Below are 52,044 nucleotides of genomic sequence, written 5' to 3'. Positions count from 1 at the left end.
CCGGCGCCGAAGCCATCGTGCAGACCGCCAGCGGCTGCGGCGCCTTCGTCAAGGAATACGCCTACCTGCTGCGCGACGACCCGGCTGGCACAACAGATTCACCCCTGGCGAAACACCAGCGCCTTCAGCCCGCCCACCGGATCACTGTCCGCAAACTCCGGTGGGTTGGCCAGACGCTCCACGAACACCAGCCCCGGCGCCTCGGCTGCCATCCCCTCGATCAGAAAGTCAGGCCCGATGGCCGGGTCGTTCACGCACGCCAGCACCGTGCCGCCTTCATTCAACAGCTCCGGCAGGCGGCGCAGGATCTTGCTGTAGTCCTGGGTCAGCACAAAGCTGCCCTTCTGGAACGTCGGCGGGTCGATGATGATCAGGTCATACGGCCCGCTCTTGCGCACCTTGCCCCATGACTTGAACAGCTCATGCCCCAGAAACCCCACCCGCCCCAGGTCATGCCCGTTGAGCCGATGGTTGTCGCGCCCGCGGCTCAGGGCCGAGCGCGCCATATCGAGGTTGATCACCTGCTCGGCCCCCCCGGCAATCGCTGCCACCGAAAACCCGCAGGTGTAGGCGAACAGGTTGAGCACCCGCTTGCCCGCCGCCTGCTCGCGCACCCAGCGCCGGCCATAGCGCATGTCCAGGAACAGCCCGGTGTTCTGCTTCAGGCCCAGGTCCAGCTGATAGCGCAGGCCATCCTCGTCGATCACCCGGTGCTCGCTCGGCTCGCCCAGCAACCACTGGCCGGGGCTGTCGGGCAGGTAGCGGTGCTGAATCAGGATCGCCTGCCCGGGCCAGCCAGGGCTGGCGGCCAGGGTGCGCAGCATCTGCTCCAGCGTGGCCAGTTGCCCTTCGGGCGGTTCGCGAAACAGCGAGACCAGCAGCACGCCCTGCAGCCAGTCCACGGTGATCTGTTCGAGCCCCGGCCAGCAGCGCCCGCGCCCATGGAACAGGCGCCGGGTTTCGGCAGGCGCAGGGTTCAGGGCACCGAGCAGGTGGGCGTGAAGGGTGGCAATCGGCATGGCAGGATTCACTGGGACAAAAAGGGCTATTTTAGCGGCAAGCTTCACGCAGCAAGCGACAAGTTTGCGCCGGGCGCCTGTTTACTTGTCGCTTGTGGCGTGCAGCTTGCCGCTCGCCCTCCACCACCAGCCCTGCTGCATGCCGGCAGCCGCCAGCAGAATCGCCGCCACCCCCAGCCATTGCAGCGCGCTCAAGCGATGGCCAAAGGCGAACCAGTCGACGAAGATCGCCGCAATCGGGTAGATGAACGACAGCGCCCCGGTCAACGCGGTCGGCAGTTTCTGGATGGCGCCATACAGCAGCACGTACATCAGGCCGGTGTGCACGATACCCAGCGTCACCAGGCTGGCCAGCGCCCCCGCAGTGCCCGGCAGGCCGCCGGTATTGGCAAAGGGCGCCAGCAACAGGATGCCGGTGCTCACCTGGATCAGCGCGATCAGGTGCGGCGGCGTGCCACTCAGGCGCTTGATGATCAGCGCGGCCACCGCGTACAGAAACGCCGCGCCCAGCGCCAGCGCGATGCCCAGCAGGTAATCCTCGCCACTGCCCTGTCCGCTGCCGTGGGCACTCACAATGGCCAGCATCCCGGCAAACGACACCCCCAGCCAGAACAGCTTGGGCACACTGAGCTTTTCACCCAGAAACACCGCCGCCAGCCCCACCAGCATGAACGGCTGCACGTTGTACACCGCCGTACCGATGGCAATCGAGGCCCGTGAATAGGAGCCGAACAGCAGCACCCAGTTGCCCACGATGGCCACCCCGCTGAGTACCGCCAGGGCAAAGCTGGCACGTGTGAGGATGCCCGGCCGCAGAAAACCCAGCACGGCGCACACCAGCAACAGCGTGCCGGCGCCGAACACGCAGCGCCAGAACACCACGTCCAGCACCGGTTGCCCCGACACCAGCACGAACCAGCCGATGGTGCCGGATATCAGCATCGCGGCGACCATTTCCAACGACCCACGGCGTATTGAATTGTCCATCTCTCACCTCCCAGACGATGGACAGATTATGCGAGCGAGAAGCCAGGGCACTCCATAGCAAAAACAAGGCTAGACTCAAGCCTTGCCTTTTTTATCAAGGCAATTTCATTGATCTGCCTGACGAGGATTGCATGACTGACGATATCGACCAGCTGTTGATAAAGGCGCTGATGGAAGACTCGCGGCGTTCGCTCAAGGCGCTGGCGCACCTGAGCGGGCTGTCGGCGCCCAGCGTCAGCGAGCGCCTGCGTCGCCTGGAAGAACGCGGCGTGCTCAAGGGCTACACGGTCGACATCGACCCGCGCAGCTTCGGGTACCAGTTGCAGGCCATCGTGCGCATTCGTCCGTTGCCGGGGCAGTTGCAGGAGGTGGAGCGCCAGATCATCGCCATCCCCGAGTTCACCGAGTGCGACAAGGTCACGGGTGACGACTGCTTCATCGCGCGCCTGCATGTACGCTCGATGGAGCAGCTCGACACCTTGCTCGACAAGCTCAACAGCCACGCCGAAACCAACACCGCCATCGTCAAGAAAAGCCCGGTGAAGCGACGGCTGCCGCCGATGGCATAAGCGCCATACTGGCGGGCGGCGCGGGATTCGCAGAGCAACGGCACGTTCCACACATATGCTAGCCTTGCGCCCCTCTCCCGCAAGGACGCACTGTCACCATGTTCGCTTTCCCAAGGCCCCTCTGCATGCTGGGCCTGGCGCTGGCCTTCACCAGCGCCCACGCCAGCGACCCGATCAACCTGTACCAGGGCACCCTCGGCGAGCGCAAGGTCGAGGTCGCCCTGCAATACACCTCGCAGTACGAGTACGTGCAAGGCTACCTGCTGGACACCGAGCACCACACCAGCCAGCCACTGGAAGTGACGCCCTACAGCAAGGACGTGCCACTGCTGATCAACATCATGGACAACCCGCGCATGCCCGCCGCAGCACTGCGGGTGCGCCCCTTCGTGTTCACGCACGATCGCGACTTCAGTGGCGAATGGATCGACCTGCGCACCCGGGAACGTGTGCCCTTCAGCCTCACGCGCCAGACCCGCTTCAGCGACGAGCAGCGCTCCAGCTGGCAAGGCGCGCTGCTGCAACAGCCGCAGAACCGCGGCAAGAGCTTCTATGTGCACGCCAGCAAGGCCGAGGGCGAATACACCGGCAAGGTCGATCGCATCACCATCATCGACCTCGCCAGCGGCAGCACACTGCAGGTGCTGGACAACCTGGCGCTGGCGTTCAACGGCACCCGCACCCTGACCTTCGCCGACTACAACGGTGACGGCATCATCGACTTCAGGGCCTCGCCCATCGGCCAGCGCGCCACCGGCGGCGCCAACCAGGAGCCGGACCAGTTCTACCTGTACCAGCCCACCAGCAATACCTACCAACGCCACACCGAACTCGAAGCGCTGGGCGACAAGGGCGCGCTCAAGTTCCCCGCCCCCGGCTGGGTAGCCCAGCGCCAGGGAAGCAACTACGACACCGGGACCAGCGACTGGCAGTACTACCACTTCGTCGACCCCAAGCAACTGGTGTGGCAACGCCACAGCGTGGAGCCTTTCTGATGCCGTTTCGTACCCTGTTCGCCTGCCTGCTGCTGTGCCTGAGCGCCAATGCCCTGGCCTACCATTCCGTGTACCAGGGCAAACTCGGCGGGTTGCCGGTGACGCTGGTGATCGAGCGCACCAACGACTACGTGACCGGTATCTACTACTACGAGCGCTACCACACGCCGATCCGGCTCAAGCCCACGCGCAACACCGATACCTACAACTTCGCCATGGACGAACTGGACAGCGGCGGCCTGCCCACCGCGCGCCTGCATTTCCAGAAAGCCGATTTCAGCAGCCGTGCCCAGCCGCTGCAAGGCACCTGGACCGCCTACGCCAGCGGCAAGCAGCTGCCCTTCACGCTCAAGCTGGTGGCCGACATCGGCCTGCAGACACCCTCGCCGGGCGCGGTACTGCCCCAGGCCGCGTCCACCGAACGCTTCTACTTCCAGTTGCCGATGGACATGGACTATGCCGCCCTCGAAACCATCCAGGTAATGGACAAGGCCACCGGCAAGCTGCAGCAGACGCTGGAGGTGAAGGTGCCGGGCTGTCGCAGCAAGGGTATCGACACCGTCCAGGTACGCCTTCAGGGTGGCGCCACCCAGGTGCTCATCCCTTCCAGCCCGTATTGCCTGGGCAAGACGTTCGAGTGGCGCGAGGCCAGCGCACGCTTCGAGGTGGTGAACTAGCCCTCAGCTCGGGCAGGCGAGGTCGCCGTTGTCCAGCCCCTGCTTGTAGTTGCGGCTCAGCAAGCTGGCCTTGCCGTCGTGCCAGGTCAGGGTCAGCACATACAGCGAGTCGAAATCCTCGCCGTCCCAGTCGTCGGTGATGGTGCGTTTTTCGCCCAGCGCCTTGCCGGCCACGGTGTTGATCAGCTCGGGCAGGTAGCCGTGTGACCACGCGGTGTAGACCGTGGCGTTGCGGTACTTGTCCTGCAGCAGCTCGTCGGCCAGGTCGCCGGTGTCGTTGGCGCCGAAGTCGATGTTCACCGGCAGGCCGAGCTTGATCGCGCTCGGGCTGATGGTCATCAGCGGACGGATATAGCTGTAGGCATTGTCGTTGCTGCCCTCCTCCACTTCGCGGCTGGGGTTGGCGGCAAACACGTAGTCGGCGGGGCCGAATTTTTCCGGGAGCAGAGTGGCCAGGTCCAGGGCGCGGTTGAGGCCCTGGCAGTTCAGTTGCCCGAGGCCTTCGCCGGGCTTTTCTGCATGGCGCAGGAAGACCAGGGTCTGGGTGCCGTCCACCGGCTGGGCTCGGCTTTCGAGCGCTTCGAAGGTCAGCAGGGTGGCGCCGACGACCAGCGGAACGGAAAACAGCGCAGGGCGATAACGCCGAAAAAAGGAGGGCAACTTCATGGCACGGGCTCTTTGCGACAAATAGGGTTGAGGCTGACCCGCCTGTGCCACCCCGCAGCCGAGGCTGCGGGGTGATCCCTGTCTGTCGTTCCATCCGTGGAAACGGGCGTGCTTGAGAGTGTCGCAAACCCGTTTGGTTCATCCGTGCCGGCTCTGCCTTGAGCCAGCGCCAGTCTGGCGCAGGGATGTTTCGCGATGATGACGCTCAGATCAGCTTGCGCCGGATCGCTTCTTCAACCGAACTGCGGCTCAGGTGCTCGATGATGGCATCGCCCGAATCGTTGAACGGCACCGCGAAGATCAACAGCAATTGCATCCAGGTGGTGATGGTTTCGCTCTTGCTGACCTTGCCGATGAGTTTGCCTTCACGGTCCTTGTACAGCGTCTCCAGGGTCAGGGTGTTGTCGAAGGTGGACGGGATGATGAACAGCGTCGCACCGGTCAGCGTCGCCGCCAGCACGTTGCCTTGCTCGTTGTTCCTGAGCGTGACGTAGGCGTACACGTCGGAGTCGACCTTCTCGCTGGTCACCCGTGTGAAGCGCTCGCTCTGTTCATAGCTCTGCACCAGGGTCTTTTCGAAACGCATCAGGTTGGCGTTGCTGGCACGCGGCTGGCCGTTGAACTCGTACAGTGTGTTGAAGCGCACATAGGCGGTCTTGTGCGCGGGCGCCGCATCGGCGGCAGGCAGCGGCGGCCAGGCTTCGACCACCGGCAACTGGTGCTGGGAGTAGCTTATGCAGCCGGTCAGGGCCGTGCTGAGGGCCAGCAACAGGGCCATTAGGCAATGACGCATGGTTGAATTCCTTTCAGTGAGTGGCCAATTGCGGGGCAGCCGTCGCGGTGTCGAGCAACCTGGTGATCAGCTGACGCAACTGCACGCCCCCCAGGCTGCCGTTGGCATAGTCGTTGTCGTAGAGGCCGACATTGTTGTCGAGCTTGACCTGCTCGGCGACGCGGGTGAGGCGCTTGCCGTCGCGGTCTTCGATCACCAGCTCGCCGGCCAGGTCGTACTTGTCGACATAGATCGGGCCGTTGAACCAGATCCAGAACGTCAGCGTCACCAACGCGCCGGGAACGTAACCGGGGTGCGTGGTGCGCTTGCCCTTGAGCGAGGTGATGGTGAACTTGAGCACTACATCCTGCTCGCCCAGGGTGGCGGGAAATTCCACCAGTTTGGTGAAGTACTCGCCGCGGTCGACGTAGTGGCTGATCTGTGCGGTGAGCTGGCGGCTGATGTTCAGGCGCACGTCATCCTTGAGGTCGGGCGCGGTGATGGCCACGTCGGCGATCTGGGCGCCCCGCTGTGCAGTGTTGTCGGCCACAGTGACCGGTTCGCCGATCGGGCCCACCGGTGTGAAGGAGTAGCAACCGGTAAGGCCGAGGCAGGCCAGGAAAAGAAAACAGAAAGTACGCAGCACGCAAAATGTCCTTGCTTCGGGTGAGAGACAGGCTGTTATCGGCATCAGGGCCAAAGACTGTAATGAGAATGACTCAGCCCTCAATCGTCGCGGGTGAGGACCTCGAGCAACTCGATCTCGAAGGTGAGGGTCGAATTCGGCGGGATGCTGCCTACGCTGCGCGCGTCGTAACCCAGGTGCGCCGGCACGATCAGCTTGCGCTTGCCGCCCACCTGCATGCCCATCAGGCCCTGGTCACAACATTTTAGTAAAACACACCCATGTAACCAAACAGAACCCCGCACTAGGCGGGGCTCTTTGGTGGCTGAATCAGTCATCAGGATCTTCGTCTTCCCACATTGGCTCATCGCGCTGGGCAGGCTTGTAGCCCCACTCATCCCAGTTGTCTGGGTCATCATACGGATCGTTATCGCTCATGAAATAATCCCTCAGTTACAGAAAAGGAAGCGTAAAACACCGTACTACTGCTCACTACTTTACAGATATCACCCGGCATGGTCATCTCAAATGAATGCTTATCACAACAGCTAATCCTTGACAGGATAGCTCACAATTGCTTGCGCATCAGACATCGTTAACATTTGATCCCCAGTCAAACCGGTATTAGGGAAACCGGAGTACGGAAAATGGCCAGACGACAAATCCACAAAAAGCCTATCATCAGTGATTTCTATCTTCGTCGCCCCTGACGGGTAGATACCCTTCCCTTTTTCGGTTACAGAGAATGCCAGCGGGAAGAATGACAAAACACTGATAGTGCAAATGTTGCCTTGATTTTTGAATGCAAACATCTTGGCACTCAAATGATGTCGATGCGGATAGAACCAACAATACATATCGTGCGTTTTAGCAATCGCAGAATCATCCCCCATCACAAACTTCTGCAGCGGTGTGAAGTATGGGGTTTCCACAGGTGCTTTCTCGCACTCCTTAACCGATGTAGCGGAGAGAATGTGACCAATCATTGCCCGGCAAAACCGTATAGCCTCAACTGGTACAGTAACGTAATTGAACGGATTCCTCGCATACAGAAAGTGCTCAGTTACAAGTTTCGTTAGACCCTTGTAAACCTTGGCCACCTCATCATCATTGCGCCCAAGATGTCGACTATTACAATCCTTGCAAATTGTTTTGAATTTACTACCATTTGGAGACCTGATACCTTTAACTGGGACTGGATCGACGCCCATAACCTCAGTCAAATGCACTTGCTCAACTTTGGTGATCGAAATACTGCCTTTTGGTGGCACATGATCCAAACTGAGTCGCCCATAACTACCACAAATCAAGCAGTACCCTTTGGAAATCTCAGCATGCTGTCGCCGCTCAGTTAAACGCTGTGTGTACTCACCCATTACACACCCTCATGCTTATCGTTCAATTGATCACGCAAAGACGCAATCAGACGCCCCAAACCCTCAGCATTAACATCCAGTGACTGCAAGGCGACTAACACATTGTCATGAACCTGCGTTGAACCTCGCTGACTAACCCAAAGAGACAATTCCTCAATGGCTGCACGGATGGCTGTCTGATTCATCAGCAACAGTTCAATCGCGTCAGCAGTGATGAATCGTTCATCAGTCATTTACATGCTTCCTTTCAGTCGGTTGGAGCAGCGTAGCTCAAAAACGCTAACCCGCTCACCACTGTGCAGATGGCAACCCACCTGAGCACGGCAGCCCCCTACTGCCAACACACTAATCCGCTTAACCATTTGGTGCTACATACCGCCTGCCAACGTGTATGACATCATTGCGTGCAAGCCATGAAAAAGCTCTGAAGTATCCCTAAGAATGATCAGAATTTCTTTAGCACTGGTGTCATTGTGAGTAAATGAATCAACCACCTCATAATCGTCGTTGACCATCATTAGTGCTTTCACAGGTGGCCCACCATTTTGCATCCGCTCTATGACCTTGCTAGCTTCTTCCCTCTGCATTGTGGACTTTTTAACATCAAGGTCTGCATCTTTCGTTATTGGATATCGGAAATACGTGCTTGATGAGTCAGTTGCTTCGATTGCTTCTATCCATCCATCAAGCTCAGGTGGCAATACCCAATCGGTACGGGGGACTTTAGCAAGTGCCTCTGCTTCTTGATCTAAGAGGGCGCGTAGTTCAGCGTACAAAGGACCAAGCCCATGGACGTTGTAGAGTGGTTTGCGCTTCTTGCCTACCATAACACTAGGTTCGTCGGACGCGGGATCATCTCCATAGGGAATGGCGAACTTGCGGTGGAGTGTAATTATCGCCGATTTAAGATAAAGTTCGATGGCGTGGCGGTAGAGGAAGCTTACAGGCAGATTCGAATTGAAATGCAGTGTCTTGTCTGGATCATTGAGAGAGTCAGCAGCGTCCTTAAACGAATCAGCTACCGCACCAAACCCGGAGTCGTAATGCTGGTCAAGCGGCAAGAATAGGTACAGCATTCTTGATCTCCCTAGAGTACGCAGTCATGAGTAACGTCATGGTAGCATTTCACCACCCCACTCAAATCAGGAATTCGATTCGTGATTGAGCCTGAGATTGTCCCTAGTGAAAATCCCTGAGGGTTAGCCAGCGTGTTTGACGCCCGGCGATCTGAGAGCGGGTATGTAGCCAAACTCCTCAGAAATCCGTACAGCACAAACAAAGAAGCCCCGCCATAGCTCCACAGAGGACCATAGCGAGACTTTCGATGTGCTGTCTACCCTACCCCACAAGGTAAGGCCGTAAAGCTCTGTATGAGGCTAGTTTTAAATGGTTGCTTTCATGTCTTTCTGTACCCGCTGAACGGTGCTAAGTGCACAGTCAACAAGGGCTGCTGTCTTGCGTAGGCTCATACCGCTTTTCAGTGCTGTGCGGATACGCTCATGCAAGGATTCATCTGTCTTACGACCTTTGTACACACCGTTAGCCTTTGCAGCGGTGATGCCTTCAGCTTGACGACGGCGACGGTCTTCATAGTCCTTACGTGCAACCACTGCCAGCATGTCGAGCAGCATGCCGTTGACGGCCTTAATCATGCCCTTGGTGAAGTCGTCAGTAGCATTCGATTTGGCCAAAACAGTGTGGCTGGTCGGTAGGTCCAAGCTAACGACGGTTACACCCTTGTCCTTGATGCGGGTCTTCATCGCTTCCCAGTCATCAGCTTGCAGACGGGAAAGACGGTCTACGCCTTCAATCAGCAGCACGTCACCTTCATGGCTGTCATCAATCAGGTGATTGAGTTGGTCACGCTCCAGCTTTGCACCAGACACGTTCTCAACGTAGAACGCAGCAACCTTGTGACCGTGAGAAGCAGCAAACTCAATCAGAGCAGCACGAGCACGGTTAGCATCTTGGTCGGTGGTCGAAGCTCGAAGGTAACCGCGAATGAACATGTTGAATCCGCCCTGTATCGTTTTGGATGCACCGACTATAAGTGTACCGCTTGAGGTGGTCAAACACTACTTATCGGTACATTTATCGGTACATTACAGGGCTGCTTTCGCGTACTGCCTGATGTATACCCAAATGGATGCAGCCACCCCAGCATTCACTAGAACGGTGATCGGTGCTAGCTTCTTGCCTTCACACTCACTGACAGGCAAGGGAATGGACTCATGCGCTTTTTGATTGCAGCCGCTTCTATAGCAGCAGTATTGGGCGGCTGTGCTGCACCACCAACCATCAGCGAAGCTACACCAACCCCAGCTAATCGGCTTCTTGCACTGCAAGCTGAGGATCAGAACAAAGACGGCACAATCACGGTTATTCGTGAGGGTGCTGCACAAGCCGGTCATTGCTTCTTTGGCGTCTACATTGACGGACAGCTTGTTGCAAGGCTCGACAACAACGAGAAGGCCAGCTTCTACGTTAAGCCGGGTAGAAGACTTGTCGGTGTTGGTTCCGACCCTCAAGGTGCTGGGCCATGCTCTGGCAATAGCAGCTACCGGCGTGAGGTAGCGACATGGATTCAAGTTGGCGAACGCCACACGTTCAGGATTGCATTTCAACCCATGCTCGACGTACGCCCGTCATCGTATTGACTTCGATGCATTGCCGAATGTCTCCGCTAGGCACCTTACACACGCATACAAACAGGAAACTCAAAAATGGATTTGAAGGACTTCATTGCCAACAGCCTTACTCAGATTGCTGAAGGCATTCTACAGGCCAGCGAAGCGTTGGCGAACACTGACGCTGAAGTGAATCCAACAAAGATTGAGACGTACTCAAACAGCGCCCAGGGGTTCGCTCGCACTCTCAAGCCGGAGGATGACAGAACAATCTCACGAACGCGTCTTGTCGAGCGGGTAAGTTTCGATGTGGCAGTAAGCACAGAAGGCGAGACGAAAGGAAACGCAGGCTTGAAGGTGGGCATTGCATCTTTTGGCCTCAACACGGGCGGGGAACTTAAGGACAAAACAGGGCAAGCATCGCGGATTCAATTTGCCATCCCGATGGTGTTTCCATCCAAACGCAATGACGCCTAACATCATCCTGCCGAAGCCGCTTCTGACTGACCTTAGTTAGGGGCGGCACATCATCTAGCATCTCATCTCGTGCGCTCTGTAAGCTTTTGATGCCTACCCGCTACATCGACATCAAATGATGCGAAAAACGTCAGGAAGACGCCTTGCAGGCTGCATGCGGGCTATCTGTGAACGCTCTGTGAACAATACTCTGGAATAGCTCATCACATCACATGATTTGAGGGATTTCGTCATGTGTGCTTAACCAAGCACGACACTAACAGCAATGATAATCAGGGTTCCAGCATGATTGCATGGTTGAACCTTGCTGGTCCCTTCCCTGTTTCGCTTCCTGATAAATCAACCTCACCGTTGGCGGTGGAGAATGTTATCGTCCGTCTACGGACAAGATTGTCATGCTGGCAAGAACGTCAACCTTACGGTTTCCTTGCGGTCATCTCTGTATGACCATAAGGATCATCTGGCGTAAGTGATAACCCATACAGTACTAATGATCGCAGTGAGCACGAGTAGTGCGAATGCTTTTAGGAGGGAGTCAGACAGACGACCAAGCTTTTGATCTTGATCTTCTTGAATTACCTACCCTGTCATGACAATGAAAGTAATTACCTTCTTCAAGAAGATACTATTCTCTTTACTACGTAAAGAATACTAACATCTCTTTGTTTTGTTCGAGCTTACTGCTCTCTCCTTCCTTACATTTTCTTAAAGAGAATGTACTCAAAGCTTACGCTTTGTAAGTAACCTATTCTTTTAAATAACAAGCTTTTAAAGCTTCTACCCACCTCGCTCCGCTCGGCGGGATAAGCCCTAGTCTACATTACGGATGGCCATTTTGTCAATACCAATGAGAAGTATTTTCATTCATGCCTGCTCACGCACGCGAGAGGCAGGCCATCCGGTGATGCTTGCGAGCAAATCTGGTGAGCGTTCTCCGAACTCTTTGTGTGCAGCCGTTTACGGCATATCCGAGGCGGTATTTCCGACCACCCCTCAGAGCTTCATTTAAGCGATTTGAGAGGAGTATTGCTCTACCCTATGGGTCAGTGCTAGATCACGCTGTAATCGCTTAGGAAACGCATACAGGCGCATCCACACATGACTTCCATACTTATCTTGATCAGCTTGTGAGGTTGTAGCCATTCTCATCAAACGACAGACGAAGAAAAGCCCCGACCACCACCAGCTCATCGCCAGTTAAATGATCGGGGCTTTCCCTGATAGTTCAGCAAGACACATCATCAAGCCTTCATCAATGTGGGTTCAGACGTTTACGTCAATCCCATCCGGTTACAACGCCAACGCGGTGATAGGTGTTTCACTGCTTTGAGAAACGCTTTACTCACTCGCACCAAGTGATTGACATGCACATTATCATGCTCGGAACACAGCTCCATCCACTTACCGTAGATGACAGGGCATACGATCATGATATGCCATTGAACACCTCTGTAACGATGATCAATGATCAATCGCTGAGTGGCATCAACACCGGTAAAACCATTCATGATTGTGTTTGTCGGCCAGTGGATCACAAGGACATTCATGCTTGTTGCTCAAGACTAAACACCGCTGGCTGACACAGGGGCTGTGCCGGGTGCTCTGGGAATCCATCGGGTACGACAAGCTCACCAAAGCATTCCGCTGATTCTTTCTCAGCTAGTGCACGACGCTTGATTGCTGCGTCCTCAGCTTTACGACGTTCTTTCTCTTCAGCTGCTTCGATCAATTGATTGGTGAGTGCGGTTCTGTAGGTTTCCAATTGAGATTGTAGGTGTTGAACATATTCAGCTTTAACAACATCCTTTAACTCTTCTTTCTCACTTGCTTGCATGGCAAGCGGCTTGACCATCTGCACGCTGTGAGAGAGCTGGGCATGATTGATTGGCCAACGACGATCTAGTGTGTAGCCGCTGGCTACTTTCTCACTCACCAAGCTCAACCATTCGTGTTCCAAGGCGTGAGACACCAGTTCAGTACAGACACTGGTGTTATCGTATGCATGTAGCCGAACACGAAGACGCTTGTTGAATTCAGCATCATCCCATGCTGGTGGCGTACCTTTGATGACAGTAGTGGACAGCTTGCTTGATTGTTTGTTACTCATTGGTTTTGCTCCTTACGCTTACGCATGTGTTTGAGAATGGTGTTAACGAGATTGAGGCGGTATTGCTCTGCATTCACAGAACATTGCTCAGATTGGTGTTTTGCGAACTCTGGTGAATCTACTGATGAGAACTCTGGTGAGCTTGCGAACACCGTGATGGCTTGTTCACGTTGCTTACGCTGCTCTACAGCACGCCGGATGCCCCGTACAAATGCATTGTCATTGCTCATACGGCACGCTCGCCAGCTGTAGAGATGGCATTGATCATTGCTGAGCTGAAGCTATGACGCGTTGCAATCACATCGATAACATCCAGTGCGCGACGATATTCTTGCTTATCGCCTGACATAGCTGACTGCTGTTTTACCTTCAGGCATTGCTTGATTTGTTCAATTGCATGCAAGTGCTCTTGCTTGAACATTCGCTTTGCATCATTTTTCATAAATACTAGCTCCTATGCTAAGTGTAAAGAGTGGCAATCAGCCAAATGATAATGGACAACACGGCTAAGCACTCAACCATGTTCGCGTTGCAGAAGTGATTGAACGCGCTTGTCTACGGCAATGCCTGTAGATACAAGTTTGTTGTAAACATTGAGTGGTAATCTCACTTTGAATACTACGGTGTTCTCTTTCCGCTGCCGGTAAAGCTTGGTACGGCATCTACCAGTACAAGTGATTGAGTCTTGCCGCTTGTTGATCAACGGCGAATTGCAAACAGCACAAGCCCTTGGCTGTACATGAACAGTCATATTGAACATCTCCAGTGATAAGAAATGAATACATGTCGAACAAACGACAATAGAAGATTGCGTAACAATGCTGTTACAGCTGTTTTAGAAGGCAAAAAGAAAGCCCACCATCACCCGGGAAGGAAAGAACCGGATGACAGTAGGCTATCTCAAGGGAGGGATGTAGCCGAAGCTACGTAGCCAACACACATGCAATGGGAACCAAGCATCACAAATGTATTGACTTAGGCTACGATGAATAGCCTTTTCAGTTGCAAGGAGGGACAACTGAATGAGTTGAATAGCAATGGGAGCGAAGCTCAACCAAGTAGCTCAAGAGTAATTCCATTAACTAGATCAAGAACTAAGTGCTTCATCCAACTTATACGCACATTATAGCGAATGATTCGCATTTAGTCAATACGTTACAACTGTTTCACGTGATTTATTTCACTCTCCTTCCACGTCGTTAGCCACCAACTTCATTGATACAATTTCAGCTGAACGATTGGCCAAGTAGTTTGCTTTGTCACTATGGTCAAATGCAGTCGGTAATTGTGGAATGACAGGTGAAATAACAAACTCGTGACCACTTTCAGAAACGCGGTAGCCTAATGTCTGATTTCCTTTCCTCACTGTACCAACATAAATGATTGGCACATCATCACCAGCAACAAAGAGCTTACGCTCCGGCTGTACAGTGATTGAATACCCTGCTTGTCTTAGCAAAGCACTGAGCTGTACAGGATCGTCTTTGAACATTCGATCATGTTCAACTGCTGAATCATGCCTGATATGCAATGTTTGCTTTCTAGCAGGCTGTTCAACCACACGATCAAGGATGCTAAGTTCTTCATCAATCGCTTTTCGGCGTGCATTAGCTGAGTCTAGCTCTGCTTCAATCTCTGGTGAGTCGATCTTAGCCAACACCTTTGCAAGTCGTGCAGAGGAGGCGGTAAGTTCGTCCCTTTCACTTGTCAGTTCAAGCTTACGCTGATCATTGGCTGATAGCCGTATGGTTTGCAAAGCCTTACCAATGGACAAATGTGCGGTACACGAATATAGGTACACCACCACTTGGTAAGGTATGGTTTCAGCCAGTGTACAACCTGCCGCTTTCAATCGGTGGTGAGTGCCACAACGCATGTTATTGGGTTGTCCATCTTTGTGATGGATGATGTAATTGCCACCACATACACCACACTTCACCAACCCTACAAGGAAGTGCTTTGATGTTCGTTCTCTTGGCTTGGTGGTAGCAGCTTTCTTTCTCTGCTGAGCGAGCATGAACAGTTCATCACTGACAACTGGCTCGTACACCTTCACATCGTTCCAATACCCAATAGCCGCTTTGTTCCTTAACCATCCCTCAATGGTTGGACCACTGCATGTCTTAAGCTCATCTACACCAGATGCACGCAAGCGATTGGCAATGGCTGTCTTACCCACACCAGACACGTACAACTCAAAGGCTTGGCGAACATGCATGGCAATGTATTCAATCACCACCCCATCGCTTGTGAGCCATACAGGCGTATGACGCTTCACCTTGCCTGTAGCCCTCGCTTGCTCACGGCGTATAACGTAGCTGGCCTTGGTGCGCTCGCTCAGTTGCTTTGAATACCCGTGTGCGGCTTGAATCTTAGCAACGAGCAAGAAGAGGTGACCACCTTCTACGCTCGCACTGTTGTACGTCACATTGTCGTCCAAGGTGATGATGCTTACACCCGCTTCAATGATCGGGCTAATCACTTCTCTCAGCATTCGCATAGGGGATAGACGCCCTGCCCTGTCGATTGCTTCGACAAGTACACAGTCACCAGTCTTAATCAATCCAGCCTCTACTGCTGCAAGGAGCTTTGCGAACCCCCCTTCATCGTGCAGATGCTCACCGTGGTAACCAGATTTACCAAGGTCGGCAAAGGTGAGGTCTGATAGCGTGTACTCAGGATGGGCATTGAGCCACCGGATCACCATCTGCTGCTGACGTTCGGTGCTGCTGCCCCCTGTCTGGCGGGCTGATGAGAAGCGAATGTACGGGATGGCACAGGGTCTGTGCTGGGTGGCACTGTCATGCTTGGCGGCTGGCATGCTTCTGCTCCTGCTGCTAACCAAAACAGGCAGGATACACGGCAGTGTCATTTACTGCATAGCTGGTCCCAGCCCTTGATCACGCGGCCGGTGCCGATCACGCACTGGAACGGCTTGCCGCGTTGGTGGGAGGAATCGAATACGCTGCCATCGTCCAGCCAGCCGGTGTACTGGGTGGTGATCAGCGCCCCCTTGACGGCCGCCTTGCCGTCGCCCAACTGGAGGTCGATGATTTGAAGTTCGTTGCTCATGGGTGATCTCTGACGGCTATGGGACGTTTTCTGCCGATGCGTTTTCGCAGCAATGGCCGTGTTTTGCAAGGCTGTGGGGAGCGAACGCGGATCATGAGGTGGCGCCGGCTGTCACCGGCTCGTGCTGGCGCATCGACCAGCACACCCCGCCCACCACCAGCACGATCGCCGCGCCCTCCAGCAGGTTCGGCCCGCTCTGGCGCCAGATGAACGCATACAGCAAGGCAAACAGGGTCTCGAACACGATCAACTGCCCGCTCAGGGTCAGCGGCATGCGCTTGGCTGCCGCATTCCACAACACCCCCGCCAGCCACGAGCCAAACAGCGCGCAACCCAGGCTGAACGCCCAGAACAGCTGCCAGCGCTCAGCAGTGGCCTGCACCTGCAACTGCTGCGGCTGCCACACCCACAGCAGCGCCACCAGCACCAGGCTGAACACGCCGGTCACCACCCCGGTGAGCACCGACCACTGATGGCTGTCCAGGTGCCGGCACTGCTTGAGATAGCGGCTGTTGTAGGTGGCGTACCAGGTCCAGCAGGCCAGCGCGGCCAGCGCATAGAGCAGCCCGGCGAGCTTGTCCTGCACCGCCCCCGGCTCCACCGCGAAGGTCTGCAGGTTGATGCACAGCATGCCCGCCAGGATCAGCGCCAATGGCCCGGCCAGGCGCGACAGGGCCACCGCGCCGCTGTCATTGCGCCCGTACAGGGTGATGGTCAGCGGCAGCACACCAACGATCAGCGATGCCGGCGCCACGCCCAGGCGCTGGATCGCCGCCACCAGGCACATGAAGTACAGCAGGTTGCCGATCAGCGCCAGGCGCGCCAGCATCCACACGTCTGCCCGTTCGAGCTGACGCAGCGCCTTGCGCATTGGCAGCAGCAGCGCGAGCGATACCGCCCCCAGCAGGACGAACCGCGCACAGGCCAGCAGCACCGGGCTGAACTCCGGCAGCAGTTGCGGCACCATCAGCACCATGCCCCACATCGCACCGGCCACGCCGGCATACGCCACACCCCGTTTCACTTGCCTGCTCCTCGTTTTTCAGAGCACGCAGGCTAGCCAAATGCAGGCGTCCAGGCAAAAGATCATTCGGCATGCAGGCATTCCCATGGGGAATACCTTTAAAGCGCAAAGCACCGGGTTTACCATCCAGCCATTCCCTGAACCGAAGACCCCGCAATGAGCCGCTTCAGCCGTCACCTGCCCCCGCTGGATACCCTGATCGCTTTCGAGGCGGTGGTACGCACCGGCAGTTTCACCCGCGCCGCCGCCGAGCTGTCGCTGACCCAGAGCGCGGTGAGCAAACAGATCAAGCTGCTTGAAGAACACCTGGGTGCGCCGCTGTTCGAACGCCGCGCCCGCGGCATCACCCTGACCGCCGCCGGCAGTGGCTTCAATGCCATCGTCGAGCCGATGCTCGACAGCCTGCTGGCCAACGTATTGCGCCTCAAGAGCGGGCACGGCAGCCGCAATGTCAGCGTGATCTGCACCCATGCGGTGGCACAGTACTGGTTGTTCCCGCGGCTGCTGCGCTTCAACGCACAGCACCCCGAGCTGACAGTGAACATCCATGCCAGCAACGAGATGGATGAACGCGTGGTGGGCAACTATGACTTCGGCGTGCTGTACGGCCATGGCCGCTGGAGTTCACTACAGGCCGACAAGCTGTTCGATGAATGCATCTACCCCATCGTCAGCACCCAGCGGGCTCTGCCGCCAGCCGATTCGCTGGCGGCGCTGCAGGCCCTGCCGCTGATCCAGCTGGATGCCTCGGCCTGGAACTGTCTGGATTGGCCCGACTGGTTCGCGCACCTGGGGGTGCGCTACAAGGCGCCGGCCGATGCGGTGACATTCAATCAGATCACCCTGGTGTTCGACGCGGTGATGCAGGGCATGGGGGTGGGGTTGGGCTGGGAGTTCATGGCCCGCGAGCGCATCGCCAGCGGGCAGGTGCGACCGGTGTCGGAGTTCGTCGTGCACACCGGCCAGGCCGACTACCTGGTGCACGACAGGCAGCGCGTGTGCTCGCCGGCGGCCCAGGTGTTCAGGGACTGGTTGCTGGCGCTCAACTGAACTGCGCTTGCACCTCGGCGCCGGTGAGGGTCCGGGTCTGGTTGGCGAAGCAGTAGTAGCCCGGCTTCTGATCGATGTAGATCTGCAGTTCCAGCGCCCAGTCACTCTCGCCATCGAGCACGCCCACCGGCACGGCGTCGAAGCCGCCGGCCTTGAGGCGATAGAACAGGTGGGTGCCGCAGGTGCCGCAGAAGCCGCGCTGGGCCCACTCGGAGGAATCGTAGATGCGCGGGGTGTCGCCGCTGAGCCTGAGGGTCTGGGTGCTGTGCACCACCATCAACGGGCCACCGGACCATTTGCGGCACATGCTGCAATGGCAGGCGCTGACACTGGCGTTGTCGAGGCTGACGCTGAGATGGATGGCGCCGCACAGGCAGCTGCCGTGTTTTTCCTGAGGTTGGGACATGGTGCAGGGTCCTTGCGGTGAGCGGTAGGGCTGAAGTCTAGCAGCAGTCGGCCCCGGCCCTTTCGCCGGCAAGGCCGGCCACTACAGCGGATTACGCCGTCACCGGGGTCAACACCGGTTCCCCGGCAAAGAACGCCTGAAGGTTGCGCAGCACCAGCGCCACCGTATCGCGCGCCGCTTCCGGCGACTGTCCGGCCACATGCGGGGTCAGCACCACGTTGTCCAGCGCCTTGAGTGCCTGCGGCACTTCAGGCTCGGCATCGAACACATCCAGCCCGGCCCCGGCAATACGCCCTTCGCGCAACGCAGCCACCATCGCATCGGTGTCCACCACGCTGGCCCGCGCAATGTTCACCAGAAAACCCTGAGGCCCCAGTGCGTCCAGCACCGCCGCGTCGACCAGATGGCGCGTACCGGCCCCGCCCGGGGTGGCAACGATCAGAAAGTCCACCTCCCCCGCCAGCGCCAGCGGGCTTTCGCACCAGGTGTAGGGCACGTCGGTGCGTGGCCGGCGGTTGTGGTAGCTGACCTGCATGTCGAAGCCCAGCGCCGCACGCCGGGCAATCGCCAACCCCGTCGCGCCAAGGCCCAGTACCCCGAGGCGCTTGCCGCTCAGCGACGGGCTGATCACACGGTTCCACTGCCCCAGGCGGGTGGTGGCATCGGCACGGGGAATATCGCGCACGATGGCGAACAGCAGCGCCAGGGCATGGTCGGCCACCGCCGTGGCGTTGGCACCGGCGCCATTGGTCACGGTGATGCCACGCGCAGCAGCCGCTGCCAGGTCCACTTCCTCGTAGCCGGCGCCGATGACGCAGATGATTTTCAGATGGGGCAAGGCGGCGATTTCGTCGGCTCGCAAGCCCAGCGGCCCGCGGGTCAGTACCGCATCGATTGCGCCGCCGTGGCGGGCGATGGCCTCGGCACGCAGGGCCGGGGTCTGTGCCCGAATCAGCTCGAAGCCGGCCTGTTCGAGCAAGGGCAGGTAGTCATCCACCGTTTCTACCAGCACCAGTACCTTGTGTGTCATGCCCTGCCCCCTGGCCATTCGCAAAAAGGGGCATTATGCCGGCTTGGGCTTACTGGGCGAAAGCCCGTCCCAGGCCGCCCGGCACGCCGCTGCTGTCGGTGTCCTGCCAGGGGCCGTCAGGGCTGGTGGCCCAGCTCCAGCCATTGCTGAAGCGGTAGTAGGTGCGTTGGCGGTAGAAGGTGTTGGTCTTGCCTTCGAGCACGTACACCCCGAGTTTAGGGTCCCAGTGGCTGGCGCCACCCGGCGGCGGCGCGAAGCTTGCCGAGGTGCGTGGCATCGGCTTGGGCGTCGGCAGCGTGGCCGGGGTACTTGGCTTGGGCCCCGGCACCGGTTTGATCACCGGCCCGGTCGGCGGCAGGGTTTCGATCGGCGGCACGGTGGGCTCGCTGGGCCGATGCACCGTACACGCACTCAAGCCCACGGCCAGGGCGATCAGGGTGAGGCGTGCGATGCTGTTCATAGTGAGCTCTCTACGGGTCCGGGCTGTCGATGGTCAGGTGCTGCGGCGCCTCGGTGCTGCTGGCCAGCGGGCTGCCACGGCCGATCCACTCGCCCTTGGTCGGCTGGCCGGCACGGGAGACGCGCGCAACCAGTTGGACTTCGGGGAAGCTCGACAGTTTCATGTTCGGCATCATCGCATCGCTGTCGCTGAGCTGAACCTCGATCGGCAGGTCGGCCACGGTCACGCGCTTGGCCGCCAGCGGCATCGGCGGCCCGGAACTGGCGCGGGCAAAGATGAACACGCTGTCATCGGGACGCACCTTGTCCTTGAGCGCCGGCGCCAGCTCGACCCGCACCGTAAGGCGTGCGTTGGTGGCCGGCGCCTGGCCCGCGGCCTTGAGCCGTTCGCCAGCACGCTCGATGCCGCCCTGCAGCGCGGCACGCGAGGCATCGCCCTCGGGCAGCTGGGCAATCAGACGGTTCCAGTAGTCGATGGCCTGCTGGTAGCGCCCGTCCTCGAAAGCGGCGATACCCAGCAGCCCCAGGCTGGTGACTTCCGCCGGATCGGCCTTGAGCGCTTCGTCGGTCAACGCCTGCATCTGCGCTGTCCACTGCTTGCCGTTACCGAAGTACAGCGCCTGCGCCCATTGCCCAAGCAGCTCAGGCTGACGCCCGGCCAGGGCAGCAGCGCGCTCGAAGGCCTTGGCAGCATCGGCGGCGCGTTCCTGGGCCATGTAGGCACGGCCCAGCAGGTACAGGCCTTCGGCCGAGTCTGGCTGGGCCTGCACCGCACGCTCCAGGCGCGAGGTCATCTCCTGCACCGACTGCGGCGCCTGGGCGAACTCGCGGGTCAGCTCGACCTTGTCGCTGGCGCCAAAGTGCAGGTACAGCCCGAGGCCCATCACCGGCACCAGCACCGCGGCCAGCAGCGGCAAGGTCTTGCCCAGGCGCGCACTGCGGTCGGGTTCGGCGTTGTCGGTGTCGGCCAGCAATTCGCGGGCGGCCTCGTCGCGGCCACGGTCCAGTTGCTCGGCGGTGAGCACACCGGCCTCGCCCTGGGCCTGCAGTTCGGCCACGCGCTCCTGGTACAGGGCCACGTTCAACGCGGTACGGTCTTCTTCCTGTTGCGCACGACGCACGCGCAACACCGGGATCAGCAGAAAGCTCAGGGCTACCAGTAACAGCAGGCCTGCGGGAAGCCAGAATTCAGTCATGGGTGCGTTCTTTGTCCAGCAGTTTGGCGAGGCGCTCACGCTCCTCGGGGGAAAGGTCGACGGTGCCGCCCGCCGCCTGGGTACGGCGCTTGCGCACGATCAGCGCCAGCATGCCGAAGCCGCCCAGCAGCAGGATGCCCGGGCCGAACCACAGCAGCCAGGTACGCGCCGTCAGGGCCGGCTTGTAGCGCACGAAGTCGCCATAGCGGTCGACCATGAAGTCGATGATCTGCTGGTTGTCCTTGCCTTCGCCGAGCATGCGGAAGATCTCGCGGCGCAGGTCGGCGGCAATCGGTGCGTTGGAGTCGGCGATGTCCTGGTTCTGGCACTTGGGGCAGCGCAGTTCCTTGGTCAGCACGTGGTAACGCTCGCGCTCGGCGTCGTCGGCGAACTGATAGGTGTCGATGGCCGCGTGGGCCACGCCGGCGATGCTCAGGCCCAGCAGCGCGCCTGCCAGCCAGCGCCTCATTGGCCGGCCTCGTCGAGCAGGCCCTGGTACAGCGGCGCCAGTTGCTCGCGCCACACGGTCTGGTCGACCACGCCGACGAACTTGTGCCGGATGATGCCCTTGGCGTCGATGATGAAGGTCTCCGGCGCGCCGTACACACCCAGGTCCAGGCCGAGGGTGCCGTGCTCGTCACGGATGCCGATCTGGTAGGGGTTGTGGAACTCGGTCAGCCACTTGATCGCAGCCGCGTTCTCGTCCTTGTAGTTGACCCCGTAGATCACCACGCCCTGCTCGGCCAGCTTGTTCAGCACCGGGTGCTCGACCTTGCACGAGGGGCACCAGGTGGCCCACACGTTGACCAGCGCCGGCTTGCCCAGCAGGTCGTCGCGGGTCAGGGTCCGGTCGCCTTCCACGGTCGGCAGCGAGAACGCCGGGAAGGGTTTGCCGATCATCGCCGAGGGCAGCTCGGACGGGTCCAGGTACAGGCCCCGGTACAGAAACACCGCCACCAGCAGAAACACCGCCAGCGGCAGCACCATGATCCAACGCTTCATGCAGTTGCTCCCGACATGCCCAGTACTTCACGTACCCGGCTTTTCACCTTGACCCGATACCGCTTGTCCATCGCCGCCATCAGGCCGCCCAGGCCGGTCAGCAGGCCGCCCAGCCAGATCCAGCGCACGAACGGCTTGACGTGCACGCGCACGGCCCAGGCGCCGTTGTCCAGCGACTCGCCCAGCGCCACGTACAGGTCGCGGGTGAAACCGGCATCGATGCCGGCCTCGGTCATCACCGACTGCTGCACGGTGTACAGGCGTTTTTCCGGGTGCAGCACGCTGATTTCACGACCGTCCCGCAGCACGCGCACGGTGCCCTTGTCGGAGGTGAAGTTCGGCCCTTCGAAATGCTTGGCGCCTTCGAACACGAACTGGTAGCCGCCCAGTTCCATCGACTCGCCCGGCGCCAGGCGCAGGTCGCGTTCGGCGCTGTTGTTGCTCGACAGCACCACGCCCAGGGCGCATACCGCGATGCCCAGGTGCGCCACGTGCATGCCCCAGTAACTGCGGCTCAGGCCGCGCATGCCCTTGAGCAGGCCCTTGTGACGGGTCTTGTCGAGCAGGTCGCGCACGCCGGCCAGCAGGATCCACGCCGCCAGGGCGAAGGTGGTCAGTACCTGCCAGTCGAAGTCGTCCACCAGCAGCCCGCCGATGGGCGCCAGCACCACGCTGCCGATCGCCACCGGGGTGAGCATGCTCACCAGCCATTTCGTCGGGGTGTCCTTCCAGCGCACGATCACGCCGACCGCCATCACCACCATCAGCAGGGCCATCAGCGGGATGAACAGCGCATCGAAGTAAGGCGGCCCCACCGACAGCTTGGCCCCGGTCAGTGCATCGAGCACCAGCGGGTACAGGGTGCCCAGCAGGATCATCGAGGCCGCCACCACCAGCACCAGATTGTTGGCCAGCAGCAGGGTTTCCCGCGACCACAGGGCGAACCCGACCTGGCTCTTGACCACCGGGGCGCGCAAGGCGAACAGGGTCAGCGAACCGCCGACCACGAACAGCAGGAAGATCAGGATGAACACGCCGCGCTCGGGGTCGGCGGCAAAGGCGTGCACCGAGGTCAGCACGCCGGAACGCACCAGGAAGGTGCCCAGCAGGCTCAGCGAAAACGCAGCGATCGCCAGCAGCACGGTCCAGCTCTTGAACACGCCGCGCTTCTCGGTGACGGCCAGCGAGTGGATCAGTGCGGTGCCCACCAGCCACGGCATGAACGAGGCGTTTTCGACCGGGTCCCAGAACCACCAGCCACCCCAGCCGAGCTCGTAGTAGGCCCACCACGAGCCCAGGGTGATGCCGATGCCCAGGAACGCCCAGGCCACGATGGTCCAGGGCCGTGACCAGCGTGCCCAGGCCGCGTCCAGGCGCCCGCCGAGCAAGGCGGCGATGGCGAAGGCGAAGGCCACCGAGAAGCCCACGTAGCCCATGTAGAGCATCGGCGGGTGCACGATCAGGCCGATGTCCTGCAGCAGCGGGTTGAGGTCGCGACCATCGGCAGGCACCTGCGGCAGCAGGCGCTGGAACGGGTTGGAGGTAACGATCAGAAACGACAGGAAGCCCACGCTGATCATGCCCATCACCGCCAGCACCCGGGCCAGCATCACCTGCGGCAACTGGCGCGAGAAGATCGACACGGCGAAGGTCCAGCCGCCCAGGATCAGCGCCCACAGCAGCAGCGAGCCTTCGTGGGCGCCCCACACGGCGCTGAACTTGTAGTACCAGGGCAAGGCGCTGTTGGAGTTGCTGGCCACATACGCCACCGAGAAGTTGTCGGTCATGAAGGCATGGGTCAGGCAGGCGAAGGCAAACGCCAGGAAGGCGAACTGACCCCACGCCGCCGGGCGTGCCAGGCTCATCCACAGGCTGTCGCCCCGCCAGGCGCCGAGCAGCGGCACGCTGGCCTGAACGCCGGCAAAACAGATGGCCAGGATCATCGCCAACTGGCCCAGCTCGGGAATCATCAGTGCAGCATTCATGGCTTGGCTCCGCCGTCGGTGGACACCTGGCCGCTTTCCTTCAGGGCCTTGGTGACCTCTGGCGGCATGTATTTTTCGTCGTGCTTGGCCAGCACCTCGTCGGCCACCACCACGCCCTCGGCGTTGAGCTTGCCCAGGGCGACGATGCCCTGCCCTTCACGGAACAGGTCGGGCAGGATGCCGCGGTAGGTGATGGGCACCGACTTGTTGAAGTCGGTGACCACGAAACGCACGTCCAGCGAGTCGCCGGAGCGTTGCAGGGAACCGGCCTCGACCATGCCGCCAGCCCGGATGCGGGTATCGAGCGGGGCTTCGCCGTTGGCGATCTGGGTAGGGGTATAGAACAGGTTGATGTTCTGCTGCAGCGCGCTCAGGGCCAGGCCGACGGCGACGCCGACACCCACCAGCAGGCCGAGGATGATGAACAGACGCTTCTTGCGTTGCGGATTCACTTGGACTTCTCCCGGCGCAGGCGGCGCGCTTCTTCTTGCAGATACCGGCGCTTGCTCAGTACGGGCGCGGCAACATTGATGGCCAGCACCAGCAGGCAGATGCCATAGGCCGACCAGACATAGAGGCCGTGATGGCCCATGGCGAGGAAATCATTGAAGCTGGCAAAACTCATCGTGCGGTCTCCCGCCCCAGGTGGCCCAACACTTCATCCTTGACCCAACTGGCGCGTGCCTCGCGCCGCAGCACTTCAAGGCGCATGCGCAACAGCAGCACCGCCCCGAAGAAGCAATAGAACCCCAGCACGGTCAGCAGCAGCGGCAGCCACATCTCGGCAGGCATCGCCGGCTTTTCGGTGAGGGTGAAGGTGGCGCCCTGGTGCAGGGTGTTCCACCACTCCACCGAGTACTTGATGATCGGGATGTTGATCACGCCGACAATCGCCAGTACCGCGCAGGCCTTGGCCGCGCTCTCACGATTGCTGATCGCCTGGCCCAGGGCAATCAGACCGAAGTACAGAAACAGCAGGATCAGCATCGACGTTAGTCGTGCATCCCAAACCCACCAGCTGCCCCAGGTCGGCTTGCCCCAGATGGCACCGGTGCTCAGGGCCACCACGGTCATCCAGGCGCCGATGGGCGCGGCGCATTGCAGTGCCACGTCGGCGATCTTCATCTTCCAGACCAGGCCGACCACGCCGGCCACCGCCAGCATCACGTAGCACGACTGCGCCAGCATGGCCGCCGGCACGTGGATGTAGATGATTCGGAAACTGTTGCCCTGCTGGTAGTCCTGCGGGGCGAAGGCCAGGCCCCAGACCACGCCCACGGCGATCAGCAGGATGGCGGCGATGCTCAGCCACGGCAGCATGCGGCCGCTGATGGCATAGAACCATTTGGGTGAACCCAGCTTGTGAAACCACGTCCAGCTTATTGCGCTGCTTTTCATCACGGTACATCCAGGGTCTTTGCTGGGCGGGGCCCAGACCTCATTATTCGCCGACGCTGATCTTCAGGCCAGCCGCTATTGCAAAGGGTGCCAGGGTTACTGCAAGGGCGGTCAGGCTGCCAAGCCAGAGCAGGTAACCGGTCGCCGGCATAGCTTGCAGTGCCGCCTGCAAGGCGCCACTGCCCAGGATCAACACCGGGATATATAACGGCAAAATAAGCAGTGCCAGCAGCAGGCCACCGCGCTTCAAACCCACGGTCAAGGCTGCGCCCACTGCACCCAGCAGGCTCAGTACCGGGGTACCGAGCAGCAGCGAGGCCAGCAGTACCGGCAGGCATTGCACCGGCAAACCGAGCATCAGGGCCAGCAGCGGCGACAACAATACCAGTGCCAGGCCGGAAAAGGCCCAGTGTGCCAGCACCTTTGCCAATACCAGAAGCGCCAGGGGGTGCGGCGAAAGGACCCACTGCTCGAGGGATCCGTCCTCGAAATCACTGCGAAACAGCCCGTCCAGCGAGAGCAGAACGGATAAAAGGGCGGCCACCCAGACTAACCCAGGGGACAAGTTTTGCAACAATTGCGTCTCCGGCCCGACCGCCAACGGGAACAACGCGATCACGATCGCGAAGAACACCAATGGGTTGGCAAGCTCGGCCGGACGGCGGCACAGCACCTGCGCTTCTCGGCGCAGCAAATGAACGAACACACTCATGCCGCGTACTGCCCCAGGTTCAGTTCTCGGTAGCCGGACGGCGTCTGCGCCAGCGTGTGGTGGGTGGTCAGCACGACCATGCCGCCGCGCTCGCAATGCGCCGCCAGGTGCGCTTCGAGCTGGGCCACGCCCTGCTTGTCGAGGGCGGTGAAGGGTTCGTCGAGAATCCACAGCGGCGGGCTGTCCAGGTACAGCCGCGCCAGCGCCACGCGGCGCTGCTGGCCGGCCGACAGGGTATGGCAGGCAACATCTTCGAAGCCGCGCAGGCCCACGGCCGCCAGTGCCTGCCAGATCGCCTCGCGGCTGGCAGGCTGATGCAGGGCGCACAGCCAGGCCAGGTTTTCCTCGGCGGTGAGCAGGTCCTTGATGCCGGCCGCATGACCGATCCACAGCAGCATCCTGGCCAGTTCGCTGCCCTGCTCGGCCAAGGGCTTGCCGTCCAGGCGGATTTCACCGCTGGTGGGCCGCATCAACCCGCTGAGCAGGCGCAGCAGGCTGGTCTTGCCGCTGCCATTGGGGCCGCTGATCTGCAGCATGTCACCGGCCGCCAGTTGCAGTTCGAGGTGTTCGAAAAGCATTCGCCAGTCGCGCTCGCAGGCCAGGCCCACAGCTTCGAGTCGAGGGGTCACAGGTTCGCCTTATGGTTCGGTCTCAAGTCGGTCCGGGCCTGGCCGTTATACTGAGCAACAGCTGTACGGCATGGCCGGTCGCATCGGGCACGCCACAGGACGTGCGCACCCGCCAGGAACGGGCGGCATTATACATGGCATGTCCTACTGCAAAGAGGGCTATTTCCACAGGTTGCAACGTGATGACAGGCGAAATCAACAGCCTTGGCCCGCAGGCCCTGGCCAACCCCCAGGCGCGCAGCGCGGCGATGACCGGCGAACTGCTCAAGCTGCTGCAACCCCAGCCTGCCCTGCTCGCCCCGGGCGAGACCGCGCAGGCGCAGGTACTGTCGTTGCGCCAGGTCGGTCAGGACTTCCAGCTGCTGCTGCAACTGACCCAGACCAACGGGCGCCAGACCACCGTGCAGACCAGCGCCAGCCAGCCCCTGCCCCAGGGCAGCGAGCTGACGGTCAGCCAGCCCAATGCCGGCAACCTGAGCATCACCGTGCAGCAGGCCATCGCGCGCAACGTGGCCACCCTCACCCAGCTCGACACCCGCCAGTTGCCGCCGGGCACCCTGCTGCAGGGCAAGGTACTGACCACCCAGGCGCTACCCCAGGCCGCCGGGCAGCCGGCCTTGTTTCGCTCGTTGGTGACCCTGCTCAACACCGCCCAGGCCGGCGCCACCCTGAACATCGACAGCCCTCGGCCACTGGCGCTGGGCAGCCTGCTCAGCGCACGGGTACAGGGTGAACAGTCGATCAGCTTCGTGCCCCTGAGCGGGCGCCAGGAACAACTGGCGATCACCCAGCACCTGAGCGCGCAGCTGAGCCGCCAGGCCTCGCTGCCGGGCCTGCTCGCCAGCCTGCAACAGATGAGCGCCGAGCAGCGCCTGCCGGCCGATGTGCGGGCCAGCGTGAGCACCCTGCTGGCCAGCCTGCCGGACATGGAACAGCTCGGCACGGCCAAGGGCCTGGCCCAGGCCCTGAACAACAGCGGCGCGTTTCTGGAAGCCAAGCTGCTGGCTGGCGCCCCCGCCGCCCTCGCCCCCGACCTCAAGGCCCAGGTGATCCGGCTGGTGGCGCAGTTGCTGCCCGGCCTCCCCGGCAGCACCCAGTTCAACCCGGCCGTGGCCGCCAGCACCCTGGCCCAGGTGCTGCCGGGTATGGTGCGCAACGCCCTGGGCATGCTCGGCCAGGTAAGCCCGCGCCCGGCCCCGGGAAGCTTTCCGCTACCCTCGCGGCTGCTGCAAAGTGGCGACGAGGAAGGCGACCTGGAACACCTGCTGCGCCTGGCAGCGGCAGCCATTTCACGCCTGCAGAGCCACCAGCTCGCTGGCCTGGAGCAAACCCGCACCACCGCCGACGGCAACCTGCAGACCACCTGGCAACTGGAGATACCGGTGCGCAATGGTCAGGAGTTCATGCCGCTGCAAGTGAAGCTGCAGCGCGAGGAAACCCCCGAGCAGCAGGCCGACCCGGAACGCGAACAGCGCGACCCGCTGGAGATGCTCTGGCGCGTGGAGCTGGCATTCGACCTCAGCCCGCTGGGGCCCTTGCAGGTGCAAGCGCAGATCAGCCAGGGCAACCTGTCCAGCCAGCTGTGGGCGGAGCTGCCGAGCACCGCGCAACTGATCGACCGCCAGCTCGGCAAGCTGCGCGCGCGGTTGGTGGAGCGCGGGCTCAACGTCGGTGAACTGCTGTGCCATCACGGTACGCCGCCACAGGGGCCGCGTACGCATCTGGAACAACGCTGGGTGGATGAAAACGCATGAGCCAGACCCCGCCACGTCAGGCCATTGCCCTGACCTACGACGGCCAGCAGGCCCCGACCTTGAGCGCCAAGGGCGACGACGAGCTGGCCGAGGCGATCCTGGCCATTGCCCGCGAACACGAAGTGCCGATCTACGAGAATGCCGAGCTGGTACGCCTGCTGGCGCGCATGGAGCTGGGCGATCAGATCCCGGAAGCGCTGTACCTGACCATCGCCGAAATCATCGCCTTCGCCTGGCAGCTCAAGGGCCAGGTGCCGGAGGGGTTCGTGGACAACGCCCCGCAGGAGCGCGACATTACCCCGAACCTGTACAGCCTGCCTGCGCCGGACTGACGCCGCGCAGGCCGGGTGCCTTGCATCAGCTGCGGTGCAGTTTGCTCATCAGCTCGGCTTCGGCCTGGGTCAGGCCGCAGGACTGGGTCAGCTCGTCGACGCTGGCGCCCATGCCCACCAGCCGCGCCGCCTGGGCGAACGACAGGCTGTTGGGGTCGCGCTGCTCCAGTTGCATCAGCTTGTCCGGCAACGGCGCCACCACGGCGCGCAGCTCGTGCAACGCGTCGCCCATGCGCACCGTACCGTTCTGATAATCGTCCACACGCTTGGCCAGGTCCTTGATGCGCTGGTCACGCAGCGCATCGCCCTGGGCCTGCTGCGAGGCCAGCTCGCGCTGGCGCTTGCTGTAGCCGTAGAACAGCCACAGGCTGAGGATCCAGACCAGCGCCAGAAATATGACAGCACCCTCGAGAATCAACTCAGATATTCTCCAGCTCGGACCACTCTTCCTCGGTCATCATCTTGTCCAGCTCGACCAGGATCAGCAGTTCGTTGTTCTTGTTGCACACGCCCTGGATGAACTTGGCCGATTCCTCGTTGCCGACATTCGGCGCGGTCTCGATCTCCGACTGACGCAGGTACACGACCTCGGCCACGCTATCGACCAGGATGCCGACCACCTGCTTGTCCGCCTCGATGATCACGATACGGCTGTTGTCGGAGATTTCGGCAGACATCAGGCCGAAGCGCTGGCGCGTGTCGATCACGGTCACCACATTGCCGCGCAGGTTGATGATGCCCAGCACATAGCTCGGCGCGCCCGGCACCGGAGCGATTTCGGTGTAGCGCAGCACTTCCTGGACCTGCATCACGTTGATGCCGTAGGACTCGTTGTCCAGCTTGAACGTTACCCACTGCAGAATCGGATCGTCGGAACCCTGCGCAGTCATGTTTTTCATTCCCCTAACCCTCAAAAGCCGTTCTCGGCGGTGTACTCAGTGCGGTCGCGGCAGTTGCGACCGATTATTTATGCGTACCGTGCATCTGCTTGACGGCGCCGCTGGCGATCAGCTCGGCCAGCTCGGCGACATCCAGCAGCGCGCACATGTGTTCGATGACCGTACCGGCAAGCCACGGGCGCTGCCCACGCTGGCTACGCCACTTGATCTCGCTCGGGTCCAGGCGCAGCGAGCGGCTGACCTGATGCACCGCCAGCCCCCACTCGTAGCCCTGTACCGAAATAACGTATTGCAGCCCCTGGCGGAAGTCGTCGCGGTAGCGGTCGGGCATGACCCAGCGCGCCGTGTCGAGCACCTTCAGGTTACCCGCCTGGCTCGGCAGGATGCCCAGGAACCACTCGGGCTGGCCGAACAGCGGCGTGAGCTCCTGGCCGGCCAGCGAGTAGATCGAGCCCAGGCACACCAGCGGCACCGCCAGGGTCAGCCCGGCCACGTCGAACAGCAGGCATTCGAACGGCTCGGCGGCCCAGGCCGGGCGACCGTCGCCCGTCAACGGCGGCACCGGCTGGTCCGGTGCTGCGGGCAGGTGCACCTGCACCAGCGGCTCGACCGGGGTTGGCACGTCGGCGATGACCGGGGCGACCACCGGGGCCGCCTCCACCACCTTGGCCACCACCGGTGGCGCCATCACCGGCATGACCAGCCGCGTCGGCTCGGCGAATGCCGGCGCCGCGGTCTTGAGCTGGGCGTCACGGGCCTGTTCTTCGAGCACTGCTGCCTGGAACTCGTCGATCGCTTCAGGCGCCGTGACGACCACCGGGGCCGGGGCCACTGCGACGCGTTCGGCCACCGCCAGGGGCAATGGCTGCAGCTCTTCGGTGGCCTCCTGCAACAGGCCGTCCAGGTACGACTGCAAGGCCAGTTGAGGCTTTATGGTGACCTGCTGCGGGCTGTTCATCAGGCCACCTGCGCAACGGCATTCTGCGCCAGCAGATGCTTGAGCAATGCCCGGTAGGCAATCACGCCACGGCTCCTGCCATCGAACTGCGACGGCGTGAGCCCGGCACGGCTGGCGTCGCGCAGGCGCGTATCGACCGGAATGTAGCCCTGCCAGATGGTCTCGGGATAAGCGTCGCGCAGCACCCGCAGGGTGCCCATCGAGGCCTGGGTACGGCGGTCGAACAGGGTCGGCACGATGTGGTACGGCAAGGCCTGCTTGCGCGAGCGATTGACCATGCTCAGCGTGCTGACCATGCGTTCGAGGCCTTTCACCGCCAGGTATTCGGTCTGCACCGGGATCACCAGTTGCTGGCTGGCTGCCAGCGCATTGACCATCAGAACGCCCAGCAACGGCGGGCTGTCGATGATCGCGTAGTCGAAATCCTGCCACAGCTGCGCCAGACTCTTGGCGATCACCAGGCCCAGGCCACTCTGGCCCGGTGACTGACGCTCGAGCACCGCCAGGGCGGTGCTGGAAGGCAGCAGCGAGATGCGCTCGTCGCTGGTGGGCAGCAACAGCTGGCCCGGCAGCCCTTCGGGCACCGTGCCCTTGTGCAGGAACAGGTCGTAGCTGCTGTGCTCGAGGGTGTCCGGGTTGTGACCGAAGTAGCTGGTCATGGACCCGTGCGGGTCGAGGTCGACCACGACCACGCGCTTGCCCGCCTCGGCCAGCAGGCCGGCCAGGGCGATGGATGTGGTGGTCTTGCCGACACCACCTTTTTGATTGGCTACTGCCCAGACTCTCATTGCGCTGCTTCCTCCCGGTCGGGTCGGACCCTGCCGGGATCGATTAAAGGGTCGACGACGGGGAATTGACGGGATTGCGCCCGGCCGTCGGTGCTACGGCTGGCGGTGCAGTTTGTGTGCCAGCACGCTTGAGCGCCGCATCGGGTGTGGCATTGGCGCTGCCGGTACCGGTCAGGCTGCGGCGCACCTCCAGATTGCGCGAGATCACCAGCACCACCCTGCGGTTCTGCGCGCGCCCTTCAGGGCTGGCATTGCTGGCGATGGGCTGGAACTCGCCGTAGCCCACAGAAGCCATGCGTGCCGGGTTGACCCCTTCCATCGCCAGCAGGCGCACGATGCTCGCCGCCCGTGCCGACGACAACTCCCAGTTGGTCGGGTACTGCGCCGTGCGGATCGGCTGGTCGTCGGTGAAACCTTCGACGTGCACCGGGTTGGCGAACGGCTTGATGATGTGCGCCACCTTGTCGATGATGTCGAACGCCTTGTCGCTGGGCATGGCATCGCCACTGCCGAACAACAGGGAGGAATTGAGCTCGATCTCGATCCACAGTTCGTTGCCGCGCACGGTCATCTGGTCGGACTTGATCAGGTCGCCAAAGGCATCGCGCACATCGTCGGCGATGGTCTGCAGCGGGTCGCTGGAGCTTTGCCCCAGGCCCGCATCGACCTGCTCGCTGTCCTTGATCAGCGGTTCGGCCGGCTTGACGCTGAGGGGGCGCTCGTCGCCTATCGGAATCGGCTTCATGCTGCGCTCGGGATCGTTGAACACGCCGATCAGCGCCTGCGAGATGACCTTGTACTTGCCCTCGTTGATCGAGGAAATCGAATACATGACCACGAAGAAGGCGAACAGCAAGGTGATGAAGTCGGCATACGACACCAGCCAGCGTTCGTGGTTTTCATGTTCCTCGGGTTGACGACGACGGGCCATGGCTTACTCCATGAAGCCCTGAAGCTTCAGTTCGATTGAACGTGGGTTCTCGCCTTCGGCAATCGACAGCAAGCCTTCCAGGAGCATTTCGCGATAGCGCGACTGGCGCATGGCCAGGGCCTTGAGCTTGTTGGCGATCGGCAACAGGATCAGGTTGGCACTGGCCACGCCGTAGATGGTGGCCACGAACGCCACGGCGATACCGCTGCCCAGCTGGGTCGGGTCGGCCAGGTTGCCCATCACGTGGATCAGGCCCATCACCGCGCCGATGATGCCGATGGTCGGCGCATAGCCGCCCATGCTCTCGAACACCTTGGCAGCCTGGATGTCGCGGCTTTCCTGGGTGTAGAAATCCACCTCGAGAATGCTGCGGATGGCTTCGGGCTCGGCGCCGTCGACCAGCAGCTGCAGGCCCTTGCGGGCATACGGGTCGGGCTCGGCATCGGCCACGCCCTCAAGGCCCAGCAGGCCTTCCTTGCGTGCGGTGAGGCTCCAGTTGACCACCCGGTCGATACCACCGGCCAGGTCGACCCGCGGCGGGAAGAGGATCCAGCGCACGATCTGCAGGGCGCGCTTGAACGCGCTCATGGGGGCCTGCAGCAGCGAGGCCGCCAGCGTCCCGCCGATCACGATCAGCGCCGCCGGGCCGTTGATCAGGGCCGACAGATGGCCGCCTTCGAGGTAGTTGCCGCCAACGATGGCGACGAACGCCAGGATGATCCCGATAAGGCTCAACACGTCCATCAGATGCACGCCTCTACCAGGTGCCGGCCGATCTCGTCCAGGCCGTACACCGCATCGGCCAGGTTGGCCTTGGCAATGGCCATGGGCATGCCATAGATCACGCAGCTGGCTTCGTCCTGGGCCCACACCTGGCTGCCGCCCTGCTTGAGCAGGCGCGCGCCTTCGCGGCCATCGGCGCCCATGCCGGTCAGCACCACGGCCAGCACCTTGTCGCCATACGACTTGGCCGCCGAACCGAAGGTGATGTCCACGCAGGGCTTGTAGTTGAGGCGTTCGTCACCTGGCAGTATCTTCACCGTGCCGCGCCCGTCGACCATCATCTGCTTGCCGCCCGGTGCCAGCAGGGCCAGGCCGGGGCGCAGCACGTCGCCGTCCTCGGCTTCCTTGACGCTGATGCGGCACAGCTTGTCCAGGCGCTCGGCGAAGGCCTTGGTGAAGGCCGCCGGCATGTGCTGGATCAGCACGATCGGCGCCGGGAAGTTGGCCGGCAGTTGGGTCAGCACGCGCTGCAGCGCCACCGGGCCACCGGTGGAGGTACCGATGGCCAGCAGCTTGTAGGCCTTGCGCTTGGGCGCCGGCGAGCTGGGTGCAGCGGCCCGCGCAGGGGCTTGCGGGGCAACCGGGGCGGCGCGCATGGACGCTGCCGGGGCGCTGCTGCCGGCGCTGTGCGACGGTGCAGGCGCTGCGGCCGGTGCCGGGCTGGCATAGCTGCTGAAACGACGGTTGCTGCGCGAAATGGTATGCACCTTTTCGCACAGCATCTGCTTGACCTTCTCGGGGTTGCGCGAGATGTCCTCGAAGTTCTTCGGCAGGTAGTCCACCGCACCGGCGTCCAGTGCGTCGAGGGTGACGCGGGCGCCTTCGTGGGTGAGCGAGGAGAACATCAGTACAGGCGTGGGGCAGCGCTGCATGATATGACGCACGGCGGTGATGCCATCCATCATGGGCATTTCATAGTCCATGGTGATGACGTCGGGCTTGAGCGACAGCGCCTGATCGATCGCTTCCTTGCCGTTGGTCGCGGTACCGACCACCTGGATAGTCGGGTCCGCTGAAAGAATTTCCGAGACACGGCGGCGGAAAAAACCGGAATCATCCACCACCAGGACCTTGACTACCATAAACACTCCATTACGGGGCGCGGCCACCTGGCCACGCCACCGGGATCAGATACGCCGAGCGGCGTAACGCTTGAGCATGCTCGGCACGTCGAGGATCAGCGCAATGCGCCCGTCACCGGTAATGGTGGCGCCCGACATGCCCGGGGTGCCCTGCAGCATCTTGCCCAACGGCTTGATGACCACCTCTTCCTGGCCCACCAGCTGGTCGACCACGAAGCCGATGCGCTGGGTACCCACCGACAGGATCACCACGTGGCCTTCACGCTGCTCCTCGTGGGCTGCCGAGCTGACCAGCCAGCGCTTGAGGTAGAACAGCGGCAAGGCCTTGTCACGCACGATCACCACTTCCTGGCCGTCGACCACGTTGGTGCGCGACAGGTCCAGGTGGAAAATCTCGTTGACGTTCACCAGCGGGAAGGCGAAGGCCTGGTTGCCGAGCATCACCATCAGGGTCGGCATGATCGCCAGGGTCAGCGGCACCTTGATGACGATCTTCGAGCCCTGGCCCTTGGTCGAGTAGATGTTGATCGAGCCGTTGAGCTGGGAAATCTTGGTCTTGACCACGTCCATGCCCACGCCGCGACCGGACACGTCGGAGATCTCGGTCTTGGTCGAGAAGCCCGGGGCGAAGATCAGGTTGTAGCAGTCGCTTTCGCTGAGGCGATCGGCGGCGTCCTTGTCCATCACCCCGCGCTTGACCGCAATGGCGCGCAGGACATTGGCATCCATGCCCTTGCCGTCATCGGAGATCGACAGCAGGATGTGGTCGCCTTCCTGTTCGGCAGCGAGGATCACCTTGCCATTGCGCGACTTGCCGGCGGCTTCGCGCTCTTCCGGGGTTTCCACGCCATGGTCGACGGCGTTGCGCACCAAGTGCACCAGCGGGTCGGCCAGGGCCTCGACGAGGTTCTTGTCCAGGTCGGTCTCTTCGCCGACCAGCTCCAGGTTGATCTCTTTCTTGAGCTGGCGGGCCAGGTCGCGAACCAGACGCGGGAAGCGCCCGAAGACCTTCTTGATCGGCTGCATGCGGGTCTTCATCACCGCGGTCTGCAGGTCGGCGGTTACCACGTCCAGGTTCGAGACGGCCTTGGACATGGCTTCATCGCCGCTGTTCAGGCCCAGGCGCACCAGGCGGTTACGCACCAGCACCAGTTCGCCGACCATGTTCATGATCTCGTCCAGGCGCGCAGTGTCGACCCGCACGGTGGTCTCGGCCTCGCTGGCCGGATGCTTGTCGGCAGCGGGAGCCGCCTGACGAGCCGGCGCGGGGGCGGGGGCCTTGGCCGGTGCCGGTGCAGCGGCTGCCGCTGCGGGCTTGGCCGCCGGCTTGGCCGCAACCGTCGCCGCAGCAGCAGGCGCGCTGGCAGCGCCAGCGCCGCTGACGGCGTCGGGCGCGAACTTGCCCTTGCCGTGCAACTCGTCGAGCAGGGCCTCGAATTCGTGTTCGGAAATATGGTCACCCGCCGCTGCGGGTGCGGCAGCGGCCGGTGCGGCGGCCGCTACAGCGCCGGGCAGTGCATCGGCGGCAAAGGTGCCCTTGCCGTGCAACTGGTCCAGCAGTGCTTCGAATTCATCGTCGGTGATGTCACCGCTGGGCGCCGCGTCCGCGCCAGGTACAGCAGCAGATGCCGCCGCCACGCTGTCGGGGGCGAACTGGCCCTTGCCATGCAACTGGTCCAGCAACGACTCGAACTCGGCGTCGGTGATTTCATCGCTGGCAGCGTCCACGGCCACCGGCTCGGGCGCCTCGGCCTGGGCCTTGGCGGCATTGAGCGAGTCGAGCAACTGCTCGAACTCGCTGTCGGTGATATCACCCCCGCTCGCCTCGGCTTCAGGCTCCGGCTCGGCAACCGCCGCCACCGGCGCAGGCGCCGCCGCTTCGGCACTGGCAGGTTCGGCCAGGCGCGCCAGGGCGGCCAGCAGTTCCGGAGTGGCTGCGGTGATGTCGGTGCGCTCGCGCACCTGGCCGAACATGCTGTTGACGGTGTCCAGGGCTTCCAGGACCACGTCCATCAGTTCGGCGTCCACACGTCGTTCACCCTTGCGCAGGATGTCGAAGACGTTTTCGGCGATGTGGCAGCACTCCACCAGCTCATTGAGCTGGAGGAAGCCGGCGCCCCCTTTTACAGTGTGAAAACCGCGAAAAATTGCATTGAGCAGGTCGGCATCATCCGGGCGGCTTTCCAGCTCGACCAGTTGCTCGGACAGTTGCTCAAGAATTTCGCCGGCTTCTACCAGAAAATCCTGGAGGATTTCTTCATCGGCGCCGAAGCTCATTAAACGTGCTCCCTAAAAACCCAGGCTGGACAGCAGATCGTCGACATCGTCCTGACCGGACACAACGTCTTCACGTTTATCGGCATGAATCTGTGGTCCTTCACCCCGAGTCGGATGTTTTTCTTGATCTTTTTCGGCACGCAGCTGGTCGTGGTCATGCTCGATGCCGGCGAACCGGTCGACCTGACTCGCCATCAACACGAGCTTCAGAAGATTGCTTTCTACTTCGGTGACCAGTGCCGTGACGCGCTTGATCACCTGGCCGGTCAGGTCTTGGTAGTCCTGAGCCAGAAGAATGTCGTTGAGATGGCCGGCGACCTTGCGGTTGCCCTCGGCGCTGTGCGTCAGGAAACTGTCGACGCGCTTGACCAGCTCGCGAAACTCCGGAGCCTCGACTTCGCGGCGCATGAAGCGCTGCCAGTCGCCACTCAGGCTGGCCGCCTCGGCACTGAGGTCGTTGAGTACCGGCGTGCTTGCCTCCACCAGGTCCATGGTGCGGTTGGCAGCGCCCTCGGTCAGCTTGACCACGTACGACAGGCGTTCGGTGGCGTCGGTAATCTGCGAGACTTCCTCGGCCTGCGGCATGTGCGGATCGATCTGGAAACTGACGATCGCACTGTGCAGCTCGCGGGTAAGCTTGCCGACTTCCTGGTACAGGCCAAGGTCACGGGTCTGGTTCAGCTGATGGATCAGTTGCACCGCGTCGCCGAACCTGCCTTTTTCAAGGCTGCTGACCAGCTCCTGGGCATGTTTCTTCAGAGTCGACTCGAAGTCGTCCAAAGATGATCTTTTTTGCTCCATAAGCGCCCCCGTGGCGTACCTCAGCTATTGACGCGCTCGAAGATCTTTTCGATCTTTTCTTTCAGCACCTGGGCGGTGAACGGTTTGACCACATAGCCGTTGACGCCCGCCTGGGCGGCTTCGATGATCTGTTCGCGTTTGGCTTCGGCCGTCACCATCAGCACCGGCAGGTGCTTGAGGCGTTCATCCAGACGTACCTTGCGCAGCAGGTCGATACCGGACATGCCGGGCATGTTCCAGTCGGTCACCAGGAAATCGAAGTGACCGCTTTCGAGCATCGGCAACGCGGTGTTGCCGTCGTCGGCTTCCTGGGTATTGGTGAAGCCCAGGTCACGCAACAGGTTCTTGATGATCCGCCGCATCGTCGAAAAATCGTCGACGATGAGGATTTTCATGTCTTTGTTCAATTAGACCTCCAAGCAGTCTTTAACGCGCTCAGCGCTGAACGCGCATTCAATCAATTCGGGCACTACATTTCACGACTGTATGGAACGGCTGCTCAACGCGCCCGCCATTCCCCCAGGCGACCGCGCAAGCGTGCGGCGCACTGGCTGTGCAACTGGCTGACACGCGACTCGCTGACCCCCAGCACCTCGCCGATTTCCTTGAGGTTCAGCTCTTCGTCGTAGTACAGCGCCAGCACCAGGCGCTCGCGCTCGGGCAGGTTGGCGATTGCATCCGCCAGGGCTGCCTGAAAGCGCTCGTCTTCCAGATCGCGCGATGGCTCGAGCTGGGCACTGGCGCCGTCCTCGTGCAGGCCTTCATGTTCGCCGTCCTGCAACAGGTCGTCGAAACTGAACAGGCGACTGCCCAAGGTATCGTTCAAAATCCCGTAATAATCATCGAGACTCAATTGAAGTTCGGCAGCAACCTCGTGATCTTTAGCATCACGACCGGTTTTTGCTTCAATTGCACGAATCGCGTCACTCACCATGCGGGTATTGCGGTGTACCGAACGCGGCGCCCAATCCCCCTTGCGCACCTCGTCGAGCATGGCCCCACGGATGCGGATACCGGCATAGGTCTCGAAACTGGCACCCTTGCTGGAGTCGTACTTGTTGGAGACCTCGAGCAGGCCGATCATGCCGGCCTGGATCAGGTCTTCCACCTGCACACTGGCTGGCAGACGCGCCAGCAGGTGATAGGCAATGCGCTTGACCAAGGGTGCGTACCGCTCGATCAGCTCGTACTGGGCATCACGCGAAGCCTTGCTGTACATCCGATAGCCGCTTGCACTCATAGCACTGGTCCCGCACTGGTCGGTTGCACCAGCCGTTCGACGAAGAACTCCAGATGACCACGCGGGTTGGCAGGCAACGGCCAGCTATCGACCTTCTGAGCAATGGCCTTGAAGGCCAGCGCGCACTTGGAACGCGGAAAGGCTTCGTAGACTGCTCGCTGCTTCTGCACTGCCTTGCGGACACATTCGTCGTAGGGCACAGCACCGACGTATTGTAAGGCGACATCCAGGAAGCGATCCGTGACCTTGGTCAACTTGGCGAACAGATTGCGACCTTCCTGAGGGCTTTGTGCCATGTTGGCCAGCACCCGGAAACGGTTCATGCCGTAATCGCGGTTCAGCAGCTTGATCAGGGCATAGGCGTCAGTGATGGACGTGGGCTCGTCGCACACCACCAGCAGCACTTCCTGGGCCGCGCGCACGAAGCTGACGACCGAATCGCCGATGCCGGCCGCGGTGTCGATGACCAGCACGTCGAGGTTGTCGCCGATCTCGCTGAACGCCTGGATCAGCCCGGCATGCTGGGCCGGCGCCAGGTGCACCATGCTCTGGGTGCCGGAGGCCGCAGGCACGATGCGTACCCCGCCAGGCCCCGGCAGCAGCACGTCGCGCAGCTCGCAGCGGCCCTCGATGACATCGGCCAGTGTGCGTTTGGGGGTCAGGCCGAGCAAGACGTCGACGTTGGCCAGGCCCAGGTCGGCGTCCAGCAGCATGACCCGACGGCCAAGCTCAGCCAGCGCCAATGACAAGTTCACTGACACGTTGGTCTTGCCGACGCCACCTTTGCCGCCTGTCACGGCGATCACCTGTACGGGATGCATGCTGCCCATGTTTGTTCTTTACCTTGTCTTACTTAGACCGAGGCCACATGACTGGCTGCGCTTTCAACACCTGAAAAATGCCTGGCAGACCATTGATGTAGGTACTTTGCAACGTATACACATTTACCTCAGCCGACACGCTTGCCGTCGCTGTGGTACAGATCGGCGAACATGTCGGCCATGGCCTCTTCGCTGGGATCGTCCTGCATTTGTACACTGACCGCGCGACTGACCAGATGGTGCCGGCGCGGCAAGTGCAGATCGTCCGGAATGCGCGGCCCATCGGTCAGATAGGCCACCGGCAACTCATGCGTGATGGCCAGGCTCAGCACCTCGCCCAGGCACGCCGTTTCGTCGAGCTTGGTCAGGATGCAACCGGCCAGCCCGCAGCGCTTGTAGCTGTGGTAGGCAGCGGTCAGCACCTGCTTCTGGCTGGTGGTGGCCAGCACCAGGTAATTCTTGGCCTGGATGCCGCGCCCGGCCAGGGTTTCGAGCTGCATGCGCAGTGCCGGGTCGCTGGCCTGCAGGCCGGCGGTATCGATCAGCACCACGCGCTTGCGCAGCAGAGGGTCCAGGGCCTGGGCCAGCGACTGGCCGGGGTCGACGTGGGTCACCGACACATTCAGGATGCGCCCCAGGGTCTTGAGTTGTTCCTGGGCGCCGATGCGAAAGCTGTCCATGCTCACCAGCGCGATGTTCTGCGCGCCGTACTTGAGCACATAGCGCGCCGCCAGCTTGGCCAGGGTGGTGGTCTTGCCCATGCCGGCCGGGCCGACCATGGCGATCACGCCGCCCTCTTCTATCGGCTCGATTTCCGGCACCTGGATCATGCGGGCCAGGTGCGCCAGCAGCATGCGCCAGGCCTGGCGGGGCTCTTCGATGTCGGCAGTGATGTCCAGCACCTCGCGGGCCAGCGGCCCGGCGATGCCGATACGCTGCAGACGGCGCCAGAGGTTGGCCTGGTGCGGCTTGCTGCCCTGCAGCTGGGTCCAGGCCAGCGAGCCGAGCTGCACTTCGAGCAGCTCGCGCAGGCCCGAGAGCTCCGAGCGCATGGAATCGAACAGACGCTGATCGACCGGCGCCGGGGCCGCTGCCTGAGGCCGCACGGGGGCCTCGACCTGCGGCTCTACCAGCGGCTCGGAGGCGGTCAGCGGCAGGCCGGCGAACAACTGGCGGTTGCCCTCCTCGCCTTCGACCCGGCTGCTGAGCTCGGCCTGCGCGGTGACGATGCGCGACTGGGTCTTGCGCAGTTCGTCCTCGAGCTCGACGTTCGGCACCCGCGGCGCAAGCGCGGACAGCTTGTAGTCCAGCGCCGCCGTCAGCTCGACACCGCCAGCAATCCGTCGGTTGCCGATGATGGCGGCCTCTGCCCCCAGCTCATCACGAACCAGCTTCATGGCCTGACGCATATCAGCGGCGAAAAAACGCTTAACTTGCATATCCCACTACCTCAGCCGTTGGGGCCTACTGTGGCAACGATGGTAACTTGCTTGTTGTCAGGTATTTCCTGATACGCCAAAACATGCAAATTCGGTACAGCCAGGCGGCCAAAACGCGACAGCATCTGTCGAACGGGTCCTGCGACCAGCAGGATTGCAGGTTGCCCTTGCATCTCCTGACGCTGGGCGGCCTCGATCAACGAACGCTGAAGCTTTTCGGCCATGCTCGGCTCAAGAAGAACACCATCTTCCTGACCCTGCCCGGCCCTTTGCAAACTATTGAGCAAAATCTGTTCCAACCTTGGCTCAAGCGTGATCACAGGCAGCTCGGACTCAGTTCCTACAATGCTTTGCACGATTGCGCGGCTCAATCCTACGCGCACCGAAGCCACCAGCGCGGCGGTATCTTGACTCTTGGCGGCATTGTTGGCGATGGCTTCGGCAATGGTGCGGATGTCGCGCACCGGCACCTGCTCGGCCAGCAACGCCTGCAGCACCTTGAGCAGACCGGACAGCGGCAGCACCCCCGGTACCAGTTCCTCGGCCAGCTTGGGCGAGCCCTTGGCCAGGACCTGCAGCAGTTGCTGCACCTCTTCGTGACCGATCAGCTCGTGGCAATGCTTGTAGAGGATCTGGTTGAGGTGGGTGGCGACCACGGTGCTCGCGTCCACCACGGTGTAGCCCAGCGATTGCGCCTGGCTGCGCTGGGCCACATCGATCCACACTGCCTCCAGGCCGAAGGCCGGGTCCCTGGCGGCGATGCCGTTGAGGTTGCCGAACACCTGCCCCGGGTTGATCGCCAGTTCGCGGTCGGGGTAGATCTCGGCCTCGGCCAGGATCACCCCCATCAGCGTCAGGCGGTAGGCACTGGGGGCCAGGTCGAGGTTGTCGCGGATGTGCACGGTGGGCATCAGGAAGCCCAGGTCCTGGGACAGCTTCTTGCGTACCCCCTTGATCCGCGCCAGCAACTGCCCACCCTGGTTGCGGTCCACCAGCGGGATCAGCCGGTAGCCGACTTCCAGGCCAATCATGTCGATCGGGGTAACGTCGTCCCAGCCCAGCTCCTTGGTTTCCTGAGCACGCTGCGGCGACGGCAGCAGGTCCTGCTGGCGCTGCACTTCCTGCTGTGCCTTGACCTTGGCCTGGTTCTGCTTGCGCCACACCAGGTAGGCGCCGCCTGCGGCCATCAGGCCGAGGCTGAGGAATGCCACGTGCGGCATGCCCGGCACCAGCCCCATGACGATCATCAGGCCGCCGGACACGGCCAGCGCCTTGGGCGAATCGAACATCTGCCGGTTGATCTGCTTGCCCATTTCCTCGGAGCCCGAGGCACGGGTAACCATGATCGCGGCAGCGGTGGACAGCAGCAGCGAAGGCAGCTGCGCCACCAAACCGTCACCGATGGTGAGCAGCGCATACACGCGACCGGCGTCGCCGAAGGTCATGCCGTGCTGGAAGATACCCACAGCCATGCCGCCGATCAGGTTGATGAACAGGATCAGCAGGCCGGCGATGGCGTCACCGCGCACGAACTTGCTGGCACCGTCCATCGAACCGTAGAACTCGGCCTCCTGGGCCACTTCGGTACGCCGCGCCTTGGCCTGGGCCTGGTCGATCAGGCCGGCGTTGAGGTCGGCGTCGATGGCCATCTGCTTGCCGGGCATGGCGTCGAGGGTGAAGCGCGCGCTCACCTCGGAAATGCGCCCGGCACCCTTGGTCACCACCACGAAGTTGATGATCATGAGGATCGCGAACACCACGATACCGACCACGTAGTTGCCGCCGATCACCACCTCGCCGAAGGCCTGGATCACCTTGCCCGCGGCTTCGTGGCCGTCGTGGCCGTGGAGCATCACCACCCGCGTGGACGCCACGTTCAGCGCCAGGCGCAGCAGCGTGGCCACCAGCAGGATGGTCGGAAACACGGCGAAATCCAGCGGGCGCAAGGCGTACACGCACACCAGCAGCACGACGATGGACAGGGCGATGTTGAAGGTGAAGAACACGTCGAGCAGGAACGGCGGGATCGGCAACATCATCATTGCCAACATCACCAGCAGCAACAGCGGCACCCCCAGGTTGCCCCGGCCGAGCCCGGACAGGTTGCTACGGGCGCTGTTGATTAACTGAGAGCGATCCACCGATATTCCTCTTCAAGCAAACTTTTGACGCCATGCGGGCGCTTGGCGCTGCTATTGCAAGAAGCTTTCCAACTTTGGATCAGTGACGCGACCTTCGCCGACACTGCCGGCTCCTGCAGCGAAGGGGCCGGCACCTCGGCGCCGACGGGAAGAGCTCAAACGGTTCAGGAATCGCGGCGCAGCTCCGGCGGAATCGGCAGATCCTTGAGCGGCTCCGGCGCCTTGCCCTTGCCCGCCCGGTGCTGGCGAATCTGATACACGTAGGCCAGCACCTGGGCCACGGCCAGGTAGAGGCCGGCCGGGATCTCTTCCTCGAGCTCGGTGGAGTAGAAGATCGAACGCGCCAGCTCAGGCGATTCCAGCACCTGGATGTTGTGGGCATTGGCGATTTCGCGAATCTTCAGCGCCAGGAAATCGGTGCCCTTGGCCAGCAGCGTCGGCGCATTGCCCTTCTCGGGGTCGTACTTGAGCGCCACCGCATAGTGGGTCGGGTTGGTGATGATCACGTCGGCATCGGGGATCGCCGCCATCATGCGCCGCTGCGACATCTCGCGCTGCAGCTGGCGAATACGCTGCTTGACCTCCGGCTTGCCCTCGCTGTTCTTGTACTCGTCGCGCACCTCCTGCTTGGTCATCAGCAGCTTCTTGTGCGACTGGTACAGCTGCAACGGCACGTCCACCAGGGCAATCAGCAACAGGCCGGCGGCCATCCACAGGGCACTCCAGCCCACCACCTGCACGCTGTGGATGATCGCCTGCTCCAGCGGCTCGTTGGCAATGGCCAGCAGGTCGTCACGGTCCGACGACAACACCACCAGCGCCACGATCAGGATCACGAAGAACTTCGCCAGGGCCTTGAGCAGCTCGGTCAGTGCGTTCAGGGAAAACATGCGCTTGATCCCCGACAGCGGGTTCATGCGGCTGAACTTGGGCGCCAGGGTGCCGCCGGCAAACAGCCAGCCACCCAGCGAGATCGGCCCGATGAAGGCCACGATCAGCGCCACCAGCAATACCGGCTGCAGCGCCATCAGGGCCATCTTGCCCGAGGCCAGCAAGAAGGTGCCCATCGAGCGCTCGTCGATCAGCGTGTCGCGCGACAGGGTGAAGTTGATGCGCATGATGTCCATCAGCACTTCGGCCAGGCCACCACCGAACACCAGCAGGCCACCGGCCCCGGCCAGGGTCACCACCACCGTGTTGAGCTCCTTGGAACGGGCGATCTCGCCCTTCTCGCGGGCGTCCTTCTTCTTTTTCTCCGTGGGGTCTTCTGTCTTGTCCTGACCGCTTTCGCTCTCTGCCATGCTCAGCTCGCCCTCGCCAGCTCACGCAGCCACTGCAGGGCCTCGGAGGCCAGCGCCTGGTAATGGGAAAGGATGTCGGCCAGGACAACCCAGAAAATCCCGAGCCCCAGCACCAGGGTCAACGGGAAACCGATGGAAAAGATGTTCAGCTGCGGCGCTGCACGGGTCATCACGCCGAAGGCGATGTTCACCACCAGCAGCGCGGTGATCGCCGGCAGCACCAGCAGCAGCGCCGCGCCCAGCACCCAGCTCAGCCGCCCGACCAGGTCCCAGTAGTGGTTGACCATCAGGCCGGTGCCCACCGGCAAGGTGGTGAAGCTCTCGGTGATCACCTCGAACACCACCAGGTGCCCGTTCATCGACAGGAACAGCAGCGTCACCAGCATGCTCAGGAACTGGCTGACCACCGCCACGTTGACGCCGTTGACCGGGTCGACCATGGAGGCGAAGGCCATGCCCATCTGGATGGCCACCACCTGCCCGGCCACCACGAATATCTGGAAGAACAGTTGCAGCGACAGGCCGAACACCGCACCGATGAGGATCTGCTCGGCAATCAGCAGCAGCCCGCTGAGCGACAGCGGATTGACTTCGGGCATCGGCGGCAGGCCCGGCACCACCACCACGGTGATCGCCAGGGCCAGGTACAGGCGGATGCGCCCCGGCACCATCTTGGTCCCGATGATGGGCATGGTCATCAGCACGGCGGCAATGCGAAACAGCGGCAGGATGAAGCTCGCCACCCAGGTGGCGATCTGCGCATCGGTCAACTGGAGCATCGCGCGCTCAGCCGATCAACTGGGGAATGCTGCCGTACAACGACAGGATGTATTCCATGAACTTCTGCACCAGCCAGGGCCCGGCCACGATCAGCGTGATCAGCATCACCAGCAGGCGCGGCAGGAAGCTCAGGGTCTGTTCGTTGATCTGGGTGGCGGCCTGGAACATGGCCACCATCAGGCCCACCAGCAGGCTCGGCACCACCAGCACAGCCACGATCATGGTGGTCAGCCACAGCGCATCGCGGAACAGGTCGACAGCAACTTCTGGGGTCATGTTGTTCTCCTCGGCGCGCTAGACGCCACCGAAACTGCCGGCCAGGGTGCCCATGATCAACGCCCAGCCATCCACCAGCACGAACAGCATGATCTTGAACGGCAGGGAGATGATCAGCGGCGACAGCATCATCATACCCATGGCCATCAGCACACTGGCCACCACCAGGTCGATGATCAGGAACGGGATGAAGATCATGAAGCCGATCTGGAACGCGGTCTTGAGTTCGGAGGTGACGAAGGCCGGTACCAGGATGGTCAACGGCGCCTCGTCCGGCGTGGCGATATCGGTACGCTTGGACAGGCGCATGAACAGGTCGAGATCGCTCTCGCGGGTCTGCGCCAGCATGAAGTCCTTGAGGGGCACCTGGGCCTTGGCCACCGCGTCCTGGGCCGACAGGGTCTCGGCCAGGTACGGCTGCAGGGCATCCTTGTTCACCCGGTCGAATACCGGCGCCATGATGAACAGGGTCAGGAACAGCGCCATGCCGGTGAGGATCTGGTTCGACGGCGTCTGCTGCAGGCCCAGGGCCTGGCGCAGGATCGAGAACACGATGATGATCCGGGTGAAGCTGGTCATCAGGATCACGAACGCCGGAATGAAGCTCAGCGCCGTCATGATCAGCAGGATCTGCAGGCTGACCGAGTACTCCTGCTGCCCATCCGCCCCGTTGGACAGGGTGATCGCCGGAATCGACAGCGGGTCGGCGGCCAGGGCCAGCGGCGCTGCGAACATCAGCAGCAGGGTCAACAGCATGCGCAATGCGCCCATCACGACTTGTCCTTTTGATCCTTGCCCAGCAGCTCCATCAGGCGCTGGGCGAATTCGGGCGTAGCCTGGCGGGCGCTGGCCGGTACCTGCACCGGCTCGGCCAGCACATGCAACGCGGTAAGGCTGCCCGGCGTATGACCGATCAGTATCTGTTCGTTGCCCACCTGCACCAGCAGCAGCCGATCACGCGGGCCGACCACGCGCGTGCCGACGATCTCGATGACCTGCTGGCCACGCGGCGTCACGTTCTGCACCCGGCGCAGCAGCCAGGCGAGAAAGAAGATCAGGCCCAGCACCAGCAACAACCCCAGCACCAGACGGCCCAACTGCCCGCTGGCACTGCCGGCTGCTGCCGTGGTCGCCGCGGCTGTCGTGGCCGCGGGCTGTGCCGCCAGTGCCAGGTCGAGCCAGAGCAGGCCGACCCCGGTCAGCCCCGCTTGCAGAAGACGCTTCACTCAGCGCAGCTTCTTGATGCGTTCGCTCGGGCTGATCACGTCGGTCAGGCGGATGCCGAACTTCTCGTTCACCACCACCACCTCGCCGTGCGCGATCAGGGTGCCGTTGACCAGCACGTCCAGCGGCTCGCCGGCCAGGCGGTCCAGCTCGATCACCGAACCCTGGTTCAGTTGCAGCAGGTTGCGGATGTTGATTTCGGTGCTGCCCACTTCCATCGAGATGCTCACCGGAATATCCAGGATCACGTCCAGGTTCGGGCCGTCCAGGGTCACTGCATCGTTGCCCTTGGGCGAGCTGCCGAATTCTTCCATCGGCAGGCGGTTGGGCGAGCCGGCACTGCTGCCGCCGTCAGCCGCCAACAGCGCGTCGATGTCGGACTGGCCGGCGTCGCCGGTCTCGCTCAGGGCTGCTGCCCACTCATCGGCCAGGGCCTGGTCTTCCATGGAGGTGATATCGTTTTCGTCAGCCATCTTGTCCTCGACGGGGCAATCAATTCGGAGTTAAAGCCAGGGTACCGATCAGCGGCGCTCGATCGGCTCGGTTACTTGCAATGCCAGTGTGCCCTTGTGCGAGCCCAACTTGGCCTTGAACGACGGTACGCCATTGGCGCGCAGTACCAGCTCGTCCGGCAGTTCGACCGGGATCACATCACCCGGCTGCATGTGCAGGATGTCGCGCAGGCGCAGCTCGCGGCGTGCCACGGTGGCGCTGATCGGCACGCTGACGTCCAGCACGTCTTCGCGCAGGGCCTTGATCCAGCGTTCGTCCTGGTCGTCCAGGTCGGACTGGAAGCCCGCGTCGAGCATTTCGCGCACCGGCTCGATCATCGAGTAGGGCATGGTCACGTGCAGGTCGCCGCCACCGCCATCGAGTTCGATGTGGAAGGTGGACACCACCACCGCCTCGCTCGGGCCGACGATGTTGGCCATGGCCGGGTTGACCTCCGAGTTGATGTACTCGAAGTTGACCGGCATGATCGCCTGCCAGGCTTCCTTGAGGTCGACGAAGCACTGGTCCAGCACCATGCGCACCACGCGCAATTCGGTGGGCGTGAACTCGCGACCCTCGATCTTGGCGTGACGACCGTCACCGCCGAAGAAATTGTCCACCAGCTTGAACACCAGCTTGGCATCGAGGATGAACAGCGAGGTGCCGCGCAACGGCTTGATCTTCACCAGGTTGAGGCTGGTGGGCACGTACAGCGAGTGCACGTACTCACCGAACTTCATCACCTGCACGCCCCCCACTGCCACATCCGCCGAGCGGCGCAGCAGGTTGAACATGCTCACGCGGGTATACCGGGCGAAACGTTCGTTGATCATTTCCAGGGTCGGCATGCGCCCGCGCACGATCCGGTCCTGGCTGGTCAGGTCGTAGCTCTTGATGCTGCCGGGGTCGGCGCCGCTATCGGTTTGCACCAGCCCGTCGTCGACGCCGTGCAGCAGGGCATCGATCTCATCCTGGGACAGCAGGTCCTGCATGGCCATCTTGGGCTCCTACTGCAATACGAAATTGGTGAACAGCAACTGGTCGATCACCAGCTTGCCGACTTCTTTCTGGGCCACTTCCTGCACGCTGGCGGTGGCCTTCTGGCGCAGCATCTCCTGGCCGACCGGGGTCGCCAGGGAGTCGAACGGCTGGCCGGAGAAGAGCATCACCAGGTTGTTGCGGATCACCGGCATGTGCACTTTCAGCGCATCCAGCGCAGCCTGGTCGCGCCCCTGCATGGTGATGCTCACCTGCATGTAGCGCTGACGACCGTTCTGGTTGAAGTTGACGACGAAGGCTGGCGCCAGCGGCTCGTAGATGGCCGCAGGCCTGACGTTGCTGACGGTTGCCGGGTCGACCTGAGGTTTGCTGTCGCCCCTTTGCAGGAAGAACCAGGTGGCGCCCACCGACAAGCCGATGGCCAGCAGCAATGCCAGCACCAGCAGCAGGATCAGCTTGAGTTTGCCTTTTACGGCGGGGTCTTTCACTGCTTCGCTCTTCGCCATGCCAATAATCCGTCACTCACAAGAGGTTTGTCCCACATGGCGAGGGTTGAGCAAGTGTTATGCCAGATTTGCGGGCCACACCGGCCCGATTGAGGAAGGCGACGAACGCAGGGGCAGATTCATCCGTGAAGGGCTGGGCAGCCGCCCCGCAACGCCCAGCCCTCCCCGTGCAATCAGGCGTAGAAATCGACCGCGCTGGACCCCAGCACCACCGGTCGCTCCACGGGCTGGGCCGCCGCGTCGGCGTCGGCCTCTTCGCCGCCCGCGCCTTCATTGCGACGCGCGGCCACGCCGCTGAGCTTCGAGGTGCCGTCCTGCGAGCCCTGCTGCTCGCGGGACTGGTCGGCCACGTTCACGTCAGGTTGCGCCAGCCCCTGTTCGGCGAACATTTCCTTGAGCCGGCTGGCCTGGTTTTCCAGCGCTTCGCGCACCACCACGTTGCCACTGGTGAAGGTGATCTGCGCCTGCTGCTCGGGTGTCATGTGCACGCGAATGTCCAAGCGCCCCAGTTCGGCTGGCTCCAGCTTGATTTCAGCCGACTTCAGGTTCTGGCTGGACAGGTACATCACGCGATTGACCAGGCCCTCGGTCCAGCCACCCTGGTGCATCGCCAGCGGCTGGTTCAGCGGCATCGCCACCGGCACCGCATTGGCGGTCTTGGGCGTCGCGGCCTGGGTCAGCGCGCTGAGGCGCTCGGCAAAGTCATCGACACGGGTATCGCTGGAGGCGCCCTTGAGGTCCTTCAGGCCGTCATCGAGCAGGTTGCTGAAGCCCTTCTCGCCCGGCTCGCTGTCGCCCGGATCGGCCTGACGCGGGTCGAGCATGGCCGCCAGGGTATTGACGGCAGGCTGGCCCTGGGTGGCTTCGGGTTGCGCCGTGGTCGGCTTGCTGGCATGGGCAGAGGTGGTGCCCTGGGCCTGGGCGTTCTGCTCCAGGGCCAGGCGCAATGCCGGCAGGTCCTCGAGCACGTCGCCGGCCGGGTCGAAAGCGGGTTCTTCCGGGGCCGGTGGCTGCGGCGCGACGGCCGGGGCCTGCACCTGGGCCTGCAACTGTGCGGCAGCCGCCTGCACCACTGGGGCCACCGCTTCGGCCTGAGCCTGGATCAGCTGTGCACCGGCCTGGGCGTCAGTAACCTGACCCGCCACCAGGCTCGAATCGAGCAGTTGAAGGTCATCGGCAACTGGCGTCGACTCGTCCGATACCGGCTTCTGTTCAGGCAATGAATTGCCGCTGTCGGCAACAGTGCGCTCCTGATCGGTCGCCGTCTTGCCGGCATTTGCCGCCCCGGCTGCAACGCCCGCCTTGTCGGCATTGGGCACATCCGCCTTGGCCGGCAGCTTGTCGCGGGACTGATCGGCATACACCTTGGAGAAGCCCGCAGCCTTGTCATTGGCGACCTGGGGCACCTTTTCGGGCGCTGGCGCAGCCGTGCGCGAGGCCTTGGCCACGGCGGACGGTTGCAGCAGCGGGTTTGAAGCGACAGGCATGGGAAGGGTCTCCACTACAGAAGCGCGAACTTGAATAGCGAAGAGACTGCAAGAGTCGCGCCAGGTTTGCGCTACACAGGATGCCTGGCCGCCTGCGGCGACACGCGCTCCAACTCGGCGACATAGAAGGGACGCACTTCGAGGTACTCGCACCTGATCTGGCTGATCAGGTCCTCGATGCCGTGTGCCGGCTGCTCCATCACGCGCACTTCCAGCTGCCGACACAACTCGGCCAGGTCGGTGGCGCCCATGTTGCTGCAGCTACCCTTGAAACTGTGGGCAGCCTCACTCAGCTGCCGGGGGGAGCGGGCGTCGCGCAGTTGCACCATGCGCTTTTCGCAATCGGCCAGGAAGGTCTCCAGCAACTCGGCATACTGGCTACCCATGACCTCCCGCAACTCGCCCACTACCTTGTTATCGATACGCTGATCGGACACTTGCTCACTCCTTGATCAAGTTCAATTATGCCAGAGCCACCCAGGCGAACTCCACGCGGGCCCTGCGCCCTCCGTCGGCCCATTCGGCGTGACGGCTCAAACGCCGGATCAGGCTCAGGCCACGCCCGCACAACCGCTGCTCCAACACCGGTCGGGCCAGCACTGTACCCACATCGAAGCCACTGCCGCTATCTTCGATCTCAATCACCAGACGCCCGCCACCCGCTACGGGTTCAACCTGAAGGTGCAAGCGTATGTAACCTTCCTGCAATGCCTGCAGGCGTCGGCTGCGCTCCTGATAATAGGCGGCAAACCCCTGGGCGTCGCGCTTGAGGGCCGAGTCGAGGGCCAGCACACCGTGCTCCAGTGCATTGGTGTAGAGCTCGTTGAGCACGCTGTGCAGCGCACCGCTCTGGGGGCGCAGGCCGTGTATTTCCTGCAGTACCTGCAACAGATAGGGCAAGGGGTTGAAGCGTTTGAGGGTCTGCGCGCGAAACTCGAACGACAGCGACCAGTCCAGCGGGCTGGACTGGCCGCTGTCCGAATAGACAAGCGGCGGCGGGGCCAGTGTCTGGGGCTCGACCACACTGATCTCGAGCATGCTGACATCGTCGCGGGACTGGCCGCGAAAGTCTTCGAGCGCCTGCAGTACATCCTCGAACAGTTGCTGCGGCGCACGGTTGCGCGCAAACACCTGGCGCAGGCGCTCCACCCCGAACAGTTGCTCGTCCTGGTCGCAGGTATCCACCACCCCATCGGACAGCAGGAACAGGCGATCCCCCAACGCCAGCGACACCACCTCGGGGTGCTCGTCGAAACGCTCCGGCGCCAGCACCCCCAAGGGCAAGTGCCGCGACACCAGCGCCTGGGGCTCGCCACCGGCCGCGGGCAGCAGGTAGCCGTCCGGCATGCCGCCGTTCCATACCTCGGCCAGGCGCCGCTCGAAACTCAGGCTGAGCATCATTGCGCAGCAGAACATGTCGACCGGCAGGATGCGCTTGAGCTTGGCGTTCATCTCGCGCAAGGTTTCGGCCAGGCCGTAGCCCTTGGCGGTCATGCCGTAGAACACCTCGGCCAACGGCATGGCGCCCACTGCAGCCGGCAGGCCATGGCCAGTGAAGTCGCCCAGCAGCACATGCATTTCACCGGTCGGCGTGAACGCCGCCAGCAGCAGGTCGCCGTTGAACAGCGCATAGGGAGATTGCAGGTAGCGGATGTTCGGCGCATTCAGGCACCCCGAGTGCGTGACCTGATCGAACACCGCCTTGGCCACCCGCTGCTCGTTGAGCAGGTGACCGTGGTGGCGCGCCAGCTCGTCGCGCTGCTCCAGCACGGTCGCCTGCAGGCGACGCAGGCGATCCATCGCCTTGATCTTGGCGGCCAGGATCACCGGGCGATAAGGCTTGGGCAGAAAGTCGTCGCCACCAGCCTCCAGG

59 protein-coding genes and 3 pseudogenes (1 of these 62 cut by a window edge) are annotated in these 52,044 nt (G+C 61.9%); 9 read left to right on the top strand and 53 right to left on the bottom strand.

The features are described from left to right. Positions 1-83 (top strand): annotated as a pseudogene (locus NJH59_RS21140) (hypothetical protein); the annotation flags it as partial. A gap of 15 nt (positions 84-98) precedes the next feature. Here the strand turns inward: NJH59_RS21140 and NJH59_RS21135 are convergent. Together NJH59_RS21135 and NJH59_RS21130 are read right to left on the bottom strand one after the other, a co-directional pair. Further along, positions 99-1,019: a class I SAM-dependent methyltransferase gene (locus NJH59_RS21135; RefSeq protein ID WP_102063796.1), complete on the bottom strand. Its 921-nt coding sequence runs from the start codon at positions 1,017-1,019 to the stop codon at positions 99-101. 81 nt (positions 1,020-1,100) lie between these two features. After that, positions 1,101-2,006, bottom strand: coding sequence for a DMT family transporter (locus NJH59_RS21130; protein ID WP_054915609.1), 906 nt, complete (start codon positions 2,004-2,006; stop codon positions 1,101-1,103). 131 nt (positions 2,007-2,137) lie between these two features. On the opposite strand from NJH59_RS21130, the gene NJH59_RS21125 reads away from it, so the two are divergent. From NJH59_RS21125 to NJH59_RS21115, 3 genes are all read left to right on the top strand, one after another. Then, positions 2,138-2,575 (top strand): Lrp/AsnC family transcriptional regulator, encoded by a 438-nt coding sequence (locus NJH59_RS21125; RefSeq protein ID WP_043861856.1) that lies wholly within the window; start codon positions 2,138-2,140, stop codon positions 2,573-2,575. A 98-nt stretch (positions 2,576-2,673) separates the two neighbouring features. Beyond that, positions 2,674-3,570, top strand: a complete 897-nt coding sequence (locus NJH59_RS21120) for a hypothetical protein (RefSeq protein WP_153002519.1) — start codon at positions 2,674-2,676, stop codon at positions 3,568-3,570. Then, positions 3,570-4,247 (top strand): hypothetical protein, encoded by a 678-nt coding sequence (locus NJH59_RS21115; RefSeq protein WP_043861855.1) that lies wholly within the window; start codon positions 3,570-3,572, stop codon positions 4,245-4,247. Before NJH59_RS21120 ends, NJH59_RS21115 begins: the two co-directional genes overlap by 1 nt. 3 nt (positions 4,248-4,250) lie before the next feature. Here the strand turns inward: NJH59_RS21115 and NJH59_RS21110 are convergent, their stop codons facing one another. The 8 genes and pseudogenes from NJH59_RS21110 to NJH59_RS21075 all read right to left on the bottom strand — a co-directional run bounded on the left by NJH59_RS21110 (position 4,251) and on the right by NJH59_RS21075 (position 9,695). Further along, the gene (locus tag NJH59_RS21110) at positions 4,251-4,913 is read right to left on the bottom strand and encodes a hypothetical protein (RefSeq protein ID WP_058542044.1); all 663 of its coding nucleotides are present in this window, start codon (positions 4,911-4,913) and stop codon (positions 4,251-4,253) included. Between the two features lie 205 nt (positions 4,914-5,118). Next, the gene (locus tag NJH59_RS21105) at positions 5,119-5,706 is read right to left on the bottom strand and encodes a hypothetical protein (RefSeq protein ID WP_043861853.1); all 588 of its coding nucleotides are present in this window, start codon (positions 5,704-5,706) and stop codon (positions 5,119-5,121) included. A 13-nt stretch (positions 5,707-5,719) separates the two neighbouring features. Beyond that, positions 5,720-6,328, bottom strand: a complete 609-nt coding sequence (locus tag NJH59_RS21100) for a hypothetical protein (protein ID WP_253087266.1) — start codon at positions 6,326-6,328, stop codon at positions 5,720-5,722. Positions 6,329-6,411: 83 nt separating this feature from the next. Beyond that, positions 6,412-6,567 (bottom strand): annotated as a pseudogene (locus NJH59_RS21095) (FKBP-type peptidyl-prolyl cis-trans isomerase); the annotation flags it as partial. 291 nt (positions 6,568-6,858) lie between these two features. Beyond that, positions 6,859-7,686 (bottom strand): metal-binding protein, encoded by an 828-nt coding sequence (locus tag NJH59_RS21090; RefSeq protein ID WP_253087265.1) that lies wholly within the window; start codon positions 7,684-7,686, stop codon positions 6,859-6,861. After that, positions 7,686-7,919 carry a hypothetical protein gene (locus NJH59_RS21085; protein WP_253087264.1) on the bottom strand — a complete coding sequence of 78 codons (234 nt, stop codon included), beginning with the start codon at positions 7,917-7,919 and terminating at the stop codon, positions 7,686-7,688. Before NJH59_RS21085 ends, NJH59_RS21090 begins: the two co-directional genes overlap by 1 nt. Before the next feature lie 135 nt (positions 7,920-8,054). Next, positions 8,055-8,762, bottom strand: a complete 708-nt coding sequence (locus NJH59_RS21080) for a hypothetical protein (RefSeq protein ID WP_253087263.1) — start codon at positions 8,760-8,762, stop codon at positions 8,055-8,057. A 306-nt stretch (positions 8,763-9,068) separates the two neighbouring features. Beyond that, positions 9,069-9,695 carry a recombinase family protein gene (locus NJH59_RS21075; protein WP_253087262.1) on the bottom strand — a complete coding sequence of 209 codons (627 nt, stop codon included), beginning with the start codon at positions 9,693-9,695 and terminating at the stop codon, positions 9,069-9,071. Between the two features lie 222 nt (positions 9,696-9,917). On the opposite strand from NJH59_RS21075, the gene NJH59_RS21070 reads away from it, so the two are divergent. Together NJH59_RS21070 and NJH59_RS21065 are read left to right on the top strand one after the other, a co-directional pair. Continuing rightward, entirely contained in the window at positions 9,918-10,343 is a 426-nt protein-coding gene (locus NJH59_RS21070) for a 3-isopropylmalate dehydratase (RefSeq protein WP_253087261.1), read from the top strand. Positions 10,344-10,409: 66 nt separating this feature from the next. Then, a complete protein-coding gene (locus tag NJH59_RS21065) occupies positions 10,410-10,790 on the top strand; it encodes a hypothetical protein (RefSeq protein ID WP_253087260.1) in 381 nt (126 codons plus the stop codon). A gap of 1,543 nt (positions 10,791-12,333) precedes the next feature. On the opposite strand, the gene NJH59_RS21060 is transcribed toward NJH59_RS21065, so the two are convergent. From NJH59_RS21060 to NJH59_RS21035, 6 genes and pseudogenes are all read right to left on the bottom strand, one after another. Then, positions 12,334-12,897, bottom strand: coding sequence for a BREX-1 system adenine-specific DNA-methyltransferase PglX (locus NJH59_RS21060; protein WP_253087259.1), 564 nt, complete (start codon positions 12,895-12,897; stop codon positions 12,334-12,336). Then, positions 12,894-13,127: a hypothetical protein gene (locus NJH59_RS21055; RefSeq protein ID WP_253087258.1), complete on the bottom strand. Its 234-nt coding sequence runs from the start codon at positions 13,125-13,127 to the stop codon at positions 12,894-12,896. Before NJH59_RS21055 ends, NJH59_RS21060 begins: the two co-directional genes overlap by 4 nt. Further along, positions 13,124-13,339 carry a hypothetical protein gene (locus NJH59_RS21050; RefSeq protein WP_253087257.1) on the bottom strand — a complete coding sequence of 72 codons (216 nt, stop codon included), beginning with the start codon at positions 13,337-13,339 and terminating at the stop codon, positions 13,124-13,126. The genes NJH59_RS21055 and NJH59_RS21050 overlap by 4 nt, the downstream gene beginning before the upstream one ends. Before the next feature lie 738 nt (positions 13,340-14,077). Then, positions 14,078-15,718 (bottom strand): recombinase family protein, encoded by a 1,641-nt coding sequence (locus tag NJH59_RS21045; protein WP_253087256.1) that lies wholly within the window; start codon positions 15,716-15,718, stop codon positions 14,078-14,080. A 62-nt stretch (positions 15,719-15,780) separates the two neighbouring features. Further along, positions 15,781-15,969, bottom strand: a pseudogene (locus NJH59_RS21040) (FKBP-type peptidyl-prolyl cis-trans isomerase); the annotation flags it as partial. Between the two features lie 91 nt (positions 15,970-16,060). Next, a complete protein-coding gene (locus tag NJH59_RS21035; protein WP_043861850.1) occupies positions 16,061-16,993 on the bottom strand; it encodes a DMT family transporter in 933 nt (310 codons plus the stop codon). 156 nt (positions 16,994-17,149) lie between these two features. On the opposite strand from NJH59_RS21035, the gene NJH59_RS21030 reads away from it, so the two are divergent. Then, positions 17,150-18,043, top strand: coding sequence for a LysR substrate-binding domain-containing protein (locus tag NJH59_RS21030; protein ID WP_054915613.1), 894 nt, complete (start codon positions 17,150-17,152; stop codon positions 18,041-18,043). On the opposite strand, the gene NJH59_RS21025 is transcribed toward NJH59_RS21030, so the two are convergent. The 12 genes from NJH59_RS21025 to ccmA form a co-directional block, all read right to left on the bottom strand. Continuing rightward, positions 18,036-18,449 (bottom strand): GFA family protein, encoded by a 414-nt coding sequence (locus tag NJH59_RS21025; RefSeq protein WP_043861848.1) that lies wholly within the window; start codon positions 18,447-18,449, stop codon positions 18,036-18,038. The two genes, NJH59_RS21030 and NJH59_RS21025, sit on opposite strands and share 8 nt — an antisense overlap. A 91-nt stretch (positions 18,450-18,540) precedes the next feature. Then, complete coding sequence (locus tag NJH59_RS21020; RefSeq protein ID WP_196932930.1) at positions 18,541-19,479, bottom strand: 2-hydroxyacid dehydrogenase; 939 nt, start codon at positions 19,477-19,479, stop codon at positions 18,541-18,543. Between the two features lie 49 nt (positions 19,480-19,528). Next, a complete protein-coding gene (locus tag NJH59_RS21015) occupies positions 19,529-19,939 on the bottom strand; it encodes a hypothetical protein (RefSeq protein ID WP_104572223.1) in 411 nt (136 codons plus the stop codon). A gap of 10 nt (positions 19,940-19,949) precedes the next feature. Further along, positions 19,950-21,134, bottom strand: a complete 1,185-nt coding sequence (gene ccmI / locus NJH59_RS21010) for a c-type cytochrome biogenesis protein CcmI (RefSeq protein ID WP_100634349.1) — start codon at positions 21,132-21,134, stop codon at positions 19,950-19,952. Further along, the gene (locus tag NJH59_RS21005; RefSeq protein ID WP_043861844.1) at positions 21,127-21,603 is read right to left on the bottom strand and encodes a cytochrome c-type biogenesis protein; all 477 of its coding nucleotides are present in this window, start codon (positions 21,601-21,603) and stop codon (positions 21,127-21,129) included. Before NJH59_RS21005 ends, ccmI begins: the two co-directional genes overlap by 8 nt. Then, entirely contained in the window at positions 21,600-22,136 is a 537-nt protein-coding gene (locus tag NJH59_RS21000) for a DsbE family thiol:disulfide interchange protein (protein ID WP_043861843.1), read from the bottom strand. The genes NJH59_RS21005 and NJH59_RS21000 overlap by 4 nt, the downstream gene beginning before the upstream one ends. After that, complete coding sequence (locus NJH59_RS20995; protein ID WP_167400228.1) at positions 22,133-24,106, bottom strand: heme lyase CcmF/NrfE family subunit; 1,974 nt, start codon at positions 24,104-24,106, stop codon at positions 22,133-22,135. The genes NJH59_RS21000 and NJH59_RS20995 overlap by 4 nt, the downstream gene beginning before the upstream one ends. Positions 24,107-24,117: 11 nt before the next feature. Continuing rightward, positions 24,118-24,573, bottom strand: a complete 456-nt coding sequence (gene ccmE, locus NJH59_RS20990) for a cytochrome c maturation protein CcmE (RefSeq protein WP_058542048.1) — start codon at positions 24,571-24,573, stop codon at positions 24,118-24,120. Then, positions 24,570-24,746 (bottom strand): heme exporter protein CcmD, encoded by a 177-nt coding sequence (ccmD, locus tag NJH59_RS20985; RefSeq protein WP_043861840.1) that lies wholly within the window; start codon positions 24,744-24,746, stop codon positions 24,570-24,572. Before ccmD ends, ccmE begins: the two co-directional genes overlap by 4 nt. Further along, positions 24,743-25,519, bottom strand: a complete 777-nt coding sequence (locus NJH59_RS20980; RefSeq protein ID WP_043861839.1) for a heme ABC transporter permease — start codon at positions 25,517-25,519, stop codon at positions 24,743-24,745. The genes ccmD and NJH59_RS20980 overlap by 4 nt, the downstream gene beginning before the upstream one ends. Positions 25,520-25,562: 43 nt before the next feature. After that, a complete protein-coding gene (gene ccmB / locus NJH59_RS20975) occupies positions 25,563-26,231 on the bottom strand; it encodes a heme exporter protein CcmB (protein WP_043861838.1) in 669 nt (222 codons plus the stop codon). Further along, entirely contained in the window at positions 26,228-26,860 is a 633-nt protein-coding gene (ccmA, locus tag NJH59_RS20970; protein ID WP_276574062.1) for a cytochrome c biogenesis heme-transporting ATPase CcmA, read from the bottom strand. Before ccmA ends, ccmB begins: the two co-directional genes overlap by 4 nt. A gap of 182 nt (positions 26,861-27,042) precedes the next feature. Here ccmA and NJH59_RS20965 point away from each other — a divergent pair, with 182 nt between their 5' ends. Then, on the top strand, positions 27,043-28,614 hold the full coding sequence (locus tag NJH59_RS20965) for a flagellar hook-length control protein FliK (RefSeq protein ID WP_253087255.1): 1,572 nt from the start codon (positions 27,043-27,045) through the stop codon (positions 28,612-28,614). Continuing rightward, entirely contained in the window at positions 28,611-28,946 is a 336-nt protein-coding gene (locus tag NJH59_RS20960) for an EscU/YscU/HrcU family type III secretion system export apparatus switch protein (protein WP_043861835.1), read from the top strand. The genes NJH59_RS20965 and NJH59_RS20960 overlap by 4 nt, the downstream gene beginning before the upstream one ends. Before the next feature lie 25 nt (positions 28,947-28,971). On the opposite strand, the gene NJH59_RS20955 is transcribed toward NJH59_RS20960, so the two are convergent. From NJH59_RS20955 to NJH59_RS20835, 25 genes are all read right to left on the bottom strand, one after another. Continuing rightward, positions 28,972-29,364, bottom strand: a complete 393-nt coding sequence (locus NJH59_RS20955; protein WP_043861834.1) for a DUF2802 domain-containing protein — start codon at positions 29,362-29,364, stop codon at positions 28,972-28,974. Between the two features lies 1 nt (position 29,365). Then, a complete protein-coding gene (locus tag NJH59_RS20950) occupies positions 29,366-29,845 on the bottom strand; it encodes a chemotaxis protein CheW (protein ID WP_043861833.1) in 480 nt (159 codons plus the stop codon). 64 nt (positions 29,846-29,909) lie between these two features. Continuing rightward, complete coding sequence (locus NJH59_RS20945) at positions 29,910-30,803, bottom strand: CheW domain-containing protein (protein WP_058542050.1); 894 nt, start codon at positions 30,801-30,803, stop codon at positions 29,910-29,912. After that, complete coding sequence (locus NJH59_RS20940; protein ID WP_043861831.1) at positions 30,803-31,591, bottom strand: ParA family protein; 789 nt, start codon at positions 31,589-31,591, stop codon at positions 30,803-30,805. Before NJH59_RS20940 ends, NJH59_RS20945 begins: the two co-directional genes overlap by 1 nt. A gap of 43 nt (positions 31,592-31,634) precedes the next feature. After that, positions 31,635-32,522 carry a flagellar motor protein MotD gene (motD, locus tag NJH59_RS20935; protein ID WP_043861830.1) on the bottom strand — a complete coding sequence of 296 codons (888 nt, stop codon included), beginning with the start codon at positions 32,520-32,522 and terminating at the stop codon, positions 31,635-31,637. Positions 32,523-32,525: 3 nt separating this feature from the next. After that, positions 32,526-33,266, bottom strand: a complete 741-nt coding sequence (locus tag NJH59_RS20930) for a flagellar motor protein (protein WP_043861829.1) — start codon at positions 33,264-33,266, stop codon at positions 32,526-32,528. Next, positions 33,266-34,387 (bottom strand): chemotaxis response regulator protein-glutamate methylesterase, encoded by a 1,122-nt coding sequence (locus tag NJH59_RS20925; RefSeq protein WP_058542051.1) that lies wholly within the window; start codon positions 34,385-34,387, stop codon positions 33,266-33,268. Before NJH59_RS20925 ends, NJH59_RS20930 begins: the two co-directional genes overlap by 1 nt. 45 nt (positions 34,388-34,432) lie before the next feature. Next, positions 34,433-36,664 (bottom strand): chemotaxis protein CheA, encoded by a 2,232-nt coding sequence (locus tag NJH59_RS20920; protein ID WP_253087254.1) that lies wholly within the window; start codon positions 36,662-36,664, stop codon positions 34,433-34,435. 12 nt (positions 36,665-36,676) lie between these two features. Continuing rightward, complete coding sequence (locus NJH59_RS20915; protein WP_043861826.1) at positions 36,677-37,465, bottom strand: protein phosphatase CheZ; 789 nt, start codon at positions 37,463-37,465, stop codon at positions 36,677-36,679. 20 nt (positions 37,466-37,485) lie between these two features. Next, positions 37,486-37,860, bottom strand: coding sequence for a chemotaxis response regulator CheY (locus NJH59_RS20910; protein WP_043861825.1), 375 nt, complete (start codon positions 37,858-37,860; stop codon positions 37,486-37,488). 104 nt (positions 37,861-37,964) lie between these two features. Further along, the gene (fliA, locus tag NJH59_RS20905) at positions 37,965-38,705 is read right to left on the bottom strand and encodes an RNA polymerase sigma factor FliA (RefSeq protein ID WP_043861824.1); all 741 of its coding nucleotides are present in this window, start codon (positions 38,703-38,705) and stop codon (positions 37,965-37,967) included. Further along, positions 38,702-39,535 carry a flagellar synthesis regulator FleN gene (gene fleN / locus NJH59_RS20900; RefSeq protein ID WP_054915624.1) on the bottom strand — a complete coding sequence of 278 codons (834 nt, stop codon included), beginning with the start codon at positions 39,533-39,535 and terminating at the stop codon, positions 38,702-38,704. The genes fliA and fleN overlap by 4 nt, the downstream gene beginning before the upstream one ends. Before the next feature lie 119 nt (positions 39,536-39,654). Further along, positions 39,655-40,965, bottom strand: a complete 1,311-nt coding sequence (gene flhF, locus NJH59_RS20895; RefSeq protein WP_043861822.1) for a flagellar biosynthesis protein FlhF — start codon at positions 40,963-40,965, stop codon at positions 39,655-39,657. Positions 40,966-40,976: 11 nt separating this feature from the next. Continuing rightward, positions 40,977-43,106 carry a flagellar biosynthesis protein FlhA gene (flhA, locus tag NJH59_RS20890; RefSeq protein WP_043861821.1) on the bottom strand — a complete coding sequence of 710 codons (2,130 nt, stop codon included), beginning with the start codon at positions 43,104-43,106 and terminating at the stop codon, positions 40,977-40,979. Positions 43,107-43,270: 164 nt separating this feature from the next. Further along, complete coding sequence (gene flhB, locus NJH59_RS20885) at positions 43,271-44,407, bottom strand: flagellar biosynthesis protein FlhB (protein ID WP_104572217.1); 1,137 nt, start codon at positions 44,405-44,407, stop codon at positions 43,271-43,273. Between the two features lie 2 nt (positions 44,408-44,409). Then, a complete protein-coding gene (gene fliR, locus NJH59_RS20880) occupies positions 44,410-45,186 on the bottom strand; it encodes a flagellar biosynthetic protein FliR (RefSeq protein WP_054915627.1) in 777 nt (258 codons plus the stop codon). A gap of 7 nt (positions 45,187-45,193) precedes the next feature. Next, positions 45,194-45,463 (bottom strand): flagellar biosynthesis protein FliQ, encoded by a 270-nt coding sequence (gene fliQ / locus NJH59_RS20875; RefSeq protein WP_043861818.1) that lies wholly within the window; start codon positions 45,461-45,463, stop codon positions 45,194-45,196. 18 nt (positions 45,464-45,481) lie between these two features. Continuing rightward, positions 45,482-46,234 carry a flagellar type III secretion system pore protein FliP gene (gene fliP, locus NJH59_RS20870; RefSeq protein ID WP_054915628.1) on the bottom strand — a complete coding sequence of 251 codons (753 nt, stop codon included), beginning with the start codon at positions 46,232-46,234 and terminating at the stop codon, positions 45,482-45,484. Then, positions 46,234-46,635 carry a flagellar biosynthetic protein FliO gene (gene fliO, locus NJH59_RS20865; protein WP_229590456.1) on the bottom strand — a complete coding sequence of 134 codons (402 nt, stop codon included), beginning with the start codon at positions 46,633-46,635 and terminating at the stop codon, positions 46,234-46,236. The genes fliP and fliO overlap by 1 nt, the downstream gene beginning before the upstream one ends. Before the next feature lie 54 nt (positions 46,636-46,689). Continuing rightward, positions 46,690-47,160: a flagellar motor switch protein FliN gene (fliN, locus tag NJH59_RS20860; RefSeq protein ID WP_043861815.1), complete on the bottom strand. Its 471-nt coding sequence runs from the start codon at positions 47,158-47,160 to the stop codon at positions 46,690-46,692. Between the two features lie 48 nt (positions 47,161-47,208). Continuing rightward, positions 47,209-48,177 carry a flagellar motor switch protein FliM gene (fliM, locus tag NJH59_RS20855; protein ID WP_043861814.1) on the bottom strand — a complete coding sequence of 323 codons (969 nt, stop codon included), beginning with the start codon at positions 48,175-48,177 and terminating at the stop codon, positions 47,209-47,211. Positions 48,178-48,186: 9 nt separating this feature from the next. Continuing rightward, positions 48,187-48,684 (bottom strand): flagellar basal body-associated protein FliL, encoded by a 498-nt coding sequence (gene fliL, locus NJH59_RS20850; protein WP_054915630.1) that lies wholly within the window; start codon positions 48,682-48,684, stop codon positions 48,187-48,189. Positions 48,685-48,857: 173 nt separating this feature from the next. Then, a complete protein-coding gene (locus tag NJH59_RS20845) occupies positions 48,858-50,171 on the bottom strand; it encodes a flagellar hook-length control protein FliK (protein ID WP_253087253.1) in 1,314 nt (437 codons plus the stop codon). Positions 50,172-50,242: 71 nt separating this feature from the next. Further along, complete coding sequence (locus NJH59_RS20840) at positions 50,243-50,608, bottom strand: Hpt domain-containing protein (protein ID WP_043861811.1); 366 nt, start codon at positions 50,606-50,608, stop codon at positions 50,243-50,245. A gap of 25 nt (positions 50,609-50,633) precedes the next feature. Next, positions 50,634-52,044, bottom strand: the 3' portion of a protein-coding gene (locus tag NJH59_RS20835; RefSeq protein WP_253087252.1) for a fused response regulator/phosphatase. Its footprint extends 305 nt past the window's final position; 1,411 of the gene's 1,716 nt are visible here — the last part of the coding sequence; its start codon lies beyond the right edge, outside the window — the gene reads right to left on this strand; it ends in the stop codon at positions 50,634-50,636.

Origin of the sequence: Pseudomonas sp. VE 267-6A, from assembly GCF_024126555.1 — a bacterium.
Lineage (GTDB): Bacteria > Pseudomonadota > Gammaproteobacteria > Pseudomonadales > Pseudomonadaceae > Aquipseudomonas > Aquipseudomonas palmensis.
Note: the sequence above shows the minus strand (reverse complement) of the source record. Positions and strands in the feature narration are given on the sequence as shown.

What these genes read in the sequence shown, in the direction of transcription:
- NJH59_RS21115 (WP_043861855.1), top strand. Translation starts at nt 3,570, where the DNA reads ATGCCGTTTCGTACCCTGTTCGCCTGCCTGCTGCTGTGCCTGAGCGCC.
- NJH59_RS20940 (WP_043861831.1), bottom strand. Translation starts at nt 31,591, where the DNA reads ATGAGAGTCTGGGCAGTAGCCAATCAAAAAGGTGGTGTCGGCAAGACC.
- fliR (WP_054915627.1), bottom strand. Translation starts at nt 45,186, where the DNA reads ATGCTCCAGTTGACCGATGCGCAGATCGCCACCTGGGTGGCGAGCTTC.
- NJH59_RS21015 (WP_104572223.1), bottom strand. Translation starts at nt 19,939, where the DNA reads ATGAACAGCATCGCACGCCTCACCCTGATCGCCCTGGCCGTGGGCTTG.
- ccmI (WP_100634349.1), bottom strand. Translation starts at nt 21,134, where the DNA reads ATGACTGAATTCTGGCTTCCCGCAGGCCTGCTGTTACTGGTAGCCCTG.
- ccmB (WP_043861838.1), bottom strand. Translation starts at nt 26,231, where the DNA reads ATGAGTGTGTTCGTTCATTTGCTGCGCCGAGAAGCGCAGGTGCTGTGC.
- NJH59_RS21125 (WP_043861856.1), top strand. Translation starts at nt 2,138, where the DNA reads ATGACTGACGATATCGACCAGCTGTTGATAAAGGCGCTGATGGAAGAC.
- NJH59_RS20845 (WP_253087253.1), bottom strand. Translation starts at nt 50,171, where the DNA reads ATGCCTGTCGCTTCAAACCCGCTGCTGCAACCGTCCGCCGTGGCCAAG.
- NJH59_RS20910 (WP_043861825.1), bottom strand. Translation starts at nt 37,860, where the DNA reads ATGAAAATCCTCATCGTCGACGATTTTTCGACGATGCGGCGGATCATC.
- NJH59_RS21025 (WP_043861848.1), bottom strand. Translation starts at nt 18,449, where the DNA reads ATGTCCCAACCTCAGGAAAAACACGGCAGCTGCCTGTGCGGCGCCATC.
- fliQ (WP_043861818.1), bottom strand. Translation starts at nt 45,463, where the DNA reads ATGACCCCAGAAGTTGCTGTCGACCTGTTCCGCGATGCGCTGTGGCTG.
- NJH59_RS20925 (WP_058542051.1), bottom strand. Translation starts at nt 34,387, where the DNA reads ATGGTAGTCAAGGTCCTGGTGGTGGATGATTCCGGTTTTTTCCGCCGC.
- fliM (WP_043861814.1), bottom strand. Translation starts at nt 48,177, where the DNA reads ATGGCCATGCAGGACCTGCTGTCCCAGGATGAGATCGATGCCCTGCTG.
- fliN (WP_043861815.1), bottom strand. Translation starts at nt 47,160, where the DNA reads ATGGCTGACGAAAACGATATCACCTCCATGGAAGACCAGGCCCTGGCC.
- NJH59_RS21075 (WP_253087262.1), bottom strand. Translation starts at nt 9,695, where the DNA reads ATGTTCATTCGCGGTTACCTTCGAGCTTCGACCACCGACCAAGATGCT.
- NJH59_RS20930 (WP_043861829.1), bottom strand. Translation starts at nt 33,266, where the DNA reads ATGGACGTGTTGAGCCTTATCGGGATCATCCTGGCGTTCGTCGCCATC.
- NJH59_RS21005 (WP_043861844.1), bottom strand. Translation starts at nt 21,603, where the DNA reads ATGAGGCGCTGGCTGGCAGGCGCGCTGCTGGGCCTGAGCATCGCCGGC.
- fliA (WP_043861824.1), bottom strand. Translation starts at nt 38,705, where the DNA reads ATGAGTGCAAGCGGCTATCGGATGTACAGCAAGGCTTCGCGTGATGCC.
- NJH59_RS21045 (WP_253087256.1), bottom strand. Translation starts at nt 15,718, where the DNA reads ATGCCAGCCGCCAAGCATGACAGTGCCACCCAGCACAGACCCTGTGCC.
- NJH59_RS20945 (WP_058542050.1), bottom strand. Translation starts at nt 30,803, where the DNA reads ATGAACAGCCCGCAGCAGGTCACCATAAAGCCTCAACTGGCCTTGCAG.
- NJH59_RS21030 (WP_054915613.1), top strand. Translation starts at nt 17,150, where the DNA reads ATGAGCCGCTTCAGCCGTCACCTGCCCCCGCTGGATACCCTGATCGCT.
- NJH59_RS21120 (WP_153002519.1), top strand. Translation starts at nt 2,674, where the DNA reads ATGTTCGCTTTCCCAAGGCCCCTCTGCATGCTGGGCCTGGCGCTGGCC.
- NJH59_RS21090 (WP_253087265.1), bottom strand. Translation starts at nt 7,686, where the DNA reads ATGGGTGAGTACACACAGCGTTTAACTGAGCGGCGACAGCATGCTGAG.
- NJH59_RS20965 (WP_253087255.1), top strand. Translation starts at nt 27,043, where the DNA reads ATGACAGGCGAAATCAACAGCCTTGGCCCGCAGGCCCTGGCCAACCCC.
- NJH59_RS21050 (WP_253087257.1), bottom strand. Translation starts at nt 13,339, where the DNA reads ATGAAAAATGATGCAAAGCGAATGTTCAAGCAAGAGCACTTGCATGCA.
- NJH59_RS21000 (WP_043861843.1), bottom strand. Translation starts at nt 22,136, where the DNA reads ATGAAGCGTTGGATCATGGTGCTGCCGCTGGCGGTGTTTCTGCTGGTG.
- NJH59_RS21110 (WP_058542044.1), bottom strand. Translation starts at nt 4,913, where the DNA reads ATGAAGTTGCCCTCCTTTTTTCGGCGTTATCGCCCTGCGCTGTTTTCC.
- NJH59_RS20915 (WP_043861826.1), bottom strand. Translation starts at nt 37,465, where the DNA reads ATGGAGCAAAAAAGATCATCTTTGGACGACTTCGAGTCGACTCTGAAG.
- NJH59_RS21135 (WP_102063796.1), bottom strand. Translation starts at nt 1,019, where the DNA reads ATGCCGATTGCCACCCTTCACGCCCACCTGCTCGGTGCCCTGAACCCT.
- ccmD (WP_043861840.1), bottom strand. Translation starts at nt 24,746, where the DNA reads ATGAGTTTTGCCAGCTTCAATGATTTCCTCGCCATGGGCCATCACGGC.
- NJH59_RS21130 (WP_054915609.1), bottom strand. Translation starts at nt 2,006, where the DNA reads ATGGACAATTCAATACGCCGTGGGTCGTTGGAAATGGTCGCCGCGATG.
- NJH59_RS20920 (WP_253087254.1), bottom strand. Translation starts at nt 36,664, where the DNA reads ATGAGCTTCGGCGCCGATGAAGAAATCCTCCAGGATTTTCTGGTAGAA.
- NJH59_RS21055 (WP_253087258.1), bottom strand. Translation starts at nt 13,127, where the DNA reads ATGAGCAATGACAATGCATTTGTACGGGGCATCCGGCGTGCTGTAGAG.
- NJH59_RS20995 (WP_167400228.1), bottom strand. Translation starts at nt 24,106, where the DNA reads ATGATTCCCGAGCTGGGCCAGTTGGCGATGATCCTGGCCATCTGTTTT.
- NJH59_RS20960 (WP_043861835.1), top strand. Translation starts at nt 28,611, where the DNA reads ATGAGCCAGACCCCGCCACGTCAGGCCATTGCCCTGACCTACGACGGC.
- motD (WP_043861830.1), bottom strand. Translation starts at nt 32,522, where the DNA reads ATGGCCCGTCGTCGTCAACCCGAGGAACATGAAAACCACGAACGCTGG.
- fleN (WP_054915624.1), bottom strand. Translation starts at nt 39,535, where the DNA reads ATGGGCAGCATGCATCCCGTACAGGTGATCGCCGTGACAGGCGGCAAA.
- fliL (WP_054915630.1), bottom strand. Translation starts at nt 48,684, where the DNA reads ATGGCGAAGAGCGAAGCAGTGAAAGACCCCGCCGTAAAAGGCAAACTC.
- NJH59_RS21070 (WP_253087261.1), top strand. Translation starts at nt 9,918, where the DNA reads ATGCGCTTTTTGATTGCAGCCGCTTCTATAGCAGCAGTATTGGGCGGC.
- NJH59_RS20980 (WP_043861839.1), bottom strand. Translation starts at nt 25,519, where the DNA reads ATGAAAAGCAGCGCAATAAGCTGGACGTGGTTTCACAAGCTGGGTTCA.
- NJH59_RS21020 (WP_196932930.1), bottom strand. Translation starts at nt 19,479, where the DNA reads ATGACACACAAGGTACTGGTGCTGGTAGAAACGGTGGATGACTACCTG.
- fliP (WP_054915628.1), bottom strand. Translation starts at nt 46,234, where the DNA reads ATGGGCGCATTGCGCATGCTGTTGACCCTGCTGCTGATGTTCGCAGCG.
- NJH59_RS20950 (WP_043861833.1), bottom strand. Translation starts at nt 29,845, where the DNA reads ATGAAAAACATGACTGCGCAGGGTTCCGACGATCCGATTCTGCAGTGG.
- NJH59_RS21060 (WP_253087259.1), bottom strand. Translation starts at nt 12,897, where the DNA reads ATGAGTAACAAACAATCAAGCAAGCTGTCCACTACTGTCATCAAAGGT.
- NJH59_RS21085 (WP_253087264.1), bottom strand. Translation starts at nt 7,919, where the DNA reads ATGACTGATGAACGATTCATCACTGCTGACGCGATTGAACTGTTGCTG.
- flhB (WP_104572217.1), bottom strand. Translation starts at nt 44,407, where the DNA reads ATGGCAGAGAGCGAAAGCGGTCAGGACAAGACAGAAGACCCCACGGAG.
- NJH59_RS21065 (WP_253087260.1), top strand. Translation starts at nt 10,410, where the DNA reads ATGGATTTGAAGGACTTCATTGCCAACAGCCTTACTCAGATTGCTGAA.
- flhF (WP_043861822.1), bottom strand. Translation starts at nt 40,965, where the DNA reads ATGCAAGTTAAGCGTTTTTTCGCCGCTGATATGCGTCAGGCCATGAAG.
- NJH59_RS21105 (WP_043861853.1), bottom strand. Translation starts at nt 5,706, where the DNA reads ATGCGTCATTGCCTAATGGCCCTGTTGCTGGCCCTCAGCACGGCCCTG.
- NJH59_RS21080 (WP_253087263.1), bottom strand. Translation starts at nt 8,762, where the DNA reads ATGCTGTACCTATTCTTGCCGCTTGACCAGCATTACGACTCCGGGTTT.